Below are 57671 nucleotides of genomic sequence, written 5' to 3'. Positions count from 1 at the left end.
TGTTTTTTTTGAAATTCTAAAACTTTTTTGGTGCGGTAGATGGATTCTAAAAGCAATTCTGGTTTAAAAGGCTTTTGGAAAAAGTCTTTCACGCCCAAACGAATGGAATCAATGGCTTTATTCAAGGTCGCATTACCGGTAATCACAATGGATTCATACTTGCCCTCTAAAAGGCGTAAAAATTCCAAGCCGTCCATATGGGGCATGTTAATATCCGTGATGACTAAATCAAAGCTTTCATCTAACTTGGCTAAAGCGTCTTTAGGGTTTTTAAAACTCACAATCTCTAAATCGTCTTGAAGCTCAAAAAAAAGCTCCAGGCTTTTACGCATGTTGATATCATCTTCTACAATGGCGATTTTCATTCTTCTTCCTTTCTAAAAATATCTAAAAACAACGCATCTCCCACTAAACTCGCTCTAACGCTTAAGGCTTTGAGGTTAAGAATGCTCGTGGTAGTGGTACCGTTTTTATAGCTGTGATCATAATGCGTGATAGCGACTTGGCTTTTTAAAATGCAATCAATGACTCGCTCTTTTTCTTTTTTTAACGCTATTTCTAAAAGGAAGCGTTCTAACTTTATTTGGGGCAAGGAGTCTTTCAAATCGGGTAAGTTACGAGTGATGATGGAGCAATGATAGTCTAAAACATAGGGGGCTGTTTTGATGCGGCTAACGATAGGTTTAGAAACAGAATACTCTTCGCCCATCACTCTAGAATCAACAATTTTCAAGCGATACGAAATTAAAAATTCTTGTTCTTCTAGGGGGCTTAGGGCATGCAAAGAAACCCCTAAAAAATACAATAAAAAATAACAGAATGAAAAGAAACGCATCACTCAAACAAATTTTGCGCCGAAGAGGTTTCTAAATTTTCTGGCTCTTCTTCTTTAGGGCAAGAATTGACATACACGACTTTATCAGCGGTGTTTATGAGTTTTACCCCACTAGCGTTTCTTCCGGTTTCTCTAATGTCTTTAATGGAAACTCTAATCATTTTTGCGCTTGCAGTAAGGATCATCAAATCCAAATTTTCATCATCCACGCTGATAACGCCCACTAGATTGCCGGTTTTTTGAGTGAGCTTCATGCCAATGACCCCCTTACCTCCACGAGATTGCTCTCTATACGCTTCGGCTAAAGTTTGCTTGCCAAGCCCGTTTTCACTCACGCTCAAAAGCTTGTTGCCATCACCGCTAATAACGACCGCGCCGACAACAAAATCGTTTTCATTCAGCTTAATCCCTATAACCCCACGAGCATTTCTTCCCATCTCGCGCACATTTTCTAAAGGGAATTTAATGAACATGCCCAAATAAGATGCGATGAGCAAATGCTTAGCGTTTTTATCCACAACTTTTGCGCCCACTAATTCATCGCCTTCATCTAAAACAATCGCTCTGATACCACAACTCCTGTTGCTTTCAAATTCGCTCAAATTGGTGCACTTCACCACGCCATTTTTCGTGAAGAAAGCTAAAGAGCGTTCATCGCTAAAGTCTTTAGTGCTTAGAGTCGCCATGATCTTTTCATCCGGAGCGAGCGAGATTAAATTCACAATGGCTTTACCCATAGCGATCCGGCTCGCTTCTGGGATTTTATAGACTTTCAAATGATACAATTGCCCCTTATTGGTGATAAAGAGCAAAATATCATGCGTGTTAGCCACAAAAAAGTTTTCAATGAAATCGTCTTCATAAGTGCTTCCTGAAAGCTTGCCCTTACCGCCACGATTTTGCTTTTCATAAACTTTTAAATCCACTCTTTTCACATAGCCTTTATGGCTCATGCTCACCACCATAGGCTCATTAGCGATCAAATCTTCTGTGTCAATACTTTCGTAAGATTCTTGAATTTCAGTGCGCCTTGGAGAAGAAAATTGCTCTTTGACTTCTAAAAGCTCTGTTTTGACGACCTCATTCAAGCGTTCTTCGCTCTTTAAAATGCCATTGAGATCATCAATAAGCTCTAATAAGTTTTGGTATTCTTCTTTGATCTTATCCCTTTCAAGGCCTGTCAAGCGTTGCAAACGCATTTCTAAAATGGCTTTGCTTTGGATTTCGCTCAAACTAAAACGCTCCATTAAGGCGTTTTTAGCCGCTTCTGGGCTTGGGCTTGTTTTAATGAGTTGCACGATTTCATCAATATTGTCCAATGCGATCAAATAGCCCTCTAAAATATGCGCTCTGGCCTTAGCCTTTTCTAATTCAAAAATCGTGCGTCTTATAATAATGGTTTTTCTGTGGTTTAAGAAAAGGCGCAACAACTCTAAAAGCGTGAAAATCTTAGGCTCTTTATTATAAATAGCGAGTAAAATGATGCTAAAAGTGGTCTCCATGGTGGTGAGTTTGTAAAGGTGGTTTAAGACAATTTCACTCATCGCGTCTCTTTTTAATTCAATCACCACTCTAATGCCCTCTCTATCGCTTTCATCGCGCACTTCGCTAATGCCTTCAATTTGTTTTTCTCGCGCTAAATCGCTGATTTGTTCCACTAATTTGGCTTTATTGGTTTGAAAAGGCATTTCATCTAAAACGATGATTTCTTTATTTTTCGTCTTTTCCACATGCACTTTGGCCCGCACTTTCACGCGCCCTCGCCCCGTTTTATAGGCTTCAATAATACCCGCCTTGCCATAAATGATCCCACCAGTAGGAAAATCAGGCCCTTTGACAAATTCTAAGATTTCATCTAATTCAGCGTTAGGGTTTTCTAAGACATGCGCTAAAGCGTCTATGATTTCATCGATCCTGTGAGGGGGGATAGAAGTCGCCATCCCTACAGCGATCCCATTAGCCCCATTGACTAAAAGGTTAGGCAGACGGCTTGGTAAAATATCTGGCTCTTTTAAGGTGTCATCATAATTAGGCACAAAATCAATGGTGTCTTTATCAATATCCCTTAAAATTTCTTCACTCGCCTTGGTCATTCTGGCTTCAGTGTAACGCATCGCTGCAGCGTTATCGCCATCAATAGAGCCAAAGTTGCCTTGCCCATCCACTAATTCCAAACGCATAGAAAAATCTTGCGCCATTCTCACTAGCGCATTATAAACCGCGTTATCGCCATGGGGGTGGTATTTACCAATCACATCACCCACGATCCTAGCGCTTTTTTTGTAAGCGACTTTGGAAGTAAGGCCTAATTCATGCATCGCATACAAAATACGCCTATGCACTGGCTTTAAGCCATCTCTAGCGTCCGGTAAGGCACGCCCTATGATCACGCTCATGGAATAAGCCAAATAGCTTTCTTCAATAGAAGAATCAATCCCCACTTCTACAATATTTTTTGTTTCATTGACTGAATTATCTTGGACTGAATTATCTTGCATGTGTCTCCCTAAAATTTAATTAAAATAAAGCGTCAAAAGATAACGCCCCCAAACAAAAGCCCAAAAAATAAGCCCTATCAGTTGGGCTGCACTGGCCATGTCTTTAGCCTTTTTAGCTAAAGGGTGGAACTCTGTGCTGGTAAAATCCACAGCCTTTTCAATAGAGCTATTGATGAGTTCAACCACCACCGATAAAAAACAAGGCACAATCAATAGCCCCCATTCTAAAAAATCTTTGGCTAAATAGCTCGCTAGAACGATACAAAAAAGAGCCAAGACGATGATTTGCCTGAACGCACTCTCTTCAGCCCATGCGCATTTAAGTCCGTCTTTAGAATAAAAAAGGGCTTTCAAAAGGCGTTTAAACCCTTTAGCTTTGGGGGGGACTTTGAAATCACTCATGGCTTATTTTGTAAGATTGAAAGAAATTCACGCTAAGGCTTTCTAACAAATCGTTAAAAGTCAGCTTGGCGTTGTCTTTAGCTTGGGCGTTAAGAGCGATTTGGGATCGTTTGTTTTTAGCCATAGAAACAAAGGCTTGCAACAATCCTTTAAAATTTTGTTGGAGCACTGTATCGTCTTTAAAACGGGATTGGAACAAGACCATAAAATAGTTTTCTAAAGAAGCTAACGCGCTTTCATAAGAGACGCTAGGGGTTTGAGATCGCAAGCTAAAATAAGGGGAAAAAAAGCCCAAACTCTCTTTATTTTGGTAATAAAAGGCTTCTAAAACATTTTTAAGATGGCGCGCTTGGATAGAAACACTCAACTTTGGCGCTAAAAAACGCAGTTTGTCTTGCAACTCTTCTATGGCTTTAGCGTCTTTAGAACTCAAGGTTTTAAAAATATTTTTAAGGGATAGATTTTCTTGTGCTTCCATTAAACCCTCTTGAAAAAAAGTGTAAGCAAGGATATTTTCCGTATTAGTCAAATCGCATTTTAAATTATCGTTTAAAGTTTTTTCATCTAAAGCGTTGAATGTTAAAGAGCAATTCAAGCGCGTGGGTTTCATTTTTTCCAATAAGGCATTCAAGTCTTTTAGGGGGATTTGGCTGATTTTTTGCTGAATATCTTGTTCTAAAATAGGGGATTGGATTTGAGAATGGACAGAAAGGGTAAGAGAGCTTTTATCTAAAGAATGGAGCTTGATATTTAAATTTTTAAAATCCACAATAGGGGAGTTTTGAGGATCTAAAAAACTGATCTCTTTAGAAGTGCATGCAATTTTAAAAAACCCTTCGCATTCAAAGGGAGTGCTTGCAATCCCCATGCCCTTAATTTGGGGGCGTTGATCTAAATAAGCGTTAAGATAAGCGGTTAAAGATTTTTTTACCGACATGCTAGTGAAAAAGATAAACACCCCTAAAAGCACGCAAATTAAAGCCCCAATAACCACCATCCAAGACATGAATTTTTTAGTCAAAAAAAACCCCTTATTTTATTGAAAGTATAGTGATAGAACTCATAAAATACATTTTCTTATTTTTAGGATAGAAAATATCGTGTTTGTTAGGGCAAAAAAGTCGTTAGCAATGCCTTGTGTTACTTTCATAGCTTTCCTTGTTAGATGGAATTAAAATTATACCTAGTATTAAATCAAAAAAAAAGAAAAAGAGCTTAAAATTTTGAAAAAGTCCTAATTTGTGGCTGAATTTGTTAGGATTGAAGAAAAATTCGCTTGAGTTGAATTAACCCAAGCTTTTTATAAGTGTGTCAAAGAGGCATAAAGCCTCTTCATAAAAAGGATTGAGCGATTTTAGCGTCTTTCTGGGGGCTGTATGCCTAGCCAATCTTTATAAAACACCTCTATATCAGGCTCAAAATCATGGATCACAGGATACCAAGGAGTTGGGGCTTCAACATCTAAAAGGATGCCGCAATCCGGGCAAATATACTCCCGATACACTTGCCAGTGAGTATCACTGGCTAAGAGTTTAGGATACACCTCTTCCATTTTTTCTGCTGTATCGCGCACATAGATGTTTGCATGCAATTTCCAGTTCTCCTCTGGAGCGCAAAACGCATGACCGCATGAACACTTAATCACCCACTTCTTTTGAGCATCTTGCACCACAAACAAATGCGGCCCCAAGGGTAAGACGATTTTATCATCAAAATCTACCTTATCTTGCAACACCTTCAAATACATTTGGAACCTTTCATGATCTTTAGGCATGCTCAGCATTTTTAAGACAGTGTTCCAATCCAAGTTCCCCTCTACCAAATTTTTAATTTGTTCTTGTGTGTATTTTGACATGACCATTCTCCTTTCTTTATTTCTCATCAACCAACAGAACTGTGCGCACATCAGGCAATTTGCTCAAATCCATCCTGTATTTAGATCCATAGGTGAATACACCAAGCTCATCTTCTTTCACGCTCCAGCTCTTTGGCAAGTTCCAAAATGTTTTAAAATCATTCAAAAACTTAGGCGAGAGATCAAAGCTAGTCGCATACATGTGCTTAACTTGTTTGGAAGCCTCTTTTTCAAGAATAGCGTTTCTTTCTTGCTCCATCCATTGTTTTACCGGTATGGATCTAGCCTTTCTGTTTTCAAGAATTTCTTTTCTTCTGGCTTTCGTTTTGGCTTCATCGCCGACCCACACGCCGTCTTTATTCTGGCTCACCACCGCACCATAAACCTTGTAAGCGTATTCTGGCAATAGCTGTTTGCTGTTTAGATCTTCTAAAATCGCGTTCAAATCCCTTTCAATCGGATCGCCAAATCCAGGACCGCCTTTGATGTAGTTCAAATACAAGTCATAATTATCAAAGCAGTTCTCGGTGGTGATGCATTGCTTATCCCTTTTGACTTGAGACGCATGAGAAATGTGCTTTTCATAATCTCTATCCGTTGGGTTAAAATCGCCTCCCAAAGGCAAGCTGGCATTATTTTTAATCCTGTTTTTTAAATCGGTGTTGTGCGCTTCAAACCTATAGCCACTAGCCGCTGGATAGCCCCCCATCATACCCCAATCGCTATTCATATAGCCATTACCCATAAAGAACATGGTCCAATCATGCGCACCCCACACCATTCTTAAGGTTTCAAACCCGTTACCGCCTCGATATTTCCCATACCCACCGGTATTGGCTTTGACATTCCTGCCTAAATAAAGAAGAGGCTCTGCCATTTCCCAAATTTCAACATCGCCCATATCGCCTTCTGGGTTCCAAATAGCCGCTGCGTGATTCAGGCCGTCTTTTATCGCGCAAGCTCCAGTCCCACAAGAACTCGTCTCAAAGCTATTCACCGCATGGATTTCTCCATCCTGGTTGATACCACCGCCTTGCAACCAATTGGAAGTGTTAGCGTTCCCGGAATTGACTTCTTCTAAATACCCTCGGCTGTAATACGCTTGAGACAAGCCTCTCCACAAAGCGCTCCAGCCTGATACCAAGAAATGCCACGCATAAGCATGCCCAGTGCGCCTGTCATCTGGATTCATCCAAGTCCCTTTTTTGAGTCTGAATTGAGTCGCAAAATAAGCGCCATCATTGATGCGAGAAGTGGGTATCAATGTTTGAGTCATCATCACCCAAATACCGCTAGTAAAAGACACTTGGTTGCAATTGAAAGAGTGCCATCCCCACCTAGACGCGCCATCAAAATCCAATTTCCATGTAGCGTCTTTATTGATAGTGATTTCCACAGGAGAGTGCATGATTGTGTCTAGCTTAGCAAATTCAGAGCACACGCCAATATCCTTGTGTGCATAAGGCACATCCACAAACGCTACCTTTCTATACTTGCCTGGTATGGTCATGGATTTGATCCTAGAGATAAGGCCTCTCCTCCCCTCTTCAATCACCTCATCAATAAATCGCATGTAAGAATCAATGCCGTCTTCTTTAATGACTTCCATCACTAAATCCCTAATCATATGGCATCCTGCAATCCTAGTCCTTTCATCTAGAATCCAATATTTAGGCGTGCGAACCGATCTTTGAGATTCATGCAACCAATCTTTAAAGCTCTCATCATTCGCCCCTGTCTTACGGCAAGTGATCATGTATCCATCCCCAAATCTTTGAACCTGTCCAGTGCTCATCGATCCTGGAGTAACCGAACCGGTATCAATCACATGCGTAACACCGCCTACCCAACCAATCAATTTTTCATCGTGGAAAATAGGCACAAGAGTCATAATATCGCATGGGTGCACATTCCCAATCGCGCAGTCGTTATTGGTGAAAATATCCTTGTCATTGATGCCTGGGTTATCTTCCCAATTATTCTCTACCATGTATTTGATAGCTGATCCCATAGTGCCTACATGGATAATGATACCCGTAGAAGTCAGCACGCTATCGCCCACAGCGTTATAAAGCGTGAAGCACAATTCCCCCTCTTGCTCAACAATAGGGCTTGCAGCAATCCTTTTAGCTGTTTCTCTGGCATGCACGATACCGCCTCTTAATTTAGAGAACATTTTCTCATAACCGATCGGATCTCTTTCTTTAAACTCTAGTTTTTTGAGACCATTATAATGCCCTGTTTTTTCTGTCCTGGCTAGGATTTCATCTCTAGCTTGTTTTAAAGTTTTGCCGTTTTTCAATAAATTTGCCATTTTGAACTCCTTTATTTAACTTCTTTCAAGTGGAACAATCGGTGTTTGTCTAGTCTTGTCGCAAAGCCCTTGGGTATCACGAAAGTGGTCGCATCTGATTCCACGATCGCAGGCCCTATGACTTCATTTCCAGGCAGTAATTTTTCCATTTGCCACACATCTGCATCCACCCATTTCTTATGACGATAGAATTTTCTAACGCCTATTTTGGCTTCTTTTGGAGGCGTAGCGCCATGCTCTTTTTCAACCGGAATCACAGGTTTTTGCGTAGCCACAACACCACGCATGATCACGCCGGTCACGCTAAAACCAAGCTCTGGAGAACACGCTGATTCAGAATAAACGCGAGCGTAGGTTTTTTCATATTCTTTGACAATCTCTTCCCAATCAGCCACGCTTGCAGCTTTTGACACAGGAGAAGTGATCTCTAAATCATTCAATTGCCCCATATACTGCATCCTGTATCCAGGTCTTAAGATCACATCTTTTTCAGAGAATCCATTGATCTTGAACTCTTCAATCACTTTGAGAGTCAATTCATCCCATGCGTCTTGAATGATCTTGCATGCTTCTATTTTGGACTTGTCTGAAGAATACTGCGGAATAGCAATATCCACGCTCTTGTCATATCTGTATTCAAAATCAGCGCAAGCGCAACCAAAAGCGCTAAATCCAGCCGCCCACGCAGGCACTACCACATCCTTAAACCCTAATCCTTCTGTATAGCCATAGGTATGCACAGGCCCCGCGCCACCATATGAAAAGCACACAAAATCAGACGGGCTATACCCTTTAGCACTAATGTTGGATCGCAAGTATTCTTTAAGATCCAAATCAAGCAACTCAATCACACCCGCAGCCGCATCTTCTACGCTAATGCCTAGCGGATCAGCAATTTGCTCTTTAATGTGTTTTTTAGCCCTATCCACATCTAATTTGATCAAACCGCCTAAGAAATTATCCGGGTTCAAATAGCCTAAAACAATATGGCAATCGGTTACTGAAACCGTGTCTAATCCGCTGTCTTTCCAACAAGTGCCAACTCTATACCCCGCGCTGTCAGGCCCTAGTTTGACCGATTGGCTGTGCGGATCAATGCGCACAAAACTCCCAGCGCCCGCGCCAACAGAATCCATAGCCACAAGCGGTAAGGATAAAACAAGACGCGCCATATCAGGGTCAGAAGCGATGTTGAAATTGCTCTTAACAATAAGCGCCATATCAAAGCTCGTGCCACCAATATCGCTGCATGCAATATTGTCATAACCAAGCGTTTCGCCTAGCAATTTAGATCCAATCACGCCTCCAATAGGGCCGCTCACAATAGTCCTAGCGAGCTCTTTAGCTTTCCAACTAATGGTGCCTCCATGCGTTGCCATCACACGAAGATCGAATTTAGCGCCATGCTCTTTGAAGCGGTTGCTGACTTTAGAGAGAGTTTGCCTGCTTGGCTCAGCCGCATAAGCTTCTAAGATAGTGGTGTTCATTCTGTGGCTTTCTTTTCTTTGAGGGTAGTAATCCACAGAAGCGAATACGGGAATATTTTTACCCAATTTTTCAATTTCTTTTAACGCTATATCTCTAACGATCCGCTCGCTTTCAGCGTTTTTATGAGATTGCAACAAGCAAATCACAATGGCCTTTGCGCCTGCTTCTAAAAGCTCCTTAACAGCAACTTTAACCTCTTCTTGACGCACCGGGATAACCACTTGCCCCTTGACATCGGTTCTTTCTGTAACGCCTCTAATCCTTTTTAAAGGAATCAGCGGATCATCATACTTGTGCGTGTTGATATGCAACCTTTCTTCTAGTGCATACCCCAAGTAGGATTGCAACGCTCTGCCCATAGAATGCATTTGCTCAAAACCCTTATTGCAAATCAGGCCCACTTCCATTCCGCGCCTTTGGACGACCCGATTGAGCATCGCGGTGCCTGAATACACGCAAGTGACCAACTCTGGATAAACCTTACTCACATCCGATTGCCAGTGCGATAAAGCGTCTTGCGAGCTATTATAAATAGCTAAACTCTCATCTTCTGGGTTGCTTTGGGCTTTACCGACTACGAAACTGCCATTTTCTTTCACAAAAAATGTGTCCGTCATGGTGCCACCGGCATCAATACCCATCACCTGAACTCTTGCGTCTTTCATTTAGTCTCCTTGTTATTAAAGTGTTGCTCAAGGCAACCTATTAGAAGTATAAGGCTGATTTTTAAATGGGAATCGTTTATTTCAAAGTTGTTTGCAATAAGGGAAAATTTGGTGTAATAAAGTGAAAAGTAGTAACAAATTCATTCAAAACGCTACTGATATTCATCTTAAATTACCCAAAAATATCATATAAATATCATATAGGAAGAAAAATATTAAACTGATATTAAATCAAAAGGCGAAATTCAATTCTAATGTGCCGATCTGGTGGTGCTTAGGCTGGGATTGAAAGGTTTTACTAATATCAGTGATCGTAAAAGCCACCCTGAGGCTACGCCACATCATAGCCGCTCCTATTTCACTGGCATAAACAAAGTATTCCAAATTAGCAATGCCCCTAGTTTCAGGGCTATTGCCTTGAATGAAGATGTTAAGGGGTTGGAAGCGCCCAAAAGCCCCTACAAAAAAATAGATGGAAAATTTATCGCTATAAGGCATGCCCCCATCAAAAGCGGTATTGACCTTATTGACACCATAATCAGCGTCCAAGTTATACCCAGCCCTAAAGAGCGAGCCGAGTTGGAAATAATCCCTCGCATTCCCCAATTCCACATTAAACCCAGGCATTAACTCCATAGAAAAAAAACGAGTCTTTAAAAGGGGGACTTTTTTGAGCAATTGGTAGTGCAATTCAAAGATAAATTCGTTTTTGAGCTGCGTGTTCCAGCCATAAAATTGGGGATCATGACCCCATTTATGAATGAGACGCTGCGTTTGAGCGGCCAAAGAATCTTGCCCTGTCGTGCCTAAAGAAAGCGTGAATAATTCCATGAAAGTTTGATGGCGGTTATACACATTCAAATTCACTCTCAAATACCCCCCATAAGGGTGGTTATCATGCAAATGCACCAGTTTTCTGTTTTTAAGTGAGGGGGTATACATGTCTTGAGCGAGAGAAATACCAAAACGAGTGACCCTAGGGCTTTTATTGAAAAAACCTAAATACGAAGTCCATTTCATCGCTTTATTTTTAGAAAAATCAAACTCTTTAGTGGAAAAGCCTATTTGATTGCCTGCGGTATAATACTCATCAATGTAAGGATTGATATAACCATCATTTTCAGTCATCAAATTGATAGAATAGCGTTTAGAGGGCGTTAATGGGGTAGGAATATCCTCTTTTGCCCATGCAAACGTTCCTAATAATAAACATAAAATAAATTTGAAAAACAAAACACTTCCTTAGGTTATTATGGGGTTGGTTATTGTAACGAAATAAGGCTTAATTACAAGAGCGTTTAAAGGGTAAAAGAGAAAACTTTACCCATTGAAAAGAGCGTGGTTTTAGGCATAAAAAACTCACACTAAAAAATAAAACACCCCACACACGACTAGGCCTACAAAAATTAAAGTCAAAACGCAATAGCCCATAATATCTTTAGCGCCCAAACCGGCGATGGCTAAAGCGGGCAAAGCCCAAAAAGGCTGTATCATGTTCGTCCAAGCGTCTCCCCAAGCGATAGCCATAGAAACCACGCCCGGATCCACCCCCAAGCTTTGCCCAGCCGGAAGCATGATAGGAGCTTGAATCGCCCATTGCCCTCCGCCTGATGGAATAAAAATATTGACAACCCCTGCGCTTAAAAAAGTCATGAGCGCGAAAGTTTTTTCATTAGCGATGTGCGTGAAGGCTAAAGAAAGCATTTGCGCTAAAGAATGCCCCCCCACGCTATGGCTTGCCATCATTCCCATAATCCCAGCGTAAAAAGGGAATTGGAGTAAAATCCCAGCCACGCTCCTAGCGGAACGATCGATCGCTTTCACATAAGCCAAAGGGGTTTTATGGAGCAAAATCCCTAAAAAAAGGAAAATCGTATTGACAATGTTTAAACTAATCCCTCCCCCTTTAAAAAAATAAATACCCAAATACCCAAAACCCAAAAAAACCAAAAGATAAGAAAGCAAAGCACTGTTTTCTAAAAAATGTGCGATCGTTTTGTCTTGTTGGTGGTCAATGAGTTCTGTTTCCTTGTATTCGTCTTTTAAAAGCTTGGCGTCAATCTCAACAATTTCTTCTTTTTTAGGGTGGATCATTGCCATTAAAAAGGGTAACCCTACAAGAATGATCCCTATAATGATTAAATTATAGGCAGAAAAAATCGTCTGACTGATAGGAATAGCTTTTTCAATCACCCCGGCGCTCATTTTGGACAGATTTTCATTTTGGGTGGCAACGCTTAAAGGGATAGAGCCTGATAAACCCCCATGCCAGATGACAAAACCCGAATAAGCGCTAGCAATGAGCAGCCTGTAATCCACCCCTTTAACATTTTTGGCGATCTCTTTTGCAAAAATCGTGCTAATCACTAAGCCAAAACCCCAGTTGATCCAATTAGCGATTAACGATAAAAAAGTAACCAACCATAAAGCCGTGTAATACCCTTTAGGCAAAGACGCCAAGTATTTTAAAAGTTTTTGGACTAATTTAGCGCTAGCTAGAGCTTGACCCAACACCAAAATAAGAGCCATTTGCATAGAAAAACCTAAAAGCGTCCAAGCACCATTCCCCCAACTAGAAATGACAGACGAAGCGTCTTGCCCTGTCAAGCAATAAACAAGAACAAACACGACAAACGATAAAAGAGCAACCAAGACAAAGGAGTCCGGCAAACATTTAGACGCTAAAAACACGCACGCTGAAGTCAAATGCCTTAATAAAAACATCAACACCCCTTTTATAAGCTATAGATGCACTTCAAATTCAGCTTCTGTTTTTTCTTTCACTTGATCAAGGCTGACCCCCTCTTGCAATTCCACTAATTTCATGGCGTTATTGGAAAACTCAAACACCGCTAAATCCGTTATCAATTGATGCACCACGCCTTTTCCCGTTAAGGGCAATGAGCATTCTTTTTTCACTTTAGACTCCCCGTATTTGTTGCAATGCTCCATGATGACAATCACTTTTTTAGCGCCATGCACCAAATCCATAGCCCCTCCCATGCCCTTTATGAGCTTTTTAGGGATCATCCAATTAGCCAAATCCCCATTTTGTGAGACTTCCATCCCCCCTAAAATTGCTAAATCAATATGCCCCCCACGAATCATCGCAAACGAATCCGTGCTATTGAAAAACGAAGCGCCCGGCACCACGGTTACGGTTTCCTTTCCTGCGTTGATAAGATCCGCATCAACGCCCCCTTCTAAAGGGTAGCCGCCAATCCCTAATAGCCCGTTCTCGCTTTGGAAAACGATATTCATCCCGCTCACTTCATTAGCCACAAGCGTGGGCAAGCCTATCCCTAAATTCACATACATGCCCTCTTTTAATTCCTTTGCCGCTCTTTTAATGATAGCCTCTCTCATTTCGCGCTCCTTGTTGTGATTTTTTCTATCCGTTTTTCAAATTTCTCGCCCTTATAGATGTGTTGCACATAGATTCCTGGCAAGTGTATTTCATCTGGGTCTAATTCCCCGGCCGGGACAATTTCTTCCACTTCAGCGACGCATATTTTTGCCGCCATCGCGCACAAGGGATTGAAATTCCTGGCTGTTTTTCTAAACACCAAGTTCCCAAGAGTGTCGCTTTTGTAGGCTTTAATAAGCCCGTAATCGCCTGTGATCGCTCTTTCTAAAATATACTCCTTGCCGTTAAATTCCCTTGATTCCTTGCCTTGAGCGATCAAAGTCCCAACACCGGTTGGGGTGTAGTAAGCGGGTATCCCAGCCCCTCCAGCGCGCAAGTTTTCAGCCAGCGTGCCTTGCGGTGTCAAAACGACTTCAATTTCTCCATTCAGCATTTGCGATTCAAAAATCTTATTTTCCCCCACATACGAAGCGATAATCTTTTTAATCTGCTTTTTTTCCAAAAGAATACCCAACCCAAAGTCATCAACGCCGCAATTATTGCTCACGACAATCAAATCCTTGATGCCTTTCTTATAAATATAATTAATGGCGTATTCGGGTATCCCGCACAGCCCAAAACCGCCCACTAAAATAGTATCCCCATCTTTTAACCCGCTCAACGCTTTGTCTAAATCGGTTATAACCTTGTTCATCTCATTCTCCTTATTTTTGTTCCACTACCACTGATAGCCCTTGACCGCCACCCACGCACAATGACGCGCAACCCACGCCATGCCCACTCCTTTTCATTTCATGCAATAAAGTAACTAATATCCTAGCGCCACTCGCACCAATAGGGTGGCCAATCGCTATCGCGCCTCCATTCACATTCACGATATTGGGGTTTAATTCAAGCTCTTTTAACACGGCGATGCTTTGCGCGGCAAAGGCTTCATTGAGTTCAAAAAGATTAATGTCGTTGAGATTCATTTTGACATTTTTAAGGTTGTTTTTAATCGCAATACTAGGGCATATACCCATTATATCCGGACTGCAACCACCCAAACCAAACCCCTTGATAGCCGCCATGGTTTTTAACCCCAATTTTTGCGCTTTTTTAGCGCTGCATAAAATGATAATGCTCGCGCCATCATTGATCCCTGATGAATTTCCTGCCGTTACCGATCCGTCTTTTTTGAAAGCGGGTTTGAGCTTTGCAAGGGATTCTAGTGTCGTGTCTCTAGGGTATTCGTCTTCTTTAAAAACCACCACGCCTTTTTTATTCGCTATTTCAATAGGCGTGATTTCTTCTTGGAACTTCCCTGCATTGATGGCGGCTCTCGCTTTGAGTTGTGATTGGAGTGCGAATGCGTCTTGATCTTCTCGGCTTATGTGGTATGCTTGAGCGACATTATCAGCGGTGATCCCCATGTGGTAATCGTTGAACGCATCCCACAATCCATCATGTATCATGGAATCTATCATGTTCGCATTCCCCATTCTTTTCCCCTCTCGCATGTCAAACGACAGATAAGGCGCTGCGCTCATGTTCTCCACGCCACCGCACACCACCACCTCATCGCGCCCAAGCATGATGCTGTCATGCGCTAACTGGATAGCTTTCATAGACGATCCGCAAACCATATTGACGCTGAAAGCGTTTTTGTCATTAGGGATACCGGCGTCCAGTTGGATCTGTCTGGCGATATTTTGACCCAAACCAGCGCCTAAAACATTGCCTAAAATGACAGAATCTACATCGCTAGGCTCAAGTCCGCTCGCATTCAAAGCGTCTTTAAGCACGCTAACACCCATTTCTCTAGCGCCCACATTCTTTAAAGAGCCTAGAAAACTCCCTACCGCACTTCGTTTTGCCGCCACTACAACCACTTCATTCATGTCTTTGCCTTTAAGTTGATTTATTAGTCATAGTATCACTTTTAAGTGATTGAAACCCTAATAAGTTTTATTCTGTTTTAGGTTTTGTTTTGGATTAAGGGTGATCCGTTTATTTTTTTCACAAAAATATTATTCTTATCGTTCAATGATTATTGCATAATATAGCTTCAAGTGGGGATCTAAAATCAAGCAGATATGCACTTTAGGCTCATGGTTCTCTAACGCTTTAAAAAAATTTCTTTCTAAGCAGTCTTTGCCTAGTTTCAGGGTTTTAATAGGGTTTTAAATAAACTCCCTAATCTCTTTCTCTAAAGCGTTAATAAAAACGCTTGAATAGGGTTTTTCTTTAGGGAATTTTTCTAAAAAATCATTCAATAGCCCAAGGTATTGCTCCTTATTTAAAGCGCCTTTTAACACTTCGTATTTTAAAAAAAGCCAGTAAGTGTTAAGCGCATCGCTTTGGCAATAGCTATCAATAATGCCTTTTTTCTCCTTTTGGCTTAAATGTAGGTTGTAATAAATCGCATGCACTAAATCCCCGCTCACATCAAATTTACCAGGAATATTCGTCATGGAGCAAATGCCATTTAGATTCAAACCCCTAACGGATCCATAATGGCTCAAGCTATCCATTAAATCCAAATGAAACTGCTCGCTATAGCGCGCACGGTAATTTTCCCATTTGTTTTCTTGGTTGTAAAAAGCGTCTAAAGTTAAATTGTATTTAAGGGCTTTGAGCGTGAGTAGGGGCATGTCAAAACCTCTGCCATTGAAGCTTATTAAGCGCGGTTGCTTTTCGTTAAAGTATTTGAAAAAGTCTTCTAAAAGCTCTTTTTCGCTTGTAAAATCCTCTTTATTTTCGTGTTTTTGACCAAAATTCCCCACTTTGATAAATTGCCCGTAATCATCGCCAATGACTGCTGCAATAGAGATGATCTCATGCAAATAAAGAGGCAAAAACTCGCTCCCGCTTTTTTCTTTTTGCTTTTCAAAACTCCATTCACAGATTTTTAGCGCATCATTTTCTTCTAATTGAAAATGCTCTTTACACAAGCTCACGCTAGGAATGGTTTCTATATCAAACACGCATAACATCACACGCTCCTTTCGCATTTTAATATTCTTGTCTCGCTTTTATTATATAACAATTAGTCTTATAGCGCTATAGTGCTGACTTTTAATCTAAAAACGATATAACTAAAAATTAAAAAAACTTATTTGGAGAATTGGAAGTGAAAGAAATCACTATCGCCCTTGTGGGCCAGCCTAATGTGGGGAAATCATCCCTCATCAACGCTTTGAGTAACGCCCATTTGAAAGTGGGGAATTTTGCCGGGGTTACCGTGGATAAAATGGAAGTGGGTTTGATCCATAAAGAGCATCAAATCACTATCATTGATTTACCGGGCACTTACGCGCTCAATGATTTCACCACTGAAGAAAAGGTTACTAAAGATTTTTTAGAAAAAGGGCAATACGATCTCATTCTTAATGTGGTGGATTCCACCAATTTAGAGCGTAATTTAGCCTTAAGCACGCAGCTATTAGACACGAATAAAAAAATGCTTCTCGCACTCAACATGTGGGATGAGGCGCAAAAAGAAGGCATTAAAATCAATACAGAAAAGCTTTCTAAAGAATTAGGGGTTGTGTGCGTGCCAACAAGCGCAAGATCCAAAGAAGATCGCTTGAATACCGAGCTTTTATTAGACGAAATTGTCAGGCTTTATTCTCAAAACACTATAAACAATGAAAACATCAAAGTCCCGTCTCAAAGCTTTAAGGAGTCTTTAAAATACAGCCAGAGCGCTCAAAGAATCGCTAAATTGGTGATCAGTGAAAACAAGCAAAACGCGAGTTTTGAACACACTTATAAGATTGATAAGATTTTAATGCACCCGCGTTATGGGATTTTCATTTTTTTAGGGTTTATGTTTATCATTTTTTCCTTGAGCTTTTTAATAGGGGGGGGAGTGCAAAAAGCGCTTGAAACAGGGTTTAAATTTTTGAGCGATGGTATCAAAGAAAATGTGGCTAATGAAGATTTAGCGTCTTTGGTGGGCGATGGCATTATTGGGGGAGTGGGAGCGACGGTTTCATTCTTGCCTTTAATTGTGGTGTTGTATTTTGGGATTTCTTTACTAGAGACAACGGGTTATATGAGTAGGGTAGCGTTTTTACTAGACGGGATCTTGCATAAATTTGGCTTGCATGGGAAGAGTTTTATCCCTTTAATCACCGGTTTTGGCTGCTCAGTGCCTGCTTACATGGCGACAAGAACCTTACAAAACTATAACGAACGACTGATCACGCTTTTTGTGATCGGCTTTATGAGTTGCTCGGCAAGGCTGCCTATTTATGTGCTGTTTGTAGGCTCGTTTTTCCCCTCTTCAAGCGCTGGGTTTGTGCTGTTTTGCATTTATATTTTGGGGGCGGTTGTGGCGTTAGTGATGGCCAAATTACTCAAACTAAGCGTGTTTAAAGGACAAACCGAATCCTTTATTATGGAAATGCCCAAATACCGCTTTCCCAGTTGGAGAATGGTCTATTTCAGTATCTACACCAAATCGCTTTCCTACCTTAAAAAAGCCGGGACTTACATTTTAGTGGGAGCGATTTTAATCTGGTTTATGTCCCAATACCCTAAAAATGATGCGGCTATGAAGGCTTATAAGCAAGAAAGCTTATTAGTCCAAAAAAACGCTAATCTTTCAAGCGAAGCTAAAGAAGAAAAATTAAAAGAATTAAAAACCGAATTGGATAAAAAGAATTTAAAAAATAGCGTTGTAGGAAGGGGTGGGGCGTATTTAGAAAAAGTCTTTAGCCCTATGGATTTTGATTGGCGTTTGAGCGTCTCACTTGTCACCGGTTTTATGGCTAAAGAAGTGGTGGTTTCTACTTTGGGGGTGTTGTTTTCCTTAGGGGATCAAAACGAAAAATCTGATGCTTTTAGGGAGACAATCAGAAAAGAAGTCAGCGTGCCTAGCGGGATCGCCTTTATCGTGTTTGTGATGTTTTATATCCCTTGTTTTGCAGCGACCATTACTTTTGGTAGGGAAGCTGGGGGGATAAAGTTTGTGGCGTATTTGTTCATCTTCACAACCGTTGTGGCGTATGCGTTTTCCTTGATAGCTTTTTATGTGACTCAAATTTTGGTTTAAAGGCTAGCTATAAAGGGTTTTTAAACCCTTTATTTGTTTAAAATTCCACCCATTAGAAATATTAAAAAATTTTTATTTTTCTTTATATTCCAATCCTTTCCATCAACATTCGCATTAATCGGCATTTTTGATAAAAAAAGTCATTAATATTATCTAAATAATAATTTTTTAAAAATTTAAGCTAAAACTAATAATAATTATTATAAACTACGATTTGTTGTAAAAAGGAACATTTTTCATAAAAGGTAGTAAATGAAAAGAATTTTAGTCTCTCTAGCTGTTTTGAGTCATAGCGCGCATGCCGTAAAGACTCATAATTTGGAAAGGGTGGAAGCTTCAGGAATAGCTAACGATAAAGAAGCGCCTTTAAGTTGGAGAAGTAAGGAGGTTAGAAACTATATGGGATCTCGCACGGTGATTTCTAACAAGCAGCTCACTAAAAGCGCCAATCAAAGCATTGAAGAAGCTTTGCAAAATGTGCCGGGCGTGCATATTAGAAACTCTACAGGTATTGGAGCTGTGCCTAGCATTTCCATTAGGGGGTTTGGCGCTGGAGGTCCAGGGCATTCTAATACGGGAATGATTCTAGTCAATGGGATTCCTATTTATGTCGCGCCCTATGTTGAAATTGGCACGGTTATTTTTCCTGTAACCTTTCAATCTGTGGATAGAATCAGTGTAACTAAAGGTGGGGAGAGCGTGCGTTATGGCCCTAACGCTTTTGGCGGTGTGATCAACATTATCACCAAAGGCATTCCTACCAATTGGGAAAGTCAAGTGAGCGAGAGGACCACTTTTTGGGGCAAGTCTGAAAATGGGGGGTTTTTCAATCAAAATTCTAAAAACATTGATAAAAGCTTAGTTAATAACATGCTTTTTAACACCTATTTAAGAACGGGGGGTATGATGAATAAGCATTTTGGAATCCAAGCTCAAGTCAATTGGCTCAAAGGGCAAGGGTTTAGATACAACAGCCCTACCAACATTCAAAACTACTTGCTAGATTCGTTGTATCAAATCAATGATAGCAACAAGATCACCGCTTTTTTTCAATATTACAGCTATTTTTTAACAGACCCTGGGTCTTTAGGTATAGCTGCCTATAATGAAAATCGTTTTCAAAATAACCGCCCTAATAACGATAAAAGCGGGAGAGCGAAGCGATGGGGAGCTGTGTATCAAAACTTTTTTGGGGACACGGATAGGGTAGGTGGGGATTTCACTTTCAGTTACTATGGGCATGACATGTCAAGGGATTTTAAATTTGATTCTAACTATTTAAATGTCAATACCAATCCTAAATTAGGCCCTGTTTATACCGATCAAAATTATCCAGGATTTTTTATTTTTGATCATTTAAGGCGTTATGTGATGAACGCTTTTGAGCCTAATTTGAACTTAGTTGTTAATACCAATAAAGTTAAGCAAACTTTTAATGTGGGCATGCGTTTTATGACGATGGACATGTTCATTAGATCCGATCAAAGCACATGCGAAAAATCAGATATTATTGATGGGGTGTGCCATATGCCCCCATATGTTCTTTCTAAAAAGCCTAGTAACAATCAAGAAATGTTTAACAACTATACAGCGGTATGGTTGAGCGATAAAATAGAACTTTTTGATTCTAAATTGGTGATAACTCCAGGGATTAGATACACTTTTTTGAACTACAACAACAAAGAGCCAGAAAAGCATGATTTTTCCGTATGGACCAGTAAAAAACAGCGTCAAAACGAATGGAGTCCCGCCCTTAATATCGGCTATAAACCTATGGAAAATTGGATATGGTATGCGAACTACCGCCGCAGTTTTATCCCCCCACAACACACAATGGTAGGCATTACTAGGACTAATTACAACCAAATTTTTAATGAAATTGAAGTGGGGCAACGCTATAGTTATAAAAATCTATTGAGCTTTAACACGAATTATTTTGTGATTTTTGCCAATCGTTACTATGCGGGAGGCTATAGTCCACAGCCTGTGAATGCTAGGAGTCAAGGGGTGGAATTGGAATTGTATTACGCGCCGATTAGGGGTTTGCAATTCCATGTGGCTTACACTTACATTGATGCACGCATCACTTCTAACGCTGATGATATTGCTTATTATTTTACAGGCATTGTCAATAAACCCTTTGACATTAAAGGGAAGCGTTTGCCTTATGTGAGTCCTAACCAATTCATATTTGACATGATGTATACTTACAAGCACACGACTTTTGGTATTAGCAGCTATTTTTATAGCCGCGCTTATAGTTCCATGCTCAATCAAGCTAAAAGCCAAACCGTGTGCTTGCCCTTAAACCCAGAATACACAGGGGGGCTAGAGTATGGTTGTAATTCAGTGGGGTTATTGCCCTTGTATTTTGTGTTGAACGTTCAAGTAAGCTCCGTTTTATGGCAAAGCGGTAGGCATAAAATCACAGGGAGCTTGCAAATCAATAACCTTTTTAACATGAAGTATTATTTTAGGGGAATTGGCACAAGCCCTACAGGAAGAGAACCCGCGCCAGGGAGATCCATTACAGCGTATTTGAATTATGAGTTTTAAATTAATTTCAAGCTATTCTTTTATAGCTTGAATGTTTTTAATATCAAACCATTTTAAAACTCGCTACTAAATTTTCGGTCAATAGATTAAACCCATCTACCAGAATAAACACTAAAATTTTAAAAGGCAGAGAAATCATTACAGGCGGGAGCATCATCATGCCCATCGCCATTAAAATAGAGCTGATCACCATATCAATCACCAAAAAAGGCAAGTAGAGTAAAAAGCCGATTTGAAACGCTGTTTTCAATTCGCTTATCATAAACGCCGGGATTAAAACGCTCAAGCTCACCTCATCAGGGGTTTTAGGGTTAGGCAAATTCCTAATCCTAAAAAAAAGCGCTAGATCCTTTTCTCGTGTGTTTTTAAGCATGAATTCCTTGAAAGGCAGAGCGCTTTTTTCAAACGCTTCGGTGTAAGAAATCTTTTTATCCATATAAGGCTTAATCCCTGTATCATAAGCCTTTTTCAAGCTAGGTTCCATGATGAAAAAAGTCAATATCAAAGAGAGCGAGACTAAAATTTGAGTGGGGGGGGTTTGCTGCGTGCCTAAAGCGGTCCTTAAAAAAGAAAACACCACGATCAAACGGGTGAAACTCGTCATCACTAAAATCAACGATGGGGCTAAAACTAAAAGCGTGAGCAGGGCGATGACATTAAGGGTGGTTACGAGTTGTTTAGGATTACTAGGAGCGTTTAAAGAGAGATTGACGCTAGGCAAAGCGCTATCAGCGCTCATTAAAGGGCATATTAAAGGGCAAATGAGGATTAAAAAAATGAAAAAACGCAAAATTCTAGCCTTAAATCTTTGATGAAACGAAGTCAAATTATAAGATAAGGCATGTTAAAATTCCCTAAAATAACCCCATAAATTGAAGGATTTTAATGCTTTCTGTAATCATACTGGCCGCTGGTAAAGGCACTCGCATGCGTTCTAGCCTGCCTAAAACTTTGCACACCCTTTGCGGGGAGCCTATGTTATTTTACATTTTAGAAGTGGCTTTTTCAATCAGTAATGATGTGCATCTTATCTTACACCACCAACAAGAACGCATTAAAGAAGCGGTGTCAAAGCGTTTTAAGGGCGTAATCTTTCACACTCAAATCGTGGAAAAATATTCAGGGACAGGTGGGGCTATCATGCAAGAAAATAAAACGCCTATTCTTACCAAACATGATCGGGTTTTGATTTTGAATGCGGACATGCCCTTAATCACTAAAGACGCTCTCGCCCCCTTATTAGAAAGCAAGAATAACGCCATAGGCTTACTCCATTTAGCTGACCCTAAAGGTTATGGGCGCGTTGTTTTAGAAAACCATCAGGTTAAAAAGATTGTAGAAGAAAAGGACGCTAATACCAAAGAAAAAGAAATTAAAAGCGTGAACGCTGGCGTGTATTTTTTTGAAAGAAAGTTTTTAGAAAAATACTTGCCCAAGCTCCATGACAAAAACGCCCAAAAAGAACACTATCTCACGGATTTAATCGCTTTGGGTATTAAGGGGAATGAAAAAATTGACGCTCTATTCTTAGAAGAAGAGTGTTTTTTAGGGGTGAATAGCCAAACAGAAAGGGCGAAAGCTGAAGAAATCATGCTAGAAAGACTGCGCAAAAACGCCATGGACTTGGGGGTAGTGATGCAATTGCCTAATAGCATTTATTTAGAAAAAGGCGTGAGTTTTAAGGGGGAGTGCGTTTTAGAGCAAGGGGTGCGTTTGATTGGGAATTGTTTGATAGAAAACGCGCATATTAAGGCTTATAGCGTGATAGAAGAGAGCCAAATCATTAATAGCAGCGTGGGGCCGTTTGCCCATGCGCGCCCTAAAAGCGTGATTTGTAACAGCCATGTGGGGAATTTTGTAGAGACTAAAAACGCCAAACTTCAAGGCACTAAAGCAGGGCATTTGAGCTATTTAGGGGATTGTGAGATAGGGAAAAACACAAATGTGGGGGCTGGCGTGATCACTTGCAATTACGATGGTAAAAAGAAACACCAAACGATCATCGGTGAAAATGTCTTTATAGGGAGCGATAGCCAGCTAGTCGCCCCCATAAATATCGGCTCTAATGTTTTAATCGGCAGCGGCACCACCATCACTAAAGACATTCCTAGCGGTTCGTTGAGCCTTTCACGCGCCCCTCAAATTAACATTGAAAACGGGTATTTTAAGTTTTTTAAGAAACCTTAATTTGCTTCAATAATGAAAAAACCCAAAAATTATTATAATCATTTACTTTAATCCTGTAATTTGTGAATAAACAAAACACTTATTGAGTTTTTTGTGATCTTTTGCTGATCTGTAACAATGCTTTTAATAGGGTTGTGGTATAAATATTCTTATCAAGGTGTGCCAAACATGCCTTGAATCTCAATTTTTGAATCTCAATTTTATGAAAGGATTTGTTATGAGCGGATTAAGAACATTTAGTTGTGTAGTGGTTTTATGCGGTGCAATGGCTAATGTGGCTGTAGCTAGTCCTAAAATAGAGGCAAGGGGTGAATTAGGCAAATTTATAGGGGGTGGTGTTGGGGGTTTTGTTGGTGATAAAATGGGCGGATTTGTTGGTGGTGCAATAGGAGGATATATTGGGTCTGAAGTAGGCGATAGGGTAGAAGATTTTATCCGTGGCGTTGATAGAGAGCCTCAAACTAGAGAGCCTCAGACTAGAGAACCGCAAGCCCCAAGAGAACCTATCCGTGATTTTTATGATTACGGCTATAGTTTTGGGCATGCTTGGTGATCTTAAATGAGCCAAGGTGATAGGGGGAAAGGAAATAGCATGGATACTACAAAAGAGAACTTGAATGGCTCAAAAAAGCGTTTGAGCGATTTGGAATATCGATGGGCAATGGCTCTAGTCTATGGAGGATGTATCTCCATAACCACTAGGATTTTTTATGACATAAATGGTTCAGCTAGCGATCCGCTTTTTGACCCTAAATACAGCTATTATGTGTGGTTAGTGGGTCTAATAGCGGCTTTGTTGTCTAATCTCTTGTTTAATCCTAAAGGCAGGTCGGCAGGTTATTTCATTATTGAAACTTGGCAAGGATTCCCCAAGTTTTTTAAAGCCATTTTTAAGGCTAGGTTTTTTGGTGCGTTTTATGACGCTGTGTTAGGAGCAAGACTAAGGGATTTTTATGTGATGCTTTTAACGATACCCTTTATTATCGCTATGCATGAAATTTCGGCGTATTGTGGGCATCCTAGCAATCTCCTTGTAGAGGGTTTGGTCATTTTAGGGTTTCAAGGTTTTCTTAAGCTTTGCGCTAAATGGGGGTGGTGATTTAACCCAAATAGCATTAAATGGAGGGGGTATAAAAAAATTAAAAAACTTTAAAACTCATTCTTATTAATAAAACAGATCCAACTTGAACTTTTCTTTTTCTTAAGTTTTTTATTGATACAATGCCAAATTTAAAAGAAAACGATTTGATTTAAAGGAAAAATTTTGATTACAGTGGTTAAACGAAACGGGCGCATTGAGCCTTTGGACATTACCAAAATCCAAAAATACACTAAGGACGCTACGGACAATTTAGAGGGCGTGAGCCAAAGTGAGCTGGAAGTGGATGCGAGGTTGCAATTCAGGGACAAGATCACTACTGAAGAAATCCAACAAACTTTGATTAAAACCGCTGTGGATAAGATAGATATTGACACGCCTAATTGGAGCTTTGTCGCCTCAAGGCTTTTTTTGTATGATTTATACCATAAAGTGAGTGGTTTTACAGGGTATAGGCATTTGAAAGAGTATTTTGAAAACGCTGAAGAAAAGGGCCGCATCCTTAAGGGCTTTAAGGAAAAATTTGATCTAGAGTTTTTAAATGGCCAGATCAAGCCTGAAAGGGATTTCCAATTTAATTATTTGGGGATTAAAACCCTGTATGATCGCTATTTGTTAAAAGACGCTGACAATCACCCTATTGAATTGCCCCAACACATGTTTATGAGCATTGCGATGTTTTTAGCGCAAAACGAACAAGAACCCAATAAAATCGCTTTAGAATTTTATGAAGTGTTAAGCAAATTTGAAGCGATGTGCGCAACCCCCACTCTAGCGAACGCTCGCACCACCAAGCACCAATTAAGCTCATGCTATATTGGCAGCACGCCGGATAATATTGAGGGGATTTTTGACAGCTATAAGGAAATGGCGCTGTTGTCCAAATACGGCGGAGGGATTGGCTGGGATTTTTCTTTGGTGCGCTCTATTGGGAGTTATATTGATGGGCATAAAAATGCGAGCGCTGGCACGATCCCGTTTTTAAAAATCGCTAATGATGTGGCGATTGCGGTGGATCAATTAGGCACACGAAAGGGCGCGATTGCGGTGTATTTGGAAATCTGGCATATTGATGTGATGGAGTTCATTGATTTAAGGAAAAATAGCGGCGATGAAAGGCGAAGAGCGCATGATTTATTCCCGGCCCTTTGGGTGTGCGATTTGTTTTTGAAAAGGGTTTTAGAAGATGCGATGTGGACTTTGTTTGACCCTTATGAGTGTAAGGATTTGACTGAGCTTTATGGGCAGGATTTTGAAAAACGCTATTTAGAGTATGAAAAAGATCCCAAGATTATTAAAGAATACATCAACGCTAAAGATTTATGGAAAAAAATCTTAATGAATTATTTTGAAGCCGGCTTGCCTTTTTTGGCCTTTAAAGATAACGCCAATCGGTGCAACCCAAACGCCCATGCAGGAATCATTCGATCGTCTAATTTATGCACAGAGATTTTTCAAAATACCGCGCCCAACCACTATTACATGCAAATAGAATACACCGACGGCGCGATAGAGTTTTTTGAAGAAAAAGAGTTGGTAACGACAGATAGTAACATCACTAAATGCGCTAACAAGCTCACTAGCACGGATATTCTTAAGGGCAAGCCAATCTATATCGCTACTAAAGTCGCTAAAGACGGGCAAACGGCGGTGTGCAATCTAGCGAGCATCAATTTAAGCAAGATCAACACCGAAGAAGACATTAAAAGGGTCGTGCCGATCATGGTCAGGCTTTTAGACAATGTGATTGATTTGAATTTCTACCCTAACCGCAAAGTCAAAGCCACTAATTTACAAAATAGGGCCATAGGGTTAGGGGTTATGGGTGAAGCGCAAATGCTCGCAGAACACCAAATCGCTTGGGGGTCTAAAGAGCATTTAGAAAAAATTGACGCTTTAATGGAGCAAATCAGCTACCATGCGATTGACACGAGCGCGAATTTAGCGGAAGAAAAAGGGGTTTATAAGGATTTTGAAAATTCAGAATGGAGTAAGGGGATTTTCCCCATTGATAAAGCCAATAATGAAGCCTTGAAGCTCACCGAAAAAGGGCTTTTTAATCACGCTTGCGATTGGCAAGGTTTGAGGGAAAAAGTCAAAGCCAACGGCATGCGTAATGGCTATTTAATGGCGATCGCTCCCACAAGCTCCATTTCTATTTTAGTAGGCACAACCCAAACGATTGAACCCATTTATAAGAAAAAGTGGTTTGAAGAAAATTTGAGCGGGCTCATTCCAGTTGTAGTGCCTAATTTGAATGTAGAAACCTGGAATTTTTACACATCAGCCTATGATATTGACGCTAAAGATTTGATTAAAGCAGCGGCCGTGCGTCAAAAATGGATCGATCAAGGCCAAAGCATTAATGTGTTTTTGCGCATAGAAAACGCCAGCGGTAAAACCTTGCATGAAATCTACACGCTCGCTTGGAAATTAGGGTTAAAATCCACTTATTATTTGCGCAGCGAAAGCCCTAGCATAGATGAAAAAAGCGTGTTGGATCGATCGGTGGAGTGTTTTAATTGCCAATAATATAAGCTTAAATAAGCTAATCTTTGCTAACATAAGATTAAAATTATTTAAGGAAGATGAATGCTTTTTGCGATGATTGGTTCAGGGGGGTTTATCGCTCCCAAGCACTTGCAAGCGATTAGAGATACAGGGCATTTTTTGGATTGCTCTTTTGATGTTCATGATAGCGTGGGGGTTTTAGATGAGTATTTCCCACAATCAGAGTTTTTTACCAATATTGAAGATTTTGAAAAGCATTTAGAGCAATCTAGGGCTATGGGTAAAGAAATCAACTATTTGAGTGTTTGCACGCCCACGCACACGCATTTTGATCACATCCGTTTCGGGTTAAGAAACGGCATGCATGTGATTTGTGAAAAACCCTTAGTTTTAGACCCTGGCGAAATACAAGAATTGAAAGATTTAGAGGTGAAACACCAAAAAAGGGTGTTCAGTCTTTTGCCCTTGCGCTTGCATTGCGACACGCTGGCTTTGAAAGAAAAAATTAAGAGCGAATTAGACAAAAACCCTGAAAAGGTGTTTGACATCACGCTCACTTATATCAGCGTTCAAGGGAAATGGTATTTTTCTTCATGGCGGGCGGATGTGAATAGGAGTGGGGGGTTAGCCACTCAAATGGGAGTGAATATTTTTGACACTTTGTTGTATTTGTTTGGAGGCGTTAAAGACAAGGTTATCAACAGAGAAGAGCCTGATTGCGTGTGCGGGATACTCTTTTTAGAGCATGCCAAAATAAGATGGTTTTTTTCCATCAATCCAGAACACATGGGAGTGGCTAAAGAAAAGGTTTATCATAAAATGATCCTAGAGGGCGAAGAAGTCAATCTCACGCAGAGCTTTGATAACCTGTATATAGAAAGCTACAAACAGATTTTAGCTCAAGGGGGGTTTGGCTTGGATGACGCTATGGCGTCTATTAAATTGGCTTATGAATTAAGGAATCTCTCTCTTAGCGAACCCAATGAAGATTCGCATGCTTTGTGTTGCAAAAATAAAACAGACCAATAAAAGCATCACTTTTAAAGGCGTTGTTTAGGGGGTTTTGGTTATTGGTGTTTGATTAGAATAGGGTTGTTTGTAATTTCTTTTAAGAGGGGTTTTTACTTTTTTATAAGGGTTTGTATGGATATTTATGCGTTATACATAGCGGTAGGGCTTTTTACTGGCATTCTATCAGGGATTTTTGGCATTGGTGGGGGGATGATCATTGTCCCTATCATGCTCGCAACCGGGCATTCTTTTGAAGAATCCATTGGTATTTCCATTTTGCAAATGGCGCTTTCATCGTTCGTTGGCTCTGTTTTGAATTTCAAAAAAAAATCGCTTGATTTTTCTTTAGGCTTGTTGATAGGGGCAGGGGGGCTGATAGGAGCGAGTTTTAGCGGATTTGTTTTAAAAATCGTTTCCAGTAAAATTTTAATGGTTATTTTCGCGCTTTTAGTCGTGTATTCTATGATCCAATTTGTTTTAAAACCCAAAAAAAAAGATTTTATAGCGGATACTAAACGCTACCATTTGCAAGGTTTAAAATTATTCTTAATTGGCACGCTCACCGGGTTTTTTGCTATCACTTTAGGGATTGGTGGGGGGATGCTCATGGTGCCTTTGATGCATTATTTTTTAGGGTATGATTCTAAAAAATGCGTGGCGCTAGGGTTATTTTTCATCTTGTTTTCTTCTATTTCAGGAGCTTTTTCTTTAATCTATCACCACATCATCAATAAAGAAGTGCTTTTAGCAGGGGCGATTGTGGGATTAGGCTCTGTTATGGGCGTGAGCGTTGGGATTAAATGGATCATGGGGCTTTTGAATGAAAAAATGCATAAAGCTTTGATTTTGGGGGTGTATGGTTTGTCGCTATTGATTATTCTATACAAACTCTTTTTTTAATTGATGGTTTTATACCACTATTATTTTAAGACCCCTAAGAGTTTCCCTTTAGAGTATTTGCATTTGTGCGCTAATGAGAGCCATTTATTAAGATTGGATTTTGATGCGACCAATTTTTCTCATAACACCCCTATGAATACCCCATTAAAACTCAGTATTCAAGCCCTGGAGCGTTATTTCTTGGGACAACTTTTTGAATTTAATGCGCCTTTAGACTTGATAGGGACTTTTTTTCAAAAACAAGTTTGGTCTGCATTAATGACTATCCCTTATGGCAAGACAAAAAGTTACGATGAAATCGCAAAGCTCATTAATAACCCTAGATCTTGCAGAGCTATTGGCAACGTTAATCGCAATAACCCTATTTCTTTGATCGTGCCTTGTCATAGAGTGGTGCGTAAAAATGGCGCTTTAGGGGGGTATAATGGGGGCATAGAAGTCAAAAAGTGGCTGTTAGAATTTGAAAGCAAAATTTTAAACCAGCAAGCTAAAAATTTTTTAATTTCTTAAAAAATGGGGTTTTAGTCGTTTTATGGTAAAAATCATTTTTTTAAGGGAGTAGGGGGGTGTTTCACTTTTCTTCCCAAATGCTCGCCGCTTCTTTTAAACGCTCTTTGTCAAAATGCGTATAAATCCTGCTTGTATTTAAGCTCGCATGCCCTAGAGCTTCTTGAACCAAAATCAAATCATGGCGTTTTTGATAAAGCAAGGTCGCAAAAGAATGCCTTAACATGTGCGCCCCATTTTTCTCTCGCCTGAGTCCTGCAAAATTGATGATGCGTTCCACTTGCTTATACAAATACGCTTGCGTTAAAGCGCTGCCTTTTTGGTTGCAAAACAATAAATCGTTTTTAACAGGATACAATTCCCTTTCTATGAGCCATTCTTTCAAAAGGCTCTCAATGTGGAAAGCTTTGAGCATCACCGCTCTGTATTTATCGCCCTTACCTTTAATCAAAATCGTATAACAGCCATTTTCTAAAGTAAAATCCTTTATTTTAAGCTGCAAGGCTTCATTAGAACGCATGCCTGTAAAAACGATGATTTTAATGAGCAGGCGGTTTCTGGCGCGCACTTTAGCGGACATTTCTATTTTATCAATGCTCTCTAAAAATTTTTCTAATTCTTCATTGTTTAAATGAGTAGGGAGCTTGTTGCCCGCGCTTTGATTGGTTCCGCTGATGTTTTTGAGCGTGATATTATAGATATAAGATTTTTCATTTTCATCTTGATTTTGCTTGTCTATATAGCTAAAAAGCCCGAGTAGGGCGATTCTGTAATTTTTCTTAGTGGCTAAACTCAAACCCCCGGTATAAATACTCAAAAATTCAGCCAACATGACTTCATCAATGCTTTTGAGCGAATGAAAAGCAAGCCTTTCAGTTATTAGTCTAGCTTTGCTGAAGTATTCATGAAATTTGAGTAGGGGCAGTGCGTAGGTGTTGATTCCTAGTAATCCGGCGTTACGCGCTTTTTTACAGATTTTTTCCAATTGGCTTGAGCTGACGAACGCCTGATTGAAATCGTTCAAGCATTCAAAAACCTTATTTTGGTCTTTCACTTGAGAATTAGACAGGCTCGTGCATTTGTAGCGCAAAAAGCGCCCAATCCATAGCAAAAGATTTTCTACAGGATCTTTTAATTCTTCTAGGGGGTGCTTCATTTAGGGTTTTTAAATTAATCTAAATTGTCATCATGTGGCGTATCACTAGGCACTTTTTGCGTTACAAGCGCGTTCGCAATAAGTTTATTGCTAAATAAAACATCCAACACCTCTTTTAATTTATTTGCAAAAACAAAAATAACCCTTAAAGGTTAATTTTAGCACCAAAACTAAAACCATTCCCAAAGTTTAATCCCTTCAATAATATAAGATCCATTCTTGATAGACTGTATCAATATATTTCTAAAAATGTCTATATACCATTGATTAACATATATTTCTTTCATGTCAGGTAACTTAATATTTTCTAATGCCTTTCTAGGCACTTCAATAGTTAATAGTTAATCTTGATTTTCCGCTTAAGAAGTTATCGCTAACATTAAAGATAAAATGGAATGTATTATCACGGAAATGATATTCAATCTTGTCAATTATGGCGGAAGTAAGATTTATCCCATTTACATTCTCTGCTTGATTGATAGCACTTACAATAATATTTGATAGATTTATTTGATCTTGTGATAGTAACTTTTTTAAATCCTTTAAATTCTCATCATCCATGAAACAATAGTTAGTGCTCAATAAAGCATCACTAATAATTTTTTTACCAACTATCTTACCACTTTTTAAATCATCAGCAATTTCATTGATTTTAATGTTTTGTTCAGAGCTTTGCCTATAGTGGTTATCAATTGTTTTTATTCTATGCTTCTCTATCTCCACCGTTGTTTCCCAAGGTGCCAAACCTGGAGTAACTACCAAATTAATTGGCGGATAGTTTGTTGGATTATTAAGAGACTCAATAGCTTTTCCATGCAAAAAAGACCCTAATTTTAAAAGAGATTGAATAAAAGTCTTAGGGTTTGAAAGTTCAACACTTATAGAGTCCAATTCTTTCCCAAAATCATGACTTTTTGCACTTAGGAATTTTATCTCTTTTGTGTCGGTGTTTTGTGCGTCTTGCTTGTTTTCGCAATAACAAATCGCTGTTGGATTACAATGTGTTGTGGCTAACACCAACAAGTAGTTTTTTAAATTAAATGTTGCACTCGGCCCGTTTTTATATACAAAAAACAAACTTTCGCTAGGTCCAATAAAAGTTTCAACAAACCCTATAAAATGACACTTATATTCTAAAAATTGTTTTAGTTGGGGTGAGTTGTTGTTGTTGGGGTTGTTAGGAGAATAGTCGTAAAAAAAGACTTCCCTAATAACCCCAAAAGGCGAGCCAATATCGTGTTTGATTTTGTTAAAAAGTATTTGCCATTCGCTTATTGCCATTTGTTATTCCTTAAAATCTATTTTAGTTATGAAAACTGCACTTTTCAAACTTTTAAACCAAACCATTATACCACACTATGCCGCTAAACTACAATTAAACTACAATATAAAATTCCAAGATAAAATCCCACAAGATTAACCCCCCTTTAAATCCTAATTCTTTTTTACCCCTTTGATTTGACAAAGCGAGCGATGCGTTCAATCCCCTTTCCAATCTGTTCTTCTGAGCATGCAAAAGACAAACGAACATAGCCTTCCAATCCAAAAGCCTTTCCAGGCACTAACGCCACGCCTTCTTTTTCTAACAATTCATGGCAAAATCGCATCGAATCCCTCTCACAAAGACTGCCAATATTAATAAACAGATAAAACGCCCCATCAGGTTTTAAAGCGTTTAGCCCTTCAATCGCATTGATTTTTTCGTGGGCTAAATGACAGCGCTTTTCAAAAGCCTGACGCATCGTTTCAATTTCCTTATCCACCAACCCTTCAAGCGCCACAATAGAAGCCATTTGCGTGATAGAATTGATATTGGAAGTGCATTGGCTTTGTAAGTTATTCATCAATTTGACTAACTTTTTATCCTTGCTCGCCGCATAGCCCATACGCCAGCCTGTCATCGCCACTGACTTGCTCAAGCCATTAATGGTAATGGTGCGTTTTTTCATCTCTTCGCTCACCGCCGCGCAAGAAACAAACTCCCCTTGATAGACAAGCTTTTCATAAATTTCATCGCTAAGCACCCAAACTTTTGTCTCTTTCAAAACTTCGCCCAAAGCCTCTAATTCCGCCTTGCTATAAAGCATGCCGGTAGGGTTTGATGGGGTGGTGAGAATGAGCATTTTTGTTTTGGGGCTTAAGGCGTCTTTAAGTTGCTTGGGAGTGATTTTAAAATGGCTTTTTTCATCGGTTTGAATGAATTGACTCACTCCTCCGCTGTATTTCACAAGCTCAGGGTAAGTTACCCAAAAAGGCACAGGGATAACCACCTCATCGCCCTCCCCTATCAAGGCTTGAATCGCATTGAACAGGCTTTGCTTAGCACCATTACTCACCAGAATTTCACTCGGTTCATAATCCAAGTTGTTTTCTTTTTTCAATTTAAAAGCGATCGCTTTGAGTAATTCAGGGATCCCAGCCACTGGAGTGTATTTTGTAAAGCCGTCATTTAGGGCTTTTATAGCCGCATCTTTAATCGCTTGCGGGGTGTCAAAATCAGGCTCGCCCGCTGAAAAACTTAAAATATCTTTTCCTTGCGATTTCAATTCTTTAGCGAGCGTGCTGATAGCGATCGTTGTGGATTCTGAAAGGGATTGGATTTTAGAAGAATATAACATGCTTAATCCTTATTAAATTTTTGGATTATCATAACATGATCAAAAAGATTTTAATTCTAATTTTCAAAAAACTTTTAAAAATGTTTCAAAAGAAAGCGGTGGTTTATGCAAGAAAACTCTAATTGAAAATCCAATTAGAGAAAAACAAGCGTTTTAAATCAGAAATTGTAACGATACCCTACATAAAGGCTGTATTGACGGCGGTAAGTGAAGCTCAAATTCCCATGGTTAAAATAATAAACATTGATAGTAGGAATCTTCACGCCAAAGTCAAACTCTTGATGCTGGCCAATATGGGTGCGAATCCCTAAATTAAAAAGGAACTGGAAAATCGCCGGATCAAGGCTATAGGAGGTGTGCTTATAAGGGCTTTTAGTTTCCAAAAAGGCCCCTGTCGTATTACCCCAAGAGTTGCCCGCGATTTGAGCCCCAAAAAAGAAACCAAAACTCGCATCCTCTTTATTGATGACATTGTATAAAGTGTCAATACCCACACCATAAGTGAACATGTCAGACAGATTGCCCATAGTCCCTACTTTGGTCGCACATGGCTCATTGAGTTTACACGCCCCACCATTATCTGATGTCAAAGCGTTCGCTCCAAACACGGCATGCCCATAATCCATGAAGCCGTAATAGCGCGCACCAAACCATCTCTTCTCCCCGAAAAACTGCTTATAACCCACAGTAAGCCCTAAGCCTTGCATAACGGCCAGATAGTCGGTTTTACCCACAGGGAACTTAGGATAGTTAAATTCACTGCTCTTTGGGGGGTTTTTAACGCTTTGCGAAGCCTGACCGACTTGATAGCTGATCCCCAAATACCAAGCGTTTTTCTCGCCTTTCACTGCTTTATAGTCTTTTGGCTTTTCCAATTGCTTTTGCACTTCTGTGCTACCTTCTGCTGCCACAAGACTATGACCTAACACTACCGATAAACAGAGCGTTTTAAACACTACAAACTTTTTCATACAACATTTTTCCTTCTAAAAGTCTACATTTCGTATAATAATAACATAATAATCTATAAAAAACCTAAATTCTTAAGAAAAACACCCCTAAAACTTAAAATTTTAAATTTTCTAGGGGGTTTTAGCGGTTTGGCTCGGTGATTTTTTCTGTTTTTGGGGGGTTTCTTAATTTAACTTTGTTAAGAAAACCAAAATTGTTTGTAATAAAATCGCTCAATCCTATCTTACCAAAGAAAAATTCAATGACAATTTGCTTGAAATCTATAAAAACATGGCTAATGTCTGTAGCTTTGTTTGTATCAAGCTTTAAACTTCTTCCGTGCGCTAGAGAGTTACGGCAGTCAACAATCTGTTGGATTAGATCTTCTTGACATTTATCATTAAAATAATTTTTCGTTTGATCGCATTTTGTCCTAGATAATGAAATTTTAAAAAATTCAGAGAGTTTTTCATGGAGTTTTGTTTGTTGTGGTTTCTTTAAAAAACTTTCAATCATGCTAATCAATACAAACATGTCCAAATACAAGTGAATAATTGGATCTTTTTTGTTGATAATGTCTAAAATACTTGCAAGTTGGAAATCTCTATTGTCTTTAATATAAAAATCAATCCATTTTTCAAGCATTACAGAGAAATGGTCTATCTGTTTGAATTGTATAGCAATCCCATAAGGATCTATCTCCATAGACTTTTTATCTTTTTTGTAAGTGTTTTTTATTGCTGTAATGTCTTTATTAGAAAGCTTGAATTGGATATAGTCAATTTGGATGTCAAAATTAGAATGAGCATAAATCAAAATAAAAAAGTTTTTAATCGCTTCAGCAATAAGCGCTAATTTTTCAAGGGTTTCAAAAATTATATTGCATTCCAAAGACAAATCAAATTGATAAGTTAATAAACGATTCTGTCTTTTAGGAATCAAATTAGATTTTGCTTTTATCTTGTCTTTTTCATATCTTTGGGATAAAAAATCATTTTGAATATAAAATGATTGTAAGATAAAATCCTTATCGTTATCCTCATGATAACTTTCACACCCGCTTTCATCTACTTTAAATAATGCATCAGGTAGCAAATGCTTCTTGGTCGTAAAAAAACTTTCTAAATAATTTGTCCTACAAACAAAACGATCGCCCATAATTTTTTCTGGATCGATCCAATCATCAAACAGCCATTCATAATAGAGCGTGATTGGTGCAGAATACCCTAAAGTATGACCTAAAATAATGCGATCATAAAGCTTGTAAAGAGTGTATCTTTTTTTGTTATCCACAATATAGAGCGTTTGGTATTGCAAAGAGTGGATCTCTTCAATTCCTCCTAAAACCAAAAAAGAAAAAGAAATTTTGTTTTCTTGATACGAAAACACTCCTGGAATGTATTGCTCATTTTGTGGATTAGTTTGTGGATTTTTTAAGAAAGCAAGACATTGCCTTTCAAAATATTCCACACCCCCAAGCGATGTAATCACTCAAACCTCTTCTCGCTAATTTTTTCTATCAAATCCACGCTTTTTTCAGAGAGTTTGATGACCCTACAAAGGAGTTCAAAAATATATTGACCGCCGGCGTAATGATTCGGGTTGTTTTCAATCAAGCTGTCTTTATCCATAGTCTTTTGATAGCGTTCGATCACCCAGTCAATCGCGCTTTTGCCATTCACCACATAGTCAAAGGCTCTTTTAGGGATTTGAGTGATGGTGATATGGTGGTTATAAATGATGCGATCCCCTTTTTTATCCTTTTTCATTTGAACCACATCATAATAGCCCTCCACTTCGGCGTTCTCTAGTAGGTTATGTTTAACGCTTGTGTGCATTTCCCCGCTCTCATAGTTCAAATGCAACTCAGCTAATTGTTTCCCCAGAACAGAGAGTTCCTTAAAATCCTCGCTCAAAGCGATTCGCGGCACTTCTTTGGCGAGGGAATTTTTGTATTTTTCCAAATAGCCTTTATGGTGGAAAATCGCATAAATGTAGTAAAAAATCTCTTCTTCAGTAATAGAGTTATCCCCATAATGCCTCCTGAACAGGTTGAGCGCATAGCCGCTGATAGCGTTATAGCGGTTCCCCAGATCATCGTAATAATACAAGGGATAAGCTTGATTATGAAATAATAAATCAAGGCAAGGGATTTCTGATGAAATTAACGCTGAAAATGCCTTACCATTTCCCACACCGGTATTGATCACCACATTACGCGCGCTTTTATCCGGGAAAATTTTTTTCATTGAACAAAAACTCCAAGCAAGCTCTCGCTCATAGTAAAAATATTGTTTATTAAAAGGGCGATACAAACTAACAGAGATTTTTTCTTGCGAAAAATCATCGAGTTTTTTCCCTTTTATCAGTTGCGTTTTAAGATTTTGAACCCATGCGATTTTCGTTTTATCGGTGGTGATTTCTTGATCGTTTAGGTGCTTGTAGCGATCGGCTGGTTTGATACCTTTATCTTTAGCCGTGCGTTGTTTGAAAGCTTCCCTAAAAACCTCATTGAAGCGCTTCAAATCAGCGTTATAAGTGTCAATGCAGTTTTGCACCGATCGCTTTAAAGCGTTTGGCGAAAAATTATACACCCAAGGATCACGCCCGCTCGCCACGCCATTAGAATTGATGTCAAAAATGCTGTCGTTTTGGAGTTTTTTGTCTCTTTTTAAAGGGATGAGTTTGTCAAAGCCGTCTTCTCTTTGGTTGATCCAGTCGCCTTTATTATTCGGGGTGATCTCCTTAAAAGGCACCGAATCTAAATTTTCAAAACCCGCGAGCAAGTTGAGTTTGGCTTCTCTTTTCAAGTAATCCTCCACTTCATAGTAAAAAATCGTATTATCAGGGGCGTTCTTGTCTTTCACAAAAAAGACGATCGCTACCGTCGCCCTCGATCCGCTATCAAAGATTTTCCCTCCCTCTTTTTTTGACACTTCTCCCGAAGTGCGCTGATTGCCCCTCAAATTCAGCGCATAAAGATGCGAAAATTCTTGTGCCACGCATTTTCTGAACCCGTCCGCGCTTTTAGAGTCAATGAAGCTCCCGTTCACCACAAAGCCTACCACCCCCCTATCTTTAAGAAGATCGCTCGCCATGCGTATTGACTGAATGAGCGTGTCTCGTGTGGTTTTCCCCACTTTGGCGGTGGAATTTTTGCCGTAAGTTTCATAAACCCATTTTTGAAGCTTAGGTGTGAAAGGTTTTGGTTGTTGTCATTTTCGCTCTTTGCGCCGGCTGAATAAGGCGGATTGCCGATGATGACTCTAATGTTTTGCTTTTCCATAGTGTCTTTGATTTCTTGGTTTTCTTTCAAATCTTCAAATAAAGGGAACACCCCCTTAGTGCTTTTCTCTTCTAAATAATCCAAGCTGTCCGTGAGCGCGATGTTTTTGAAATTTTTTAACGAGCTGTCCCTATTTTGCGCGGCTTGGGTGATATTGATTAAAGCGATGTAATAAGATAAAAGCACGATGTCAAAAGCGAACAAACCTTTTAAAAATTTCTCTTTTAAGGCTTCATCGCTAATGAGCGCGTTTTCTTTAGAAAGCAAACGAGCGATAAAACTCCCGGTTCCGGTGAAGGGGTCAAAAATCGTGATGCTTTGATCGTTAAAATCCGTGTTGAAATGCTTTTTCAAAATGCCGTTAGTGGCCCTTAAAATGAAATCCACCACCTCTATGGGCGTATAAACGATCCCTAGTTTTTCGCTTTGCTTTCTAAAGGCTTCTTTAAAGAAAGTGTTGTAGAGGTTTTTAATGAGTTCTTGTTGGCTTTTTTGGCTTTTGGTGCGCGCTGCTTCTGTTTTCACGCTTTCATAGAGGTTTTTAAGATCTTTAGTTTCCCCTTCTAAGCCCAGAGTGGCGAGTTTTTCTACCATTTTATCCAAGGCTTTTGCGATAGGGTTTTTGATATTGTCCCCAAAAATCGCATCAAAAATGGGCTTAGTGATGATGTGAGAAGTGATCATGTCCAAGGCTTCATCTTCTCTGATGTTTTGATGGATATTGCCTCTTAACGAAGTTAAAAAGTTGTCAAAAATTTCAGGGTTTTTGTCAAAAATCATTTTTAGGCGGTTGTTCAAGGTTTTTGCGATGTTGCCCGTTTTTTTAGTGAAATTTTCCCAATAATTCCTGTCCCCTAATTTAGTGGGCATGACGTTATACACGGCGTCCGCTAGATCTTGCAGCAAGATAGCGTCAAAAAGGGTTTTTTGGGCTTGTTTGGGATCTTGCTTTGTTTTATCTTTTTTTGACTCTTCATCGCTTTGATTTGTTCCATCATTGTCATTGTCATCGCTTCCAAAGACTTTGATTTTTTCTCTAAAAGTGGCTTCATCAACCAGGCTTGGGTCATGGCTTCTTAAGGCTTTTATCACTTTCCAAATGTTTTTGAAATTGGTGTTATTGACGGCTTCATCCAGGTTTTGGATTTCACTCTCTTCTAAAGCGATAGGCAAAATGATATAGCCTCTTTTCTTGTGTTTGGCTTTTCGCATCACCCTACCCACCGCTTGGATAATATCCACCATAGCGCTCTTGCCATCAAAAAAGATAACGCTATCAAGTGTTGGGACATCCACCCCCTCGCTCAAACACCTGGCGTTACTTAAAACCTTACAAGTGTTAGGCTCGAATTGGTTCAAGTTTTCTAATTTTTCAAGCCTCTCCTTACAATTCATGGTGCCATCAACATGATCGATGCTGATTTTTAGGTTTTTAAAACTCTTTTTCTTCAGCTCTTCATCATAGCATTCCATGATCGTTTCAAAGGAGTCTTTGATATTTTTACTCGTTTGTATGCTTTTACAAAAGCTTATGGCTCTTTGAGAAACAAAGGTGTCTGCTTTGTTTTTCAAGTCGTTGTCTTCTTTGTTTTTCTCGTCTAAAACGATTAGATCCCACTTGGCTAACCCTTTATGAGTGCCAACGATCTTACAAACAAATTCGTTATTGATGAGCTTTTTATCCAATTTAGTGCCTTTGGCTTTGAGCTGGCTGATTTTCTTATTCACGCTGTTAGTAACGCCGCTTAAATTTTCTTTTCGCACCGCTAAAATGATGACTTTGTAATCGGTTAAGAGATCCAAAGCGATCGCTTTTGAAAAATTGAGCGTATAGATTTCTTCGCCAAAAGTATCCGCATCATCCATTGAATAGATAACGTTATCGCTCTCTTTGGCTTTAGCTTTAGAACTTTCGCTATACACTTTAGGCGTGGCGGTCATATACAGGCGTTTTGTAGCTTTGATATTTTCATCGCTATGGCACAGCGTGAAAGCGTTTTTATCGTCCCTTTCATTGGTGGAATACATAGCCCCTACCGTTCTGTGGGCTTCATCGCAAATAATAAGATCGATTTCGCCTAAACCCGCTTCTTGCGCTTCTTTAATACGCAACGCGCTTTGATAAGTTGAAAAGATAATGAAGCGCTTGTTTTCTTTTTGCGCTTTTTCATAAGTGCTTAAAATGTCTTCAAGGCGGGTAGAGGCCTTTATAGGGAGCTCAGAAAATTTAATATCGTCATTGTCTTTGTCTTTACTTTTCCCCACTTTATCATCGCTGCACACGATAGAAGCGTAAAAAGGTTCGCTTTTTTCTTGTGCGTATTCCCTAAAAGTTTGAGAAAGCAAAGCGATGCTTGGCGCTAAAAAAAGCATGATCTTAGGGTCTAAAGCTTCCATGATTTTTAAAGAAGTGTAGGTTTTGCCTGTCCCGCATGCCATAATGAGCTTGCCTCTGGTGTTTTTAGGGTTAGAAAAATACTCTTTAGTCTTTTCAATCGCTTCTGTTTGGTAAGGGTGCGGTCTTTTCTTATCGCATAAGGGGATTTCGTCTTCGGTTTTTGTGGGATCAAACTTTTCCCAATCAATGCGAGAATAAATGAAATCCTCTTCAGTGATTTCATCAATGTCAATCCCCATTCCTGTGCTTCTGATTTGCTCAATTGCTTTAAGGGCTTCAGAGGTTAAATTAGAAGTGGAGATGATGATCCCTTTTTTAAACCTGACCTCCCCCACTCCGCTTTGCAATTGGGTTAAAAAAGTCGCAATGTCGTTAAGCGAGACGCTATTTTGATGGAATTTGCATTGCACGGCGATATATTCTTTGTTTGAGGTCGTAATGACTATATCAATCCCCTTATCGCACTCCTTCCCTCTTAATTCCCAATCATACCAAAGATCAATAGACTCGTATTCGTTAGCGCTGTCATGCTCTTGTAAAAATTGCTTAGAAATTTTTTCAAACAAGCTCCCTTTATGGCGAAGGTTGGGTATGGCATGCAGTTTTTCTTTAATGAGTTCGTAGGCACTGATTTCTTGCATTTTTCATTCCTTATAGTAGTGTTAAAGCTCTGTATTATATAAAAAAATAGGATTTTAATTAACTTGCTTTATCGTTTTAGATTTCATTTTATTGTAAAACTCTTAAGGGGATATGGGGGTATTTTGCGATAATACCCCCCCTTAACCCCCTTTAACAACCCCCTAACCCAAGAAGACCGCTTTTTTCAATAAGCTATCGCTTGCTTTTCGCAAGCTCTTTGATATTTTAATTGTTAAAAAATGCCTTTAAGCACTTTTTAACCTCTATTCAGCGCTTTTTAAAGCTTTAGCGATGAGTTCTAAAGGGTGCAAAAATGGCGGGGTGTTAGGGTCATCTAAAGACTTTAAAGCGTTATTTAATTGCATGTGGCATGCCCCACATTCTGCGCTCAAAATTCTAGCTTTGGTGTCTATGATTTCTTTAGCCCTAAGAAGCCCCACTTTTAAAGAAAACTCCGCCTTTTCGGTTTGCATCGTAATCCCCCCAAAACCGCAGCAATTGTCCGGCATTTCTTTAATTTCATAATGCGAATTGAGCAAGTTTCGCACTTCTTTGTGAGCGTTTAGGGTTTTTTTGGCATGGCAAGGGTTATGATAGGTGATAACCTCTTTTTTCCCTTTAGGGATTTTTTCTAAAAGACTTTTTAAAGGGGTGTGTTTCTCTAAAAACACGCTCGCCAGATAGATTTTAGGCGTGATTTTTTCCAAGCGCTTCACATACAAATCCCTATCTGTTTCGCCTAAAAACACCTTGTAATAATCATTGATAAGCATGCTAGTGCATGTGGCTTCAGGCACGATGATCGCATCCACTTTATCTAAATAGCTTTCAAAACATTCTATGTTTTTTTTCACTAAAAAAAGCGTGGTGTCTTTATCGCCGGTAAAATACGCAGGCGCTGCACAGCATTCTTGCTTAGGGATGATCGCTTGAATGTTGAGCTTTTCTAAAATATACAACAAGCTTTCCCCCACTTGCTGGTAATGGTAATTGCTCAAGCACCCTATAAAGATCGCCACTTTTTGAATGGGGTTTTCTAAAGGCTTAACCTCTGTGTGCTTTTGTAAGAAACTTTTTTGATTTAAGGGAGGCAGAGCGCTTTTTTTAAAGCGTTTGAACAAGCCTTTAAACACCGCCCTAGGCTCTAAACTATCCCCTACTTGCTTGAAGATACAAGGGGCTAAAAAATGCGCAGTTGAAAACACTCTATCCATTTTTTTGCGGTTTTTTAAAAGGGAAAAATAGGATTTTTTATACCAAGCGATGCCATGCTTTTGAGCGATTTTTTCTCTGGCTTTTTCTATTAAGGTGTCTATGGGCAAATGAAAAGGGCAAATTTCCACGCAAGCGGTGCATAAAAAACAAGTTTCTAAAAGGTGTTTTAAATTCGTGTCTAATTGGAGCTTGTTTTGAGCGTTTAGGTGCATCAAATCTAAAAAGCCTCTAGGCGAAGTCGCCTCGTCTTTATGAATGCGATATATGGTGCAGCCTGGCACGCATTTAGCACACTTAACGCAAGCGTCCCCTACTTCTTCAAAAATATTTTCATTAACATTTTCATTCATAGCGTTTTACTGAAATGTTTTTCGCCCCCACGCAAATACGCGTCAAACTCCATGGCCATGTTCCTTACGAGCATGCCCCCTGTTTTTGTCATCTCAAAGCCTTTAGAATTGAATGAAAGCAAGCCCGCTTCTTCATAAGGCTTTAATTTTTCTAATTCTTTTTTAAAATGCGCTTTAAAATCAATAGAAAATTTTTCTTCAATCTTAGAGTAATCCAATTTTAAATTACTCATCATCTGCATGATGACTTCCTTTCTCAACACATCTTCTTTGGTGAGCGATACGCCTCTTTCTACCGGTAAATGCCCCAAATCAAGGGCTTTTTCATACTGGTGCAAATCTTTATAATTTTGCGTGTAATAATCGCCCCCTTCGCCAATGCTTGTAACGCCAATGCCAATGGTTTGGGTGAATTTTTTCGTGGTATAGCCTTGAAAATTACGGCGTAACTCCGCTTTTTGAAGGGCCAGATACAATTCATTATCGCTTTTAGCGAAATGATCCATGCCTATCATTTGGTAGTTGGCTTTTTCTAAAAAACTAATGAGAGCTTCTAAAATCTCTAGCTTGTCTCTAGGGCTTGGCAATAAGGTTTCATCAATTTTACGCATCGTTTTTTTCACCCAAGGCACATGCGCGTAATTAAACACCGCTAATCGGTCTGGATCTAATTTCAAAACCCATTCCAAAGTTTTTAAAAAACTCTCTTTAGTCTGGTTGGGTAAGCCATAAATCAAATCAAAATTAATGGATTTGATGCCGTAATCTCTAGCGAGCTTCACGGATTCTTGAACCATTTCAAAAGGCTGGATCCGGTGAATGGCTTTTTGGACTTCAAAATCAAAATCCTGCACCCCAAAACTCAAGCGGTTAAACCCCCTATCAAACAAGGTTTGCATGTGATCTTTAGTGAAATGCCTAGGATCAATCTCACAACTCATTTCAATATCTTGACTGAAATTGGGGAAAACTTCTTGAATGCTTTGCGTGATCTCATCTAATTGAATGGGCGAAAAAAAGGTCGGCGTGCCACCTCCATAGTGGAATTGCGCCACTTCTCTGTTGGTATCCATGGCGTTTTTTAAAAGAGCGAGTTCTTTTTTAAGGTAGCTGATATAGCGGACTTTTTTCTCTTCTAAGCTGGTGTAAATGACTGAACAAGCGCAAAAATAACACGCACTCCTGCAAAAGGGCAAATGCGTATAAAGCGATAAAGGCATGGGGTTTTTGAGGTTGTCATGGTTAAAAAATGCTGTTTTCAAGCTCTCTTCATTAAAATTTTCTTTAAACTCCACCGCTGTGGGGTAGCTGGTGTATCGTGGGCCGGGCTTGGAGTATTGTGAAAATTTTTCAAAATCAATGGTTTGCATTAAAAATTTTCCTCATCGCTATTGTCAAAATTTTCAAAATTATTCTCATTGAAAGGGGGTTGTTTGAACATGTTGTCAAAATTAAAGAATAAATTAGGGTGTTCTTTTTTGATTTGTTTGACAAAGTTTAAGGTGTTGATATTGGGCAAATTCCCGTCTTTTTGGCGTAAATTTTCTAACAATTGCAAAGAAACTTCGCGCACGTCTTCAAAATCAATCGGCGCTTGGGTGATAATATCCCTTTCTAATTCCGCCCTAAGCCTGGCTTCAAAAGCCTTTCTGGCGTTTTCTGCCAAAAGAGAGATCACATTATCTGGCACTAAAACGTAATTTTTATCTTCTTCATCAGAAATAAAATAGGCTTCATTTTTTTTAAACGCCCCTTTTTCTAACTCTAAAAGCATTTCATTAGCGCTGATTTTTTTGAGAAAGGCTCTGTTTTTTTGGGTGGTTAGGCTATGGATAAGTTTTTGTGATTTGGTTTTAGAAACTCGTTTTTTAGGTAATTTTTCCACTTTATATCCTTTTTAAGCTGATTGTATCCAATTTCGTTTAATTCTCATTATAAATCGTTTTTAAATACTCTATTTTTGAAGTCAAATTGAGTAATACCATATCGGCTAACACCAATGAAAGCAAACTCTCGCACACCACGCTCCCTCTAATCGCAATGCAAGGATCATGCCTGCCCTTTAACAAGCATTCGCATTCGTTATTATTAATATCTATGGTTTGTTGAGGTTGGAAAATGCTTGGCGTGGGTTTGAAATGCACCTTAACAATGATTTCTTCCCCATTGCTCATGCCCCCTAAAACCCCTCCGCTATGATTGCTCAAAAACCCTTTTTGATTCATTAAATCGTTATACTCTGAGCCTTTTAGTAAAGAGCTTTCTACCCCCTTGCCTATTTCAACCGCTTTCACCCCGTTAAGCCCCATCATCGCTTCAGCGATTTTAGCGTCCAATTTAGCGTATAGCCCTTGACCTAAGCCAATGGGGAGTTTTTGATTAGTTTTTGCGCTCCTTGCCCTGATCAAAGCCACGCCCCCTATGCTATCGTGGTTTTTGATAGCGTTTTGAATGGCTGTTTTTTGCACTTCTTCTTGTTCTTTGTCTAGGGCAAAAATCTCGCTTTTTAAAGCGTGATTAAAATCATAATTTTTGGCTTTAATGCCCCCAATTTTAATAATCCCGCTTTCACAAACAATACCAATTTCTCTTAAAAGCATTTTAGCAAACGCCCCAGCAGCCACTCTTATAGCGCTCTCTCTGGCCGAACTCCTCCCCCCACCTCTAAAATCCCTAATGCCGTATTTATGAAAATAAGTGAAATCCGCATGGCTAGGCCTGAAAAGGTTTTTAATATTATCGTAATCCTTGCTCCTAGCCCTTTGGTTGTGGATTAAAAACCCTATGGGTGTGCCTGTGCTAAAACCTTCAAAAACCCCGCTTGTTATTTCCACTTTATCGTCTTCTTTTCGTGGTGTAATGAAAACATTCCTCCCCCCTTGACGGCGCTTCATTTCATTTTCTAATAAGTCATAGTCTATTTTAATCCCGCTAGGCATGCCGTCTAATACCCCCCCTATGATGTTCCCATGCGATTCCCCAAAGGTCGTGAGCCTTAAAAAATGCCCCAAAGTGTTCATTTGGCTTCCTTAAGTTTTTGAAGCGCTTGATAAGCGCATTGCTGTTCGGCTTCTTTTTTGCTTTTGCCTTTAGCGGTCGCATACATTTTATCTTGAATGTATAGAGCCATTTCAAATTCTTTATGGTGATCGGGGCCTTTTTCTTGGAGTAATTGGTAAGTGGGGATCACGCAAAATTGCGCTTGGGTCAATTCCTGTAAAGCGGTTTTATAATCCATAAACAAATGTTCCAAATCCAAACGCTTGTAAGCGCGATTGAGTAAATTTTGCATGATTTTGCACACCTTAGCTAACCCCGCTTCTAAATACACCCCGGCCATTAAAGCCTCAAAAGCGCTTGATAAAATAGAGGGTTTTTCCCTCCCCTTAGAAATTTCTTCAGAAGAAGAGACGCGCAAATAATCTTGTAAAGCAATCGCTTTCGCTAATTTCGTAAAACCATGCGCGCTCACAATAGAAGCCCTTAATTTAGAGAGTTTGCCCTCATCGTATTGATAGAATTTATGGTATAGCAACTCCCCTATCACCAAGCCCAACACTGCATCGCCCAAAAATTCCAAGCGCTCATTGTTTAAAGCGAGCTTGCATGATTTATGCGTTAAGGCTTGCTCCAATAAACGCTTGTCTTTAAAAGAATACCCTAAAGCTTTTTCTAGCGTTGTATAAGGGTTATTAGGCGTTACATAAGGGCTGTTTTGAGAGCGTTTGTTTTTCATCATGTTTCCCTTTAAGTGGTCGTTTTGACCCGTTTTTGCGCCTCTAATTTAGCGAGGCTATCGCATCGTTCGTTCTCGGCATGCCCGTTATGCCCCTTGATCCACACCGCCATAATAGAATGCCCTTTAGAGACTTTTAAAAATTCTTTCCATAGATCCACATTTTTAACTTTAGAAAAATTCTTTTTTTGCCAGTTAGCTAACCACACATTGATCGCTTGGCACACGTATTGCGAATCGCTATAAAGCGTGATATGGCATGGGCGTTTCAAAACTTTTAACGCCTCATTGAGCGCTCTTAATTCCATGCGGTTATTCGTGGTGAAATGTTCGCCCCCACTGATGATTTTTTCTTTATCTTTATAGCGTAAAATCGCCGCATACCCACCTGGCCCGGGATTGCCTAAAGAAGAGCCATCGCAAAAAATTTCAATTTCTTGCATCTTAATCCACTCCCATAGCATGCGTTTCTTTAGAGATTTTAAGCACCATATCCATAAACGCTAACTGGTAACACACAGGACACCTATGGCTTTCAAAAGGAAAGATTTGTTTGCAATGCTTGCAGCGGTATTCAAAAGTCAGACGCGCTTTCATAGGGCTATGCAATAGAGCGCGTAAAACTTCTAATTCAAAAACTTGGCAAGGTTTGTTATCCAAAAGCAGCCCTTGAGATCGCGCGATGTCTTGCAAAAGGGCATGTTTTTCTAAAATAAAAGCAGGGATATTCATATCCCATAAAAGATCGATCACATTTTCTAGCCGTTTGGTGGCATCAATTTCTTGCCAAAAAAGCTTTTCATCATGCGATTTTAAGTGATTTAAAGCGATTTTTTTCAAATCTAACGACGCTTTTGAAACATGCAAGATTTTAGCCGCCTCTTCCTTATTCTCTATTAAATGCATTAAATAGAGGTAATTTTTAATCGTTTCAATTTCAGGCACTTCTAATTCTTCCAAACATTCCAGAGTCTCTAAAGCCTTTGAATAATCTTTTTCTAATTCATACGCATGCAAAAGTTTCAACAACGCTCCCACATTCCTTGGGGAAAAGCGCAAAATTTCTTTCACGGTGTCTTTTGTTTTTTGCAAATACCCCACACTAAAATAATTTTCAGCTAATAAATCTAAAACAGCGATTTTTTCTTCATCTTTTAGGGGGCGATTCAAAAGCCCTTTTAAGATTTCAATACTCATTTCTATGTCAGCGATTTTAGAATACGCCCTGGCTAAAAACATCAAACTGGAAATTTTGGCATGCTTTAAAAGTTCGTCTAAATTCTCACTGCTCGCGTAAGCGTTTTGATTTTGGGCGAATTTTTGTAAAAATTTTTTGTTTCTCTTTCGGGTGAAATACGCCCTAGCCTGTTCTAATAGAATGACAAGAGCGATAATGAAAGTGAATAAAGCGATAGAAAATAAAGAATCTTTATAGAGGAAATTGAAGTGTTGCACAATCTAAAAATCACTCTCTGATCATCACAATCCTAGACTTAACGCGCAATTTTTCAAAATGCTCTTCTAAAATCTTATCTTTAGATTCTTCCACTAATTTTTGGGCGATGAATTGCTTGGCCTGGCTGAAACTCACTTCATTTTTACCCTTTTTTTCCTTGATATAAAAGGTGATAAACTGCCCCCCACCCCCATTCATAACGGGCGTAAAAGAGCCTTGCTCATGCGAAATAAAGACTTGAGCGATTTGGGGGTTTAGGGTTTTCATCTCTATTTTTTCATTAGCCTTACTCACCCCTGGAATTTCCAAATTAGGGTCTGCCATAGCCCTTTCTAAATCTTCTTGATTGGTGGAAGTGTAGCGCACGGTTTCTATTTCTGTGGGGATACTGAATTGCTCCTTGTGTTTGTTGTAATACTCGCGCATTTTGGTTTCAGAGCTGGTATCCACATTGGTGAGTAAGATATTACGCAACAATTCTTGCATTTCTAAATGCTCCTTAAGCTGATCTCTATAGAGTTTATAATGCCCCTCAGCCATAAGCATTTGTTTGAAATGATCCAAATCCATGCCTTGCTGTTGCGCCATCATCGCCATTTCTTGGTCTAGTTTGTCATCATCTACATGGATTTTTAAGCGCTCAATTTCTTGGTTTTTAATGCGTTCTGCGATCAAACGATCCCTGGCTTGAGCTTTGCTCACTTTAGATTTTTCTTGCTCTTCTTGGATTTGATACAGCGTGATAGGCGAACCATTAACGAGCAATGAAATGCCCCCTACGACCTTATCTTCAAGGGTGTTGTTGGTAGCGTTATTAGGATTACCAAAAATGGAATTGAATTGAGAGCTAGGGCTTGTCCCCTTATTTTTTTCAAGAGTTTGAGAGGTTGTCTCTTTTTCTTCAAGTTTTGGCGCATTATTTTGAACGCCTTGATTTTGCGTGCCTTGATTTTGAACCCCTTTAGCGCCCTCTTTGATTTTAGAAGGCGTTATTTTTTGAGTGGGATTTTTGGAATCCCCATGATGGACTTCTGCTCTGGGCTTTCTTTTGGCTTTTATTTCTTTCTTTTCTTCGGCGTTTTTCTTTTCTTCTTTATTTTTCAGTTCTTTATTCTTTAACTCTTGGCGGATTTTTTTATCCAAAGAAGATTCTCGTTTCTTCCCTTCTAAGGCTTCTACTTTAGATTCCGGCTCTGCATAAACGATCCCAATAAACAACAAAGCCTTTAAAACATAAGAAAAAATTTTCCTCATCAACCCAATTTCTCTTTCAAAATAGCATTCACCACGCTAGGATTAGCGCCTTTTAAATTTTTCATCGCTTGCCCTACAAAAAACCCAAAAAGCTTGTCCTTACCGCTTTTGTATTCAAGCACCTTATTAGCGTTGTTTTTTAACACTTCTTCTACCACTTTAACAATCGCTTCTGTGTCATTGACTTGAGATAGGCCCATTTGCTCAATGAGTGCATCCACATCGCCCCCATGCTCTTCTAAAAGCTTGTCTAACACGTCTTTAGCGCTCTTACCTGAAATCTTGCCCTCATCAATGCGTTTGGCTAAAGCGCCTAACATGTGAGCGCTAACTCCGCAATTTTCTAAAGTGATTTCGGCTTTCAAGCGCCCTAATAATTCCACGCAAAGCCATGTTACGCTCGTTTTAGCCTTAACCCCAAGATGGAGCATGCTTTCAAAATACTCCGCCAATAAAGGATCGCTCACCAATAAATTCGCATCGTCTTCTTTAAGGTTAAAATCTTTCATGTAGCGGATTTTTTTCGCACCCGGCAATTCATTGATCTTTTGAGCTTCTTTTAAAAGTTTTTCATCAATAAAAACAGGATACAAATCTGGATCTTTAAAATAGCGGTAATCCGCTGATTCTTCTTTATTGCGCATAGAAAGGGTGATCCCTTTGGCGGTGTCAAAAAGGCGCGTTTCTTGAACCACCTCTTCATTATAGCGCCCGTTCTCCCACGCCGCGCTTTGGCGCTCTATTTCGTATTCAATCGCTTTAGCGATGAATCTAAAGCTATTTAAGTTTTTGATTTCCACCCTCGTGTAAAGCTTTTCATCGCCTTTGGGCCTGATGGACACGTTCGCATCGCACCTGAAATTCCCCTCTTGCATGTTTGCATCAGAAATCCCTATAAAACGCACGATAGCATGGAGCTTTTTCAAATACGCTATGGCTTCTTCACTATTTCGCATGTCCGGCTTGCTGACAATTTCTAATAAGGGGGTGCAAGCGCGGTTCAAATCCACTAAAGAATAACTGCCCTCATGGATATTTTTACCGGCGTCTTCTTCCATGTGGGCTCTTTCAATACGCACGATTTTCGCGCCCTCTTTAGCGTCAATCTCTAATTTCCCATCGCTCACAATGGGGACTTCAAACTGCGAGATTTGATAAGCCTTAGGCAAATCAGGGTAAAAATAATTTTTCCTCGCAAAAAGGGAATATTGGTTGATATTGGCTTCAATGGCTGTGCCTAATTGGATGGCTTTTTTAACCACTTCTTTATTCAATACCGGTAAAGCTCCCGGTAAACCCAAACACACAGGGCAGGTGTTAGAATTGGGGGTTTCTCCAAAGCTTGTAGAGCAAGAGCAAAAGATTTTGGTTTTGGTGTTGAGTTGGACATGGACTTCTAGCCCGATTACAGCTTCAAATGGCATCATTTGTCCTTCTTTTTATTGCTCACAATGGCAAAAGTCAAGTCGTTGATTTCGGTGTGCGCTTTAATGAAGTCATTGATCTCTTTCAAACTCATTTTTTGGATTTGATCCAAGAGCGTTTGGTTGAAATTTAAAGGCAAACCTAAATAAAAATAATTGTAAGTGGTGTTCAAGCGGCTTGAGATCGTTTCATTCCTTAAAGGCTCAGAGCCTAGTAAAAACTTTTTAGCGTCGTCTAATTCTTGTTGCGTCATGCCTTTTTCTATAAATTCTTTGACTATTTTTTTAACTAAGGCAACGCTTTTAGCTTGAGTGCTGAGCTTGGTTTGCAAATACCCGCTTGCAAAATGCGCCACTTTAGAAAAATTGGAGCGGATATACACGCTATAAGCCAAGCCCTCTTGAACCCTGATTTTTTCCATCAAACGAGAGCCAAACCCTCCCCCAAGCACAAACATCATGACTTTAGATTTCGCTAAATCCTGTTTCAAATCCTTGATTTTAAAGGGCGCGCCAAAATACACGAAAGCCTGTTCAGTGTCTTTATAGAGGATTTTTTCGCTCTTTTGATGGCTCGTTTCAAAATAAGGCTCTTCATACGCTTTACCTTGAGGCAAGAAATTAAGAGCGTTATCTAAACGCTTAAGGGTTTGATTGATTTTCAAATCGCCCCCAAGCACCACCACGAGTTTATTGAGTTCAAAAACCTTAGCAAATTGCTGTTTCAAATCGTCTAGCTTGATTTTTTGAAGACTCTCTTTAGTGCCTAAGGCTGCGTTAGCTAAAGGGGTGTTAGCAAAAAGTTCTTGTTTTAAAGTCAATTTAGCCAAATAATCAAAATCGCTTTCTTTTTGCAAAAGTGCGGCCAACATTCTGGTTTTGACTTTTTCTAAAGCGCTTTGCGTGAAATTGGGGGATTTTAAAAGCTCTTTTAAGCGCATGATGGCTTCATCTTCGTATTCTTTTAAAAATTCTAAAGTGATTTGCAAATCTTCTGCGCTGGTATCCACATTCAAACTGATCGCTTTTTGCTCTAAAAGTTGCGCAAACCCCACCGCGCCAAGCTCTTTAGTGCCTTCGTTCAAAACTTGCGCGAACAATTTCGCTAAACCTAACTGGTTTTTATCGCTCAAGCTCCCACCCCCCCTAAAGGCTAAATGGATAAACCCCATGGGTAACAAATGGTTTTCTTCATAAATCACAGGGACTTTAGCTTGATTGATTTCTTGGTGTGTCAAAGCGCTCGCTTGTAACCCCATAAAAACTCCTAATAATAAAGTGATTAAAATTTTTTTCATGCTCTTTATACCTTTGCTTTAGCCGGATAACGCTTTAAGATTTCATAAGCGGTGTTTCGCTTAGCCGCCACGCTCCCAATGTCTTCAATAAGCTCTATCATTTCCGCTTCATTCATGCAAAAACTCGTCCCGGCCGCTTTCACTACATTTTCTTCCATCATCACGCTCCCTAAATCATTCGCTCCAAACAATAAGGCTAACTGCCCTATCATAGAGCCTTGAGTAACCCATGAGCTTTGGATGTTTTGAACATTATCCAAAAAAATCCTACTGCATGCCAAATAGCGTAAATACCGATTGGAACTCGCCTTTTTAATGCTAGGGATTTCTTCTTTTAAAGGGGTGTTGTTGGGCTGAAAGCTCCATAAAATAAAAGCCCTAAAGCCACCGGTTTCATCTTGCAGATCGCGCACCCTTTGTAAATGCTCTATTACATCTTCTTCATTATCCACGCTCCCAAACATCATGGTAGCCGTGCTTTTAATCCCGCAAAGGTGTGCCATTCTATGCACTTCAATCCAGCGATCGCTACTCAATTTTTTAGGAGCGATCACATCGCGCACCCTATCGCTTAATATTTCTGCTCCCGCTCCTGGAATGGAGCTTAAACCGGCGTTTTTCAACCTTTCTAAAACTTCTTTTAAAGACAATTTAGAGATTTTAGAAATGTAATCAATTTCAACTGCGCTAAAACCATGAATGGTAATGGTGGGGAATTTTTGAGCGATATGGCTGACTAAATTTTCATAATAGTCTATTTTAAGCTGCGGGTGCACCCCCCCTTGAAAAAGGATCTGCGTGCCGCCAATGGCGAGTAATTCTTCAATCTTTTGATCAATTTCTTCATAGCTCAACACATAGGCGTCTTTTTCTTTTAGGGTGCGTTTGAAGGCGCAAAACTTGCAATCCACAAAACAAATATTGGTGTAATTGATATTCCTATCCACAATAAAAGTCGTCAAGTTTTCAGGGTGCAAGCGTTGCTTGATTTCTAAAGCCTTTTGCCCTAATTCTTTCAAGGGCGCGTTTTTCATTAAATCTAAAATTTCTTCTCTGTTAATGCGCATTTTAAAACCTTGTTCCCATAGAAAATTCAAAGTGTTGCGTGTAATCGTCCATGTTAGGGTTGAAGCATAGCCCTTTACATTTCTTGCCATTGCCATCGCCCCATTGGTTGAAAAACGCTATAGGGAATATGAGCACCAAAGGCCCCATGGGCGAAATCCATTCAATCTGCAAGCCTGTAGAAGCCCTCCAAGTCGCTCTTTCAAACCCAGCCCCTATAACGCCATAATCTTTAAAATTCGCTGTTGTGAAGGGAGCGTTATAGAAGAAGCTCCCCCTAGTTGGGGTTTTAAAGGTTAAGAAACCAAAGTCAAAAAACCACGCTAAACGCATTTTAGCCGCTTTTAACACCCCATAGCTCAATTCTGTAGAAGCGGTGAAGATCCCATCGCCTCCAAGCCACAAGCCAAATTCGTCTTTAGGCGTAACCGATCCGTTCCTAAAGCCTCTCACCGTGGTTACGCCCCCCATGTAGAAGGTGGAGTTTAAGGGCAAGTAATCATCGGTGTTATACCTAAAGATATAGCCTCCTTGCGTTTTGAAGCGAGCGATCAAATCTATCAATAAATATTTTTGCAAATGGTGGTAAGCGGCGAATTTACCATAAACTTTAGTGTTACGGACATTCCCGCCTAACCCGTTCCAAGAATTGAGCGTGCCAGAGCTTGGCAAGCCAGACATCGTCGCATAGGAGCTAAAGATAACCCCATTTCTAGGGAAATAATAATCATCGGTGTTGTCATAGCTCACATCAAGGGTGAAAGAGCTGGTGATAGGCGTATGGTAATCCCTATCCCAAATCCCTTTTATTTCTGGTGAAGTGGTGATCGCTCCAGGACTAGAACAGCTTTCAGGTTGTAAGGGGGTTTTACCGCCTGATAAGCGGTTGATAATCACCGATGCGGGGGTAGAGCATTGCCTTGGAGCGACCACTTCATTAACAGAGGAATAGTAGCGGTTGTATAAAGGGCTGCTGAAACCAAGGAGTTTGGTAACATTCAAGTTATACCCTAAGCTCACATGGGTTCTGTTACCTAGCATGCGCCCGACATTCACCCCAAAGCCCCCGCCTTGTTGGATGTATTGGTAGCTTATCCTGTAATCCGCATAAAGATTGATCGTAGAGCTATACCAGCTGTCAAAAATCCTTGGATTAGTCAAGCTCAAATTCCCAGCAAACATACGCCCCGCTCCTCTTGGCATGCCCGGATAAGATCTGCCCCCCCCTGTAGCGATGTTAGCATACAAGCTCATGCTTTGCCCGGTCCCAAAAAGGTTTCTTTCGCTCACGCTCCCATTAAGCATAAGCCCTCCATAAGAGCCATAGCCTAACCCAAATTGCAACTGCCCGGTGCGCCCCTCTTCTACGCTCACTAACAAATCCATAAGCGAGCTATTCACCCTTTTTTCTTCAATTTTGACTTTAGAGAAGAATCCTAAACGCCTTAAAGAATTTTCAGAATTTCTCAGTTTGGTCAAGTTGTATTTATCTTTAGGCCCTAGTAACAATTCCCTCCTAATGATCCTATCGCTCGTGCGTTGGTTCCCTGAAATGATGACATCATTGATATGCACCATATCGCCCACTTCAATACGATAAATGACTTTCACAAGCCCGTTTTTTTCATCTTTATCCAAGTCTGGCTTCACCACCGCAAACGCATAGCCCTTATCAGCGATTTCGGTTTTTAAAATTTGCGCATCCGCTCTTAAATGCTCAATATTAAAGACATCTTTCCTTTTAACTTTAAGCGCTTTTTCTAAGGTTTTTAAGGGGACTACCGGGTTGTCAATCTCTATTAAAATATCTGAAATCCTGTATTGGATCCCCTCTTTGACCTTATAATGGAGCTTAGCGTCATGGGTGGAAAAATCCGTTTTCAAAAAAGGCGAAGAAATATGAGCGTCTAAGTAACCCCTACGCATGTACACATCTTGGATACGCAAAGAATCGTATTCTAATTGATCTAAGCGCAATTTCCCGTCATTCAAGCCCCACATCCAGCCCATGAAATCGCGCTGCTTGTTCGCGCTCAAAGATTCAATCACACGGCGTTTTAATTTATCGCTTCCCTCATAAATGGATTGTTTGATATAAATACTATCCCCCCTATTCACATCAAATACGATCAATAACGCGCCCTCACTGACCTTTTCTGTGCGTACCTCCACCACGCTCCCATAATAGCCCTGCCCCTCTAAAGCCGTTTTTAAAGCCGTTTTAGCATGCTCTAATTTTTGCTCATCAAAGGTGTCGCCCTTTTTGATCCCCATTTGGGATTTTAAGCCGTCTTTTTCCTTTTCAGTCCCATAACCCTTGATTTCTACCCCGGCAATCCTGGCTTTTTCATCAAAATGAAACTCTAATATGCCGCCTTCAAAAGTGGCATAAACGTCTTTAAAATACCCTTGATTGAACAAAGCCAAAACAGCGGTGTCTATTTTTTTAGAATCCACAATATCGCCCACACGAATCTTTACAATCTCATTAGCGAGCATGTCAGACATGTAAGAAAGCCCGACATAAGAAATGGACTTGACTTTCATTTCTTTAGGCGTTTGACTTGATTGGGGGGTTTCTTTTTGAGCTTCATTTCTTTGAACTTCTTGAGAGGCTTCTTTTGGTGGAGTCAAATCGTTTGGTTTAGAGCCGTCATTTTCTAAAGCTTCAACGCTGGTATTCATACATGCGAAAACAAGAGAAGATAGAATAAATTTTTTAATACTGATTTCCTTAATAGATTTTAGCTTGAGTGTTGTTAGTAGCATTATTATAACTAATCATTCTTAAAAACGCTAAAAATTATTAAAATTTCTGTATAAAATTATACAAACTATCCCTTTCTACCGCAACAAAACCAGCGTCCTTGATTTTAAATACCAAATCTTCTTTTTCTAAACCATGCCGGCTCTTCGCACCAGCCGCGCTTTGAATGCTCTCTATTTCTATCGTGCCGTCTAAATCGTTAGCGCCAAATTCTTGAGCCACTAAAGCCAAATTCAAGCCCAAAGTCGCCCAATAAGCTTTAATGTGGGGGATATTGTTTAAAAGAATGCGAGATATGGCGATGGTTTTTAAGATTTCTATCGCACTAGGGGATTTTTCCACTTTCAAATAATTGTTTTCTTTTTGATACAACAAGGGGATAAAAGCGTTAAAGCCCCCTTCTTTATTTTCTACTTGATTTTTAGGGCTTTGGATTTTTTTGATTCTCAGCATGTGATCGATGCGATGGATTTTATTTTCAATATGCCCAAAAAGCATGGTAGCGTTACTCATTTTTCCTAATTTGTGCCAATAAGCATGGATTTCTAACCACCGAGAAGATCCCACCTTACCATTACAGATTTTACGCCTAACTTCTTCATCAAAAATCTCTGCCCCTCCGCCAGGCATGGAATCCACCCCGGCTTTGAGCATGTCTTCTAGCACCAATTCAAAAGGTTTGTTGAATTTGGTGCTTAAAAAATGCACTTCTGCAGCGGTCATGGCCTTTAAATGCAAGTTAGGCATTTCTTGTTTGATGGTTTCAAACACCTTTAAATACCACTCATAGGAGTAATTAGGGTTATGAGCGCTCACGATATGGACTTCTTTAATCCCCTTATTGTAGGAGTTTTTAATCTTTTCTAGGATTTCTTCTAAGCTCATTTCATAAGGGTTAGGGTTTTTTCTGTGGGCTGAAAAGGCGCAAAATTTGCAAGCGTCCGCGCAAATATTACTGGGGTTTAAATGCCTATTGACATTAAAATACACGATTTTTTGGTGCATGTTTTGGCGCATGTGATCCGCTACTTCCCCTAGCGTGTATAAATCATAATCATAAAGCTTCACTAATTCTTTACTTTCAGTAACTTGATTGTCTAATACTTTTTCTAAAAAGTCCATGGTTAAATCGCCTTTCATTTTAAAGATAAACATTGTAGCATTTTTAGATTGAAGAATGCTTTTTATATATTATATAAAAATATCCCTTTTTAACCCCCTATTGATGCCAACCCCTTTTTTTACCTAATTCTCATTAAAAGCACTTTTATGATAAAATCTAAGCTGTATCAAGCCATTAGCTGGCGTTCTTTCTCATTTTTTGCAAGTTTTTAAAAATTTTCATACTCTTGTTTACTTTTTCATTATCATTTATGCTATAATTATGGGACAACTTAAACCAACACAAAGGAGATACTATGTTATCAAAAGACATCATTAAGTTGCTAAACGAACAAGTGAATAAGGAAATGAACTCTTCCAACTTGTATATGAGCATGAGTTCTTGGTGCTATACCCATAGCTTAGATGGCTCGGGGCTTTTCTTGTTTGATCATGCGGCTGAAGAATACGAGCATGCCAAAAAGCTTATCGTTTTCTTGAATGAAAACAATGTGCCTGTGCAATTGACTAGCATCAGCGCGCCTGAGCATAAGTTTGAAGGTTTGACTCAAATTTTCCAAAAAGCCTATGAACATGAGCAACACATCAGCGAGTCTATTAATAATATCGTTGATCACGCCATAAAAGGCAAAGATCATGCGACTTTCAACTTCTTGCAATGGTATGTGTCTGAACAGCATGAGGAAGAAGTGCTTTTCAAGGATATTTTGGATAAAATTGAGTTGATTGGTAATCAAAACCATGGCTTGTATTTGGCTGATCAATATATCAAAGGGATCGCTAAAAGCAGGAAATCTTAATTTTAGGGTATTGGGTGCAAAAACTAGCCGTTTTTGATTTTGACTCCACGCTAGTCAATGCTGAGACGATTGAGTCTTTAGCGAGGGCGTGGGGGGTGTTTGATGAAGTGGAAACAATCACTTTGAAGGCTATGAATGGCGAGACAGATTTTCATAAAAGTCTTATTTTAAGGGTTTCTAAACTCAAAAACATGCCCTTAAAACTAGCCAAAGAAGTTTGTGAAAGTCTGCCTTTATTTGAGGGGGCGTTTGAACTCATTAGCACCTTAAAAGAGAAAAATTACAAGGTGGTTTGCTTTAGTGGGGGCTTTGATCTAGCGACCAATCATTACAGGGATTTATTAAATTTAGATGCGGCTTTCAGTAACACGCTCATAGTGGAAAATAACACCTTAAACGGCTTGGTTACCGGGCATATGATGTTTTCACACTCTAAAGGCGAAATGCTCCTTTCCTTACAACGCTTGTTGAATATCAGTAAAACGCACACTTTGGTCGTGGGCGATGGAGCGAATGACTTGAGCATGTTCAAACATGCCCATATTAAAATCGCTTTCAACGCTAAAGAGGTTTTAAAACAGCACGCCACGCATTGCATCAATGAGCCTGATTTAGCCCTAATCAAGCCTTTGATTTAAAAGATTTTTTGGTAAAATACTCCTTTAAAGGATAAGAATGTTTCAACCCCTATTAGACGCTTACACAGACAGCACCCATTTAGATGAAACAACCCATAAGCCCCCATTAAATATAGCCCTAGCCAATTGGTGGCCCTTAAAGAATAGCGAAAAAAAAGGATTTAGAGACTTCATTTTGCATGTCATCCTAAAACAACGCTATAAAATCATTCTCCACCAAAACCCCAACGAATTTTCAGATCTCGTCTTTGGCAGTCCT

General features: G+C 39.6%; 42 protein-coding genes and 5 pseudogenes (1 of these 47 running past the window's edge). 12 read left to right on the top strand and 35 right to left on the bottom strand.

Going from position 1 to position 57671, the window contains the following annotated elements; all coding sequences use genetic code 11:
• The 14 genes from flgR to I6852_RS05295 form a co-directional block, all read right to left on the bottom strand.
• A protein-coding gene (gene flgR / locus I6852_RS05360) for a transcriptional activator FlgR (RefSeq protein WP_197291978.1) crosses the window boundary here: on the bottom strand, positions 1–365 show its start. It extends 781 nt beyond the left edge of the window; 365 of the gene's 1146 nt are visible here — the first part of the coding sequence; it begins with the start codon at positions 363–365; its stop codon lies off the left edge, out of view.
• The gene (locus tag I6852_RS05355; RefSeq protein WP_197291979.1) at positions 362–835 is read right to left on the bottom strand and encodes a hypothetical protein; all 474 of its coding nucleotides are present in this window, start codon (positions 833–835) and stop codon (positions 362–364) included. Before I6852_RS05355 ends, flgR begins: the two co-directional genes overlap by 4 nt.
• Positions 835–3333, bottom strand: a complete 2499-nt coding sequence (gyrA, locus tag I6852_RS05350; RefSeq protein ID WP_197291980.1) for a DNA topoisomerase (ATP-hydrolyzing) subunit A — start codon at positions 3331–3333, stop codon at positions 835–837. Before gyrA ends, I6852_RS05355 begins: the two co-directional genes overlap by 1 nt.
• Before the next feature lie 15 nt (positions 3334–3348).
• A complete protein-coding gene (locus tag I6852_RS05345) occupies positions 3349–3735 on the bottom strand; it encodes a diacylglycerol kinase (protein ID WP_197291981.1) in 387 nt (128 codons plus the stop codon).
• Positions 3728–4756: a hypothetical protein gene (locus I6852_RS05340; RefSeq protein ID WP_197291982.1), complete on the bottom strand. Its 1029-nt coding sequence runs from the start codon at positions 4754–4756 to the stop codon at positions 3728–3730. The genes I6852_RS05345 and I6852_RS05340 overlap by 8 nt, the downstream gene beginning before the upstream one ends.
• A gap of 333 nt (positions 4757–5089) precedes the next feature.
• Positions 5090–5590, bottom strand: coding sequence for an acetone carboxylase subunit gamma (locus I6852_RS05335; RefSeq protein ID WP_001862402.1), 501 nt, complete (start codon positions 5588–5590; stop codon positions 5090–5092).
• A gap of 16 nt (positions 5591–5606) precedes the next feature.
• The gene (locus I6852_RS05330; protein ID WP_001285085.1) at positions 5607–7904 is read right to left on the bottom strand and encodes a hydantoinase B/oxoprolinase family protein; all 2298 of its coding nucleotides are present in this window, start codon (positions 7902–7904) and stop codon (positions 5607–5609) included.
• Between the two features lie 11 nt (positions 7905–7915).
• Positions 7916–10057: a hydantoinase/oxoprolinase family protein gene (locus I6852_RS05325; protein ID WP_033588440.1), complete on the bottom strand. Its 2142-nt coding sequence runs from the start codon at positions 10055–10057 to the stop codon at positions 7916–7918.
• Between the two features lie 231 nt (positions 10058–10288).
• Complete coding sequence (locus tag I6852_RS05320; protein WP_000465217.1) at positions 10289–11290, bottom strand: lipid A deacylase LpxR family protein; 1002 nt, start codon at positions 11288–11290, stop codon at positions 10289–10291.
• 126 nt (positions 11291–11416) lie between these two features.
• Positions 11417–12781: a TIGR00366 family protein gene (locus I6852_RS05315; protein ID WP_197291983.1), complete on the bottom strand. Its 1365-nt coding sequence runs from the start codon at positions 12779–12781 to the stop codon at positions 11417–11419.
• 18 nt (positions 12782–12799) lie between these two features.
• The gene (locus tag I6852_RS05310) at positions 12800–13423 is read right to left on the bottom strand and encodes a 3-oxoacid CoA-transferase subunit B (protein ID WP_197291984.1); all 624 of its coding nucleotides are present in this window, start codon (positions 13421–13423) and stop codon (positions 12800–12802) included.
• Positions 13420–14118 carry a CoA transferase subunit A gene (locus tag I6852_RS05305; RefSeq protein ID WP_060473172.1) on the bottom strand — a complete coding sequence of 233 codons (699 nt, stop codon included), beginning with the start codon at positions 14116–14118 and terminating at the stop codon, positions 13420–13422. Before I6852_RS05305 ends, I6852_RS05310 begins: the two co-directional genes overlap by 4 nt.
• Positions 14119–14128: 10 nt before the next feature.
• A complete protein-coding gene (locus I6852_RS05300) occupies positions 14129–15304 on the bottom strand; it encodes an acetyl-CoA C-acetyltransferase (RefSeq protein ID WP_197291985.1) in 1176 nt (391 codons plus the stop codon).
• Between the two features lie 282 nt (positions 15305–15586).
• Positions 15587–16399: a 3'-5' exonuclease gene (locus tag I6852_RS05295; protein WP_197291986.1), complete on the bottom strand. Its 813-nt coding sequence runs from the start codon at positions 16397–16399 to the stop codon at positions 15587–15589.
• Positions 16400–16536: 137 nt separating this feature from the next.
• Here I6852_RS05295 and feoB point away from each other — a divergent pair, with 137 nt between their 5' ends.
• Positions 16537–18465, top strand: coding sequence for a ferrous iron transport protein B (feoB, locus tag I6852_RS05290; protein WP_197291989.1), 1929 nt, complete (start codon positions 16537–16539; stop codon positions 18463–18465).
• 252 nt (positions 18466–18717) lie between these two features.
• The gene (locus I6852_RS05285; RefSeq protein ID WP_197291987.1) at positions 18718–21021 is read left to right on the top strand and encodes a TonB-dependent receptor family protein; all 2304 of its coding nucleotides are present in this window, start codon (positions 18718–18720) and stop codon (positions 21019–21021) included.
• Between the two features lie 43 nt (positions 21022–21064).
• On the opposite strand, the gene fliP is transcribed toward I6852_RS05285, so the two are convergent.
• Both fliP and I6852_RS08200 read right to left on the bottom strand, forming a co-directional pair.
• Complete coding sequence (gene fliP, locus I6852_RS05280; protein ID WP_079356263.1) at positions 21065–21811, bottom strand: flagellar type III secretion system pore protein FliP; 747 nt, start codon at positions 21809–21811, stop codon at positions 21065–21067.
• A gap of 35 nt (positions 21812–21846) precedes the next feature.
• Positions 21847–21950 (bottom strand): annotated as a pseudogene (locus tag I6852_RS08200) (flagellar biosynthesis protein flip); the annotation flags it as partial.
• Here I6852_RS08200 and glmU point away from each other — a divergent pair.
• From glmU to I6852_RS05245, 7 genes are all read left to right on the top strand, one after another.
• Positions 21907–23208 (top strand): bifunctional UDP-N-acetylglucosamine diphosphorylase/glucosamine-1-phosphate N-acetyltransferase GlmU, encoded by a 1302-nt coding sequence (glmU, locus tag I6852_RS05275; protein WP_197291988.1) that lies wholly within the window; start codon positions 21907–21909, stop codon positions 23206–23208. The pseudogene I6852_RS08200 and the gene glmU sit on opposite strands and share 44 nt — an antisense overlap.
• Before the next feature lie 217 nt (positions 23209–23425).
• Positions 23426–23761, top strand: coding sequence for a pantothenate kinase (locus tag I6852_RS05270; protein ID WP_197292974.1), 336 nt, complete (start codon positions 23426–23428; stop codon positions 23759–23761).
• Positions 23762–23800: 39 nt separating this feature from the next.
• On the top strand, positions 23801–24307 hold the full coding sequence (locus I6852_RS05265) for a hypothetical protein (RefSeq protein ID WP_079327579.1): 507 nt from the start codon (positions 23801–23803) through the stop codon (positions 24305–24307).
• 165 nt (positions 24308–24472) lie between these two features.
• Positions 24473–26839: a ribonucleoside-diphosphate reductase subunit alpha gene (locus I6852_RS05260; protein ID WP_197291930.1), complete on the top strand. Its 2367-nt coding sequence runs from the start codon at positions 24473–24475 to the stop codon at positions 26837–26839.
• A 60-nt stretch (positions 26840–26899) separates the two neighbouring features.
• Positions 26900–27847, top strand: coding sequence for a Gfo/Idh/MocA family protein (locus tag I6852_RS05255; protein WP_197291929.1), 948 nt, complete (start codon positions 26900–26902; stop codon positions 27845–27847).
• 114 nt (positions 27848–27961) lie between these two features.
• Entirely contained in the window at positions 27962–28729 is a 768-nt protein-coding gene (locus I6852_RS05250) for a sulfite exporter TauE/SafE family protein (RefSeq protein ID WP_197291928.1), read from the top strand.
• A gap of 3 nt (positions 28730–28732) precedes the next feature.
• On the top strand, positions 28733–29239 hold the full coding sequence (locus I6852_RS05245) for a methylated-DNA--[protein]-cysteine S-methyltransferase (RefSeq protein ID WP_197291927.1): 507 nt from the start codon (positions 28733–28735) through the stop codon (positions 29237–29239).
• Positions 29240–29300: 61 nt separating this feature from the next.
• On the opposite strand, the gene xerH is transcribed toward I6852_RS05245, so the two are convergent.
• From xerH to mqnE, 19 genes and pseudogenes are all read right to left on the bottom strand, one after another.
• Complete coding sequence (gene xerH, locus I6852_RS05240; protein ID WP_197291926.1) at positions 29301–30392, bottom strand: tyrosine recombinase XerH; 1092 nt, start codon at positions 30390–30392, stop codon at positions 29301–29303.
• A gap of 170 nt (positions 30393–30562) precedes the next feature.
• Positions 30563–31673: pseudogene (locus tag I6852_RS05235) on the bottom strand (hypothetical protein).
• 164 nt (positions 31674–31837) lie between these two features.
• Positions 31838–33010: a pyridoxal phosphate-dependent aminotransferase gene (locus I6852_RS05230; protein WP_197291925.1), complete on the bottom strand. Its 1173-nt coding sequence runs from the start codon at positions 33008–33010 to the stop codon at positions 31838–31840.
• A 158-nt stretch (positions 33011–33168) separates the two neighbouring features.
• Positions 33169–33981: an outer membrane protein gene (locus I6852_RS05225; RefSeq protein ID WP_197291924.1), complete on the bottom strand. Its 813-nt coding sequence runs from the start codon at positions 33979–33981 to the stop codon at positions 33169–33171.
• Positions 33982–34102: 121 nt separating this feature from the next.
• A complete protein-coding gene (locus tag I6852_RS05220; protein WP_197291923.1) occupies positions 34103–35452 on the bottom strand; it encodes a hypothetical protein in 1350 nt (449 codons plus the stop codon).
• Positions 35449–40286, bottom strand: a pseudogene (locus I6852_RS05215) (type ISP restriction/modification enzyme). The gene I6852_RS05220 and the pseudogene I6852_RS05215 overlap by 4 nt, the downstream one beginning before the upstream one ends.
• Positions 40287–40550: 264 nt before the next feature.
• Complete coding sequence (locus I6852_RS05210) at positions 40551–41852, bottom strand: (Fe-S)-binding protein (protein WP_197291922.1); 1302 nt, start codon at positions 41850–41852, stop codon at positions 40551–40553.
• Positions 41849–43222 (bottom strand): oxygen-independent coproporphyrinogen III oxidase, encoded by a 1374-nt coding sequence (gene hemN / locus I6852_RS05205; RefSeq protein WP_197291921.1) that lies wholly within the window; start codon positions 43220–43222, stop codon positions 41849–41851. The genes I6852_RS05210 and hemN overlap by 4 nt, the downstream gene beginning before the upstream one ends.
• Entirely contained in the window at positions 43222–43737 is a 516-nt protein-coding gene (locus I6852_RS05200; protein ID WP_000413462.1) for a DUF2603 domain-containing protein, read from the bottom strand. The genes hemN and I6852_RS05200 overlap by 1 nt, the downstream gene beginning before the upstream one ends.
• Before the next feature lie 37 nt (positions 43738–43774).
• Positions 43775–44872: a chorismate synthase gene (gene aroC / locus I6852_RS05195; protein ID WP_197291920.1), complete on the bottom strand. Its 1098-nt coding sequence runs from the start codon at positions 44870–44872 to the stop codon at positions 43775–43777.
• Positions 44869–45588: a ribonuclease III gene (gene rnc / locus I6852_RS05190; RefSeq protein WP_187836084.1), complete on the bottom strand. Its 720-nt coding sequence runs from the start codon at positions 45586–45588 to the stop codon at positions 44869–44871. The genes aroC and rnc overlap by 4 nt, the downstream gene beginning before the upstream one ends.
• A pseudogene (gene rnhA, locus I6852_RS05185) lies at positions 45545–46031 on the bottom strand (ribonuclease HI). The gene rnc and the pseudogene rnhA overlap by 44 nt, the downstream one beginning before the upstream one ends.
• 1 nt (position 46032) lies before the next feature.
• Positions 46033–47043: a tetratricopeptide repeat protein gene (locus tag I6852_RS05180; protein WP_041051314.1), complete on the bottom strand. Its 1011-nt coding sequence runs from the start codon at positions 47041–47043 to the stop codon at positions 46033–46035.
• A gap of 10 nt (positions 47044–47053) precedes the next feature.
• The gene (locus I6852_RS05175; RefSeq protein ID WP_197291919.1) at positions 47054–48298 is read right to left on the bottom strand and encodes a SurA N-terminal domain-containing protein; all 1245 of its coding nucleotides are present in this window, start codon (positions 48296–48298) and stop codon (positions 47054–47056) included.
• Complete coding sequence (gatB, locus tag I6852_RS05170; RefSeq protein ID WP_197291918.1) at positions 48298–49722, bottom strand: Asp-tRNA(Asn)/Glu-tRNA(Gln) amidotransferase subunit GatB; 1425 nt, start codon at positions 49720–49722, stop codon at positions 48298–48300. The genes I6852_RS05175 and gatB overlap by 1 nt, the downstream gene beginning before the upstream one ends.
• Positions 49722–51020: a M16 family metallopeptidase gene (locus I6852_RS05165; protein ID WP_197291917.1), complete on the bottom strand. Its 1299-nt coding sequence runs from the start codon at positions 51018–51020 to the stop codon at positions 49722–49724. Before I6852_RS05165 ends, gatB begins: the two co-directional genes overlap by 1 nt.
• A 5-nt stretch (positions 51021–51025) precedes the next feature.
• Positions 51026–52087 (bottom strand): dehypoxanthine futalosine cyclase, encoded by a 1062-nt coding sequence (locus I6852_RS05160; RefSeq protein ID WP_197291916.1) that lies wholly within the window; start codon positions 52085–52087, stop codon positions 51026–51028.
• A gap of 1 nt (position 52088) precedes the next feature.
• Positions 52089–54854: an outer membrane protein assembly factor BamA gene (bamA, locus tag I6852_RS05155; protein ID WP_197291915.1), complete on the bottom strand. Its 2766-nt coding sequence runs from the start codon at positions 54852–54854 to the stop codon at positions 52089–52091.
• Between the two features lie 37 nt (positions 54855–54891).
• Positions 54892–55974 carry an aminofutalosine synthase MqnE gene (mqnE, locus tag I6852_RS05150; RefSeq protein WP_197291914.1) on the bottom strand — a complete coding sequence of 361 codons (1083 nt, stop codon included), beginning with the start codon at positions 55972–55974 and terminating at the stop codon, positions 54892–54894.
• A 296-nt stretch (positions 55975–56270) separates the two neighbouring features.
• Here mqnE and I6852_RS05145 point away from each other — a divergent pair, with 296 nt between their 5' ends.
• The 3 genes and pseudogenes from I6852_RS05145 to I6852_RS05135 form a co-directional block, all read left to right on the top strand.
• Complete coding sequence (locus I6852_RS05145) at positions 56271–56774, top strand: ferritin (RefSeq protein ID WP_197291913.1); 504 nt, start codon at positions 56271–56273, stop codon at positions 56772–56774.
• A gap of 14 nt (positions 56775–56788) precedes the next feature.
• Complete coding sequence (gene serB, locus I6852_RS05140; protein WP_197291912.1) at positions 56789–57412, top strand: phosphoserine phosphatase SerB; 624 nt, start codon at positions 56789–56791, stop codon at positions 57410–57412.
• A gap of 37 nt (positions 57413–57449) precedes the next feature.
• A pseudogene (locus I6852_RS05135) lies at positions 57450–57671 on the top strand (glycosyltransferase family 10 domain-containing protein); the annotation flags it as partial.

Source organism: Helicobacter pylori (genome assembly GCF_015904775.1).
GTDB lineage: Bacteria > Campylobacterota > Campylobacteria > Campylobacterales > Helicobacteraceae > Helicobacter > Helicobacter pylori_DM.
This window is presented reverse-complemented; position numbering and strand designations above follow the sequence as displayed.

Excerpts from the sequence above, each read along its gene's own strand:
- I6852_RS05355 (WP_197291979.1), bottom strand. The coding sequence starts at position 835 with ATGCGTTTCTTTTCATTCTGTTATTTTTTATTGTATTTTTTAGGGGTT.
- gyrA (WP_197291980.1), bottom strand. The coding sequence starts at position 3,333 with ATGCAAGATAATTCAGTCCAAGATAATTCAGTCAATGAAACAAAAAAT.
- I6852_RS05345 (WP_197291981.1), bottom strand. The coding sequence starts at position 3,735 with ATGAGTGATTTCAAAGTCCCCCCCAAAGCTAAAGGGTTTAAACGCCTT.
- I6852_RS05335 (WP_001862402.1), bottom strand. The coding sequence starts at position 5,590 with ATGTCAAAATACACACAAGAACAAATTAAAAATTTGGTAGAGGGGAAC.
- I6852_RS05330 (WP_001285085.1), bottom strand. The coding sequence starts at position 7,904 with ATGGCAAATTTATTGAAAAACGGCAAAACTTTAAAACAAGCTAGAGAT.
- I6852_RS05325 (WP_033588440.1), bottom strand. The coding sequence starts at position 10,057 with ATGAAAGACGCAAGAGTTCAGGTGATGGGTATTGATGCCGGTGGCACC.
- I6852_RS05315 (WP_197291983.1), bottom strand. The coding sequence starts at position 12,781 with ATGTTTTTATTAAGGCATTTGACTTCAGCGTGCGTGTTTTTAGCGTCT.
- I6852_RS05310 (WP_197291984.1), bottom strand. The coding sequence starts at position 13,423 with ATGAGAGAGGCTATCATTAAAAGAGCGGCAAAGGAATTAAAAGAGGGC.
- I6852_RS05305 (WP_060473172.1), bottom strand. The coding sequence starts at position 14,118 with ATGAACAAGGTTATAACCGATTTAGACAAAGCGTTGAGCGGGTTAAAA.
- I6852_RS05300 (WP_197291985.1), bottom strand. The coding sequence starts at position 15,304 with ATGAATGAAGTGGTTGTAGTGGCGGCAAAACGAAGTGCGGTAGGGAGT.
- I6852_RS05295 (WP_197291986.1), bottom strand. The coding sequence starts at position 16,399 with ATGTTATGCGTGTTTGATATAGAAACCATTCCTAGCGTGAGCTTGTGT.
- I6852_RS05285 (WP_197291987.1), top strand. The coding sequence starts at position 18,718 with ATGAAAAGAATTTTAGTCTCTCTAGCTGTTTTGAGTCATAGCGCGCAT.
- glmU (WP_197291988.1), top strand. The coding sequence starts at position 21,907 with ATGCTTTCTGTAATCATACTGGCCGCTGGTAAAGGCACTCGCATGCGT.
- I6852_RS05270 (WP_197292974.1), top strand. The coding sequence starts at position 23,426 with ATGAGCGGATTAAGAACATTTAGTTGTGTAGTGGTTTTATGCGGTGCA.
- I6852_RS05265 (WP_079327579.1), top strand. The coding sequence starts at position 23,801 with ATGGATACTACAAAAGAGAACTTGAATGGCTCAAAAAAGCGTTTGAGC.
- I6852_RS05255 (WP_197291929.1), top strand. The coding sequence starts at position 26,900 with ATGCTTTTTGCGATGATTGGTTCAGGGGGGTTTATCGCTCCCAAGCAC.
- I6852_RS05250 (WP_197291928.1), top strand. The coding sequence starts at position 27,962 with ATGGATATTTATGCGTTATACATAGCGGTAGGGCTTTTTACTGGCATT.
- I6852_RS05245 (WP_197291927.1), top strand. The coding sequence starts at position 28,733 with ATGGTTTTATACCACTATTATTTTAAGACCCCTAAGAGTTTCCCTTTA.
- xerH (WP_197291926.1), bottom strand. The coding sequence starts at position 30,392 with ATGAAGCACCCCCTAGAAGAATTAAAAGATCCTGTAGAAAATCTTTTG.
- I6852_RS05230 (WP_197291925.1), bottom strand. The coding sequence starts at position 33,010 with ATGTTATATTCTTCTAAAATCCAATCCCTTTCAGAATCCACAACGATC.
- I6852_RS05225 (WP_197291924.1), bottom strand. The coding sequence starts at position 33,981 with ATGAAAAAGTTTGTAGTGTTTAAAACGCTCTGTTTATCGGTAGTGTTA.
- I6852_RS05210 (WP_197291922.1), bottom strand. The coding sequence starts at position 41,852 with ATGAATGAAAATGTTAATGAAAATATTTTTGAAGAAGTAGGGGACGCT.
- hemN (WP_197291921.1), bottom strand. The coding sequence starts at position 43,222 with ATGCAAACCATTGATTTTGAAAAATTTTCACAATACTCCAAGCCCGGC.
- aroC (WP_197291920.1), bottom strand. The coding sequence starts at position 44,872 with ATGAACACTTTGGGGCATTTTTTAAGGCTCACGACCTTTGGGGAATCG.
- rnc (WP_187836084.1), bottom strand. The coding sequence starts at position 45,588 with ATGAAAAACAAACGCTCTCAAAACAGCCCTTATGTAACGCCTAATAAC.
- I6852_RS05175 (WP_197291919.1), bottom strand. The coding sequence starts at position 48,298 with ATGAGGAAAATTTTTTCTTATGTTTTAAAGGCTTTGTTGTTTATTGGG.
- gatB (WP_197291918.1), bottom strand. The coding sequence starts at position 49,722 with ATGCCATTTGAAGCTGTAATCGGGCTAGAAGTCCATGTCCAACTCAAC.
- I6852_RS05165 (WP_197291917.1), bottom strand. The coding sequence starts at position 51,020 with ATGAAAAAAATTTTAATCACTTTATTATTAGGAGTTTTTATGGGGTTA.
- I6852_RS05160 (WP_197291916.1), bottom strand. The coding sequence starts at position 52,087 with ATGCGCATTAACAGAGAAGAAATTTTAGATTTAATGAAAAACGCGCCC.
- bamA (WP_197291915.1), bottom strand. The coding sequence starts at position 54,854 with ATGCTACTAACAACACTCAAGCTAAAATCTATTAAGGAAATCAGTATT.
- mqnE (WP_197291914.1), bottom strand. The coding sequence starts at position 55,974 with ATGGACTTTTTAGAAAAAGTATTAGACAATCAAGTTACTGAAAGTAAA.
- I6852_RS05145 (WP_197291913.1), top strand. The coding sequence starts at position 56,271 with ATGTTATCAAAAGACATCATTAAGTTGCTAAACGAACAAGTGAATAAG.